This window comes from Bradyrhizobium sp. HKCCYLRH3073 (assembly GCF_051167995.1).
In the GTDB taxonomy this organism is placed as follows: domain Bacteria; phylum Pseudomonadota; class Alphaproteobacteria; order Rhizobiales; family Xanthobacteraceae; genus Bradyrhizobium.
This window is the reverse complement of sequence record NZ_JBNPUD010000001.1, coordinates 682,260-739,344: the sequence shown is the minus strand read 5'-3', so window position 1 is coordinate 739,344 and position 57,085 is coordinate 682,260. Positions and strand designations below refer to the sequence as shown.

Sequence of the window (57,085 nt, the reverse complement as noted above, 5' to 3'; positions counted from 1 at the left end):
TCCGCTGCACGACGTAGAACGAGGTCGCGATCAGCACGTTGCCGCCGAAGGCGAAGATGACCGCCGAGGTGTGCAGCGGGCGCAGGCGACCGAAGCTGATCCACTGCAGATCGAAGTTCAGCGCCGGCCATGCCAATTGCGAGGCAATGATGAGACCGACGGTGAAGCCGGCAATGCCCCAGAACATCGCCATGACCGCGCCGAGCTTGATCGGACCGAGATTGTAGTTCGGTCGGCCATTGATCTCCTGCGGCGGCAGCTCGCCGCGCTCGAAGTAGCGGTTGAGGATGAAGAAGACGGACGCCGCGCTGGCGGCAGCCGCGAGCGAGGCGTGGAACGCGAAGGCCGTATCCAGTGCCTTCGCCGCAGCGAAGACGCACAGGAAGGCGGTGACGGCAAAAGTGAGCGACAAGCCACTTTCGCCGATGGTCATGGATTTTGTGGATGAGGACGCGCTCATGCGGAATCTCGCTGAAAGAACACGAGCCCAGCAACCACAATCGTTCACACGTGGAATTGATCGAAATCAACTTTGCGACCGGCTCGCCGTAAAGACTGGGAATGTTGCAGAACCAGCCGGAGGGAACCAGGACCGCGGCAGATTACGATCCCGGCGATGCATGATCCGATGCACAGAGCCAGATGAGGCCCGCACGCGGCACACGTGCGGGCCTCATCTTCCAGACGTTGGCACAAGGCCTGAGATCAGGTCTTCGCGATCATTCCTTCGCGGCGGCGGCCAGAGCCCTGACGATATCCTCGCGGGCGACGATCCCGACGACCCTGTTGTCGCCGTCGGTCACGGGCAGGCTGCGGATACGATGCTCGACCATCAGTTGCAGCACGCGCGTCAGCTTCGTATCCGGCCGGACATAGATGAACTCGGATGTCATCACGTCGGCGACCGTCCGGTTCATCAGGTCCGTATAGCGCGGCAGCATCTGATTTGGCGTGAAGGCAAAGCATTTCAGCACGTCGAACTTGGTGACGATGCCGATCACCTCGTCGTTCTCGACGACGGGGTAGGTGTTGAAATCGTCGCGGTCGAACATCTCGCCGAGCTCGCGGATCGTCGTCTCCCGGGTCACGGTCGTGACGTTCCGCGTCATGTAGTTGCCGGCGGTTTCCTCGAGAAATCTGTACAAGGCGGCAATCCTGTTCTCGAATGAAGCGGGTCGAATTTCAGTGCGACAGCAGAACGCAACGCTCGCTGCGCGTCATCAGATGCTCGGTGACCCCGCCGAGCACGAGCTCGCGGAATCGGGAATGGCCATAGGCGCCCGCCACGACGAGACCGGCCGAAACATCGGCGGCGACGGCGTCGAGCGTAGCCGCAACGTTGCGCCCCGGCCCCGGTTCCGCGATGCGCGCCGATGCGACGATCTTGTGACGGCCGAGCCATGCGACAACGTCCGCAAGACGCGCCTCGCAGGCGTCATATTCCGAGGTGTTCTCCGGGATCTCGGCGACCACGACGCCGCTCGCCCTGGCGAGCAGCGGCAGGGCATCGGCCAAAGCGCGGCGCGCCTCCGGTGTCTCCTTCCAGGCCACCAGCACGGTCCCGAGATCGAGGCTGCTGACGTTGTCCGGCACCACGAGCAGCGGGCGCCCGGCCTGCATGACAAGATCCTTGGGATTGGCCACCGCGAACGCATCGGACACCCCGGGTGGCACGCCGCCGGTGACGAGAATGTCGGCGGCACGGGCCTGCGCCAGCACGTAGCGCGCGGGGAAATCCACGGCGCTGCGCCAGCTCAACGACGCAGCCCGGTCACCCACTGCGGTGCGGAACTCCTGCTCGAGCTCGGCCAGTCGATTCCGCAGCGCGGCCTCACCCTGCTCGATCAGATCCTGCGCCTGCTCGCCGGTCGTGAAGTACAGCGGCGGCGCGAATTCCGCGGCCGCAACGCCGATGACAGCTGCGTCAAAGCGCGCCGCCAGGTCGGCCGCGACCCGAAGGCGGGCCTCATTCGGCTGACTGAGCGCAAGGCTCACCATGACAGTCGCGAACGTCATCCCGCCTCTCCAAACATTGCTTCCATGCAACTCTTAGAGGTGAAATCGCCTGCCGTGATGAGATAGATCAAGGTGCGGCGCGGGAGCATGGACGGCAGGACACCGTTGCAACCCGACCCAGGATCGGAGAAAGCCTTGAATTGTCGAACCAAAGTTTAAGTCGGCCCGGGTTGCAACGGCGCAATCTGGTATAAGATACCGCGGTGGTCGGCCTCCCGGCTGCGGCGGTAACGGCGAATCGGATAACGGCGAATCGATCAAAGGCTTCGAATTGCGCGACTTCACCCACCCCTTCCCGGATGCATCCGCCAGGCCCGAGGACGCTCCCGAGGACGCTCGGAGGCTGGGCTTCGGCGCGTGGGATCTCGATCTGGCCTCGGGCGAGTTCTACTGGTCGGTGACGACGCGGAAGCTGTTCGGCGTGGCGGCCGATCAGCCGGTGACCTACGGCTCCTTCCTGGCGCTGCTCGCGCCCGAGGATCGCGCGCCGGTCGAGGCGGCGATCGAGGATTCGCGCCATCGGAGCACCGGATTCGACATGTCGTTCAAGGTGTCCGGCGGCGGGCACTGGATTCGCGTGCTCGCCGGCGTGGTCGCCGACGAGGCCGGCACGCCGCATCATCTGCGCGGCATCGCCCTCGACATCGACCAGGAGAAGCGGCTGGAGGAGACGCTGCGGCTGCGCGAGCAGCATTTCCGCTCGATCCTGGACACCGTGCCGGACGCGATGATCGTGATCGACGGCAGCGGCACGATCCAGTTCTTCAGCTCCGCGGCGGAGCGGATGTTCGGCCTCACCGAGGCAGAAGCGGTCGGCCTCGACGTCAGCGAATTGATGCCCGAGCCGGACCGCTCGCGCCATGCCGGCTACCTCACCCGCTACCATGCCAGCCGCGAGCGCCGTATCATCGGCATCGGCCGCATCGTGACCGGCCGCCGCCGCGACGGCACGACGTTCCCGATGCATCTGTCGATCGGCGAGATGCAGTCCGGCGGCAAGCCCTATTTCACCGGCTTCGCCCATGATCTCACCGAGCATCAGCAGACCCAGGCACGGCTGCGCGAACTGCAGTCGGAGCTGGTCCACGTGTCGCGCCTCAGCGCCATGGGCGAGATGGCCTCGGCGCTGGCCCATGAGCTGAACCAGCCGCTCGCCGCGATCAGCAATTACATGAAAGGCTCGCGCCGGCTGCTGGCCGGCAGCAGCGATCCGAACACGCCCAAGATCGAGAGCGCGATGGAGCGCGCCGCCGAGCAGGCGATTCGCGCCGGCCAGATCATCCGCCGTCTGCGCGACTTCGTCTCGCGCGGCGAATCGGAGAAGCGGGTCGAGAGCCTGTCGAAGCTGATCGAGGAAGCCGGCGCGCTCGGCCTTTCCGGCGCCCGCGAGCAGAACGTCCAGCTGCGCTTCCAACTCAATCCGGATGCCGATCTCGTGCTCGCCGACCGGGTCCAGATTCAGCAGGTCCTGGTCAATCTGTTCCGCAATGGGCTCGAGGCGATGTCTCATTCCGCACGCCGCGAGCTCAGTGCGACGAATCGCAAGATCAGCGACGACTTGATCGAGGTTGCGGTGTCCGATACCGGAACGGGATTCCACGACGACGTCATGCCCAACCTCTTCAAGACCTTCTTCACCACCAAGGACACCGGAATGGGAGTCGGCCTCTCGATCAGCCGGTCCATCATCGAGGCCCATGGCGGGCGCATGTGGGCCGAGAACAACGAAGCGGGCGGCGCGACGTTCCGCTTCACCCTGCCGGCTGCCCCAACCAAGGTTGAGCACGATGGCTGAACAGGCCAAGGTCTATGTGATCGACGACGACGAGGCGATGCGGGACTCGCTGAACTTCCTGCTCGATTCATCAGGCTTTGACGTCACGCTGTTCGAGAACGCGGAGGTCTTCCTCGGCCGACTGCCGATGCTCCCTTTCGGCTGCGTCGTCTCGGACGTGCGGATGCCCGGCATCGATGGCATCGAGCTGCTCAAGCGCATGAAGGCCGCCGGCAGCAGCTTTCCGATCCTGGTGATGACCGGCCATGGCGATGTGCCGCTCGCGGTCGAAGCGATGAAGCTCGGCGCGATCGATTTTCTGGAGAAGCCGTTCGAGGACGAGCGACTGGTCGCCATGATCGAAACGGCAATCCAGCAGGCCGAGCCAGCCGCGAAGAACGAATCGGTCACGCAGGACATCCTGGCGCGCGTCGCCAGCCTGAGCCCCCGGGAGCGCCAAGTGATGGATGGGCTGATGGCCGGCCTCTCCAACAAGCTGATCGCGCGCGAATACGACATCAGCCCGCGCACCATCGAGGTCTACAGGGCCAACGTGATGACCAAGATGGGAGCGAACAGCCTCTCCGAGCTGGTGCGTCTGGCGATGCGCGCAGGCGCGCTGAAGGATTGAGCTAGATCAAGCTACCTTGACAGAATCGAGTGTTATGTTGTGCCTCGGTTCAACATCACATTCTCGCGGCACGTGCGATGTCGGCTCACACAAAACTCACGGTCTACGTGGCCGACGACGATGCTGATGTCCTCGGCTCGCTGCGCTTTCTGCTGGAGGCCGACGGCTTCGACGTGCGCACGTTTCGCAGCGGCACGGCGCTGCTCAAGGCGTCCGACCATGCGACCGTCGACTGCTTCGTGGTCGACTACAAGATGCCGGAGATCAACGGGGTCGAGCTCGCCGAACGGTTGCGTCAGCAGGGAGCCACCGCTCCGGTGGTGCTGATCACCGGCCATTACGATGACCGGCTTGCGGCGCGCGCGGCGGCCGTCGGGATCCAGGATTTCCTGCTCAAGCCGCTGCTCGACGACAACCTGGTGAAGCGGATCCGCAAGGCGATCGCCAACGACCATTCGGGTACCGCCCAGCGCGTCGTCTGACCCGGCCGGCCTACGTACATCTACGTAAGGGACCCCCCTTAAGATAACGGCCGAAATGTCCTTAACGGGAGCCGCAATGTACCACATCGCCATCCGCCGCAAGGAGATGGTCATGCTCAATCAGTCGATTACCCACCCGGTCGTCACCACCAACGCCCCCCACGCCGTCCCCTCTGCTGTCGTCCCTTCTCCTGCCGCCAATCCCTTTGCCGAGATCACCGGTCATGCCGGGCTGATCGCCAGCGAGTTCTCCTACAAGAAGGACGAGGAGATCTATGGCGAGGACGAGCCGGCCGAGTACGTCTACCAGGTGATCTCCGGCGCCGTTCGCAGCTACAAGCTGCTCTCCGACGGCCGCCGCCAGATCGGCGCCTTCCATCTTCCCGGTGACGTTTTCGGCCTCGAATTCGGCTCGATGCACCGTCTCGCCGCCGAAGCCATCATCGACACCACCGTGCGCCTGGTGAAGCGCCGCAGCCTCGAACAGGCCGCAGGTGTCGACGTCGCGGTCGCCCGCAAGCTCTGGACCATGACGGCCGGCGATCTCCGCCATGCCGAGGACCACATGCTGCTGCTGGGCCGCAAGACCGCGATGGAGCGCGTCGCGACCTTCCTGCTCGAGATGGACCGCCGCCTCGCCGTCGCCGGCATGATGGCGCTGCCGATGTGCCGCCGCGATATCGGCGACTATCTCGGCCTGACCCTGGAGACCGTGTCGCGCGCGCTGTCGCAGTTGCACAGCCAGGGCGTTCTCGGTTTCTCCGGTGCCCGCCAGATCGTGCTGCGCAACCGCCAGCGCCTGCGCAGCATGGACGCCTGAGGCGCCCTGCCCGTTCATGCCCTGCGCTCGCGCTGCCCGGTCTCCGGCATCAAGAGCGCGATCAAGAGAAGACCTGTCAGCGCCACGCCTGACAGACCCATGAATGCAGTGGCGCTGCCGTAGCGGTCGCTGGCGAAGCCGGCGACCACGGTGGACAGCGATCCGCCGATCCCGGATGCCGTCCCGACGATTCCCTGCGCCAGATTGAAATGTCCGCTGCCGAAGGCGACGTCGGCCACCGTCAGCGGAATCATGACGGCGAACACGGCCGCCGTGATGCCGTCGAAGATCTGCACCGCCACCAGCACGTAGGGATCGTGCACGACCGCGAACAGCGCGCCGCGCGCCGCGAGCGCGGCAAACCCCAGCATCAGCAGCGGCCTGCGGCCCCATTGCTGCGCGACCGCGCCGACCGAAGGCGAGGTCAGCGCCACGATCGCCTGCGGCACCACGATGCAGAACGCGATCAGCATCGGCGCCCACTCGCTCGATTTCGTCGTCACCACGCCGGCCATCAGCGGCAGCATCGCCGCATTGGCGAGCTGCAGCAGGAACACGCCGAGCGCGAAGACGAGCAGCGCGCGCTGGCGCAGCAGGCCGAGCAGGTTCGACAGCCGCGCGACCTCCTTGTCCTCGTGATCGGCTTGGCCGTGCGCCCGCGCGACGTCGATCTCGCGCTCGCGGATGCGCGACAGCGCGATCAGCGTCGGAAAGGCGAGAATGAAGGTGACCAGGAACACGGCGCGGCTGGACAGCAGATAGCCGCAGGTGCCCATCACGGCCGCAGCCACGCCGTTGCCGAGCGACGCGAACCGCGCATTGCGGCCGAGCCGCTCCGCCATGCCGCGCGGCCCGACCAAGCCGAGGCTGATCGCCGCGATCGCAGGTCCGAGCACGCAGCTCGCCGCCGCATGCAGCGTCGCGGCACCCGCGACCACGGGAAAGATCGGCCAAGCGGCATAGGCGAGCGCGCAGCAGCCGATGGTCGCGATGGCCAGACCGGCGACGCGGCGCTCGGACCGGGCCGCATCGATGATCGCGCCGCCCGGCATCTGCCCGATCAGCCCGACGATGCCGCCAATCGACAGCACCAGGCCGATCTGGGCCTGCGTCCATTTCTGCGTCGTCAGATAGACCGCGATGAAGGGACCGAAGCCGGTCTGCACATCGGCCAGGAAGAAGATGAACCAGTCCAGCCCGCGCAGGCTCTGCCGCGACGGCGTAGGTCTCGCAATCGTCGGGCCATGATCCTGCCCTGCATCCGGACGCGCGCCCGCCTCTGCCGCGCCGTCAGGCTCGGGCTCCCGGTCAGGTGATCTCGACGGCCGTGCAATCGGCATGGCTTTCTATTCTCAACTCATGAGGCTGACGGGACAGAACATCCCCCACGGTGTTCCGCTGCACGCGCAGGCCGGACCGGCAATCTCACGCATCAACTCAATGATCGAAATCCCAGGGTGACAGCTTGCCGGACGCGCCGAGCACGACGACGGGCTTGTCCTCCTTGTATTCGGGCGCGGCCTTCACCTGCTCCTTGGTAAGGTCGAGCGTGACCTGGTCGCTCTTCTCCGCGATGTGCTTGAAGTCGAGCGCGGTCCAGTCGACCACGATCTTGCGGCTGCCGACGCCGAGGAAGCCGCCGAAATCGATCACCGCGGCGCGCACCGTCCCGGTGGGATCGACGATGACATCGACGATGTGGCCCATGTCCTCGCCGGTCGAGCTGCGCACGTCGCGGCCGAGCACGCCATGCGCATCGCGCGCGCCGAGGATCGTGACCGAGGGCGGCGGTGCCGGCTCCTTTGCGGGCGCCGCTGCGTCCCTGGCAGGCGGTGTCGGCGACGGCTGCTGCGCATGCCCATCGCCTGCATACGAACCGATCAGCAGCGGCAGCATGACGAGGCAACTGCGAGCAGCCCGGCGAAGAGTGTGTTTCAGCGTCATCATTGCGCCAGCACCAGCGAGACCTGGATCTGACCGCGCCGCCGCAGCACCTCCATCGAGATATCCTCGCCATGGCGGCGAATGCGCAGGTCGATCGTCGAGCTGCCGAGCCGGAGATCGCGCAGCACAACCCAGTCGAGGAAAGGCGGCAGCCGCGGATTGCGCAGACGGATCTGGCCGCGCTCGGCGTCGAACTCGAGTCCGAGGGCCGCTTCGAGCAAGGTGAACGGCGTCGCGCTGGCCCAGGCCTGCGGCGCGCAGGCCACCGGATAGAGGGTCGGGCCGCGATGCTTCTCCCGCCGGAAGCCGCAGAACAGCTCCGGCAGCCGGCGCAGATCCATGTAGGACGCCGCTTCGAACAGGCCGCCGAACACCTGCTCAACCGCATGCTTGAGGCCATAGCGCGACAGGCCGAGCGCAATCAGCGCGTTGTCATGCGGCCAGATCGATCCGTCGTGATAGGACATCGGATTGTAGCGCGCTTCGCCGCACGCCACGGTGCGGATGCCCCAGCCCGAGAAGAAATGCGGCCGCAGCAGGTCAGCGGCGAGCTTGCGGGCGCGGTCCTCGCGCACCATGCCGCTGAACAGGAGCTGACCCGCGTTGGACGTCCGCACCCGGCACGGCTGCTTGTGGCCGTCGAGCGCCAGCGCATAGGTGTTCAGATCCTCGCACCAGAAGGCGTCCTCGAACCGTTCCGCGAGACGGGCGGCCTCGGCCTGGAGCCGGTCCGCCATCTCGGGCTTGCCGAGCCGACGGGCGCAACGCGCCGCCAGCTGCTTGCCGGCAAAGACATAGCCCTGCACCTCCGCAAGCGCGATGTAACCTTCCGCGAGGCGGCCGTCGGCATGGAACACCGCGTCGTAGGAATCCTTCCAGCCCTGGTTGGCGAGGCCCTGCTCGGAGGCGCGCTGATATTCGACGAAGCCGTCGCGATCGGGATCGCCGGGTCCGTCGATCCAGCGCAACGCCAGCTCGATCGCCGGCCAAAGCTCGCGCAGGGTGTCGATGTCGCCGGTGCGCTCGATGTAGAGGCCGGCGAGCAGCACGAACAGCGGGGTGGAGTCGACGCTGCCGTAGTAACAGGCGAACGGCACCTCGCGCAGCGCCGCCATCTCGCCGCCGCGCATCTCGTGCAGGATCTTGCCGGGCTCGGCATCGGCCAGCGGATCGGTCGTGCGCGCCTGATGCACCGCGAGCCGGCGCAGCACGCCGCGGGCGATGCGCGGATCGACCCACAGCATCTGCATCGCCGTGATCAGCCCGTCGCGGCCGAACGTCGTCGAGTACCAGGGAATGCCGGCATAAGGATAACGTCCTTCCGGCGTGTCGGTCATCAGGATGTTGAGGTCGGCCGCCGCCTGGCACAGCACCTCGTTGAGGATGTCGTTGGAGGTCTCGATGGTGGTGGCGCCGTGCGTGCAGCGGCGCATCTCGCGCCGATGGGCGAGCAGGCTCCGAAAGAAGCGCCCCGGCCGCTCGCCGGCCTTGGCGTTGCACATCACGGCCACGAACAGGGACGCAGATTCCTGCGGCGCAAGATCGAAATGATAGGTCGCGACATTGGTGGTGAGACTGGTCGGACGCGGATCGAAGCTCATATCCGTGGTGCGTGTGACATTGTCCAGCCCACGATAGTGAAGCACGACCTCGCCTGGATCGACCAGCCGGCTCGAGCCGACCCCGCGGCGGGGCCGCACCGAGCCCCGCACCTCGAACAGGTCGGCAAAATCGTTGTCGAACGTGAGCTTGAGATCGAAGCTGGCGTGGCGATCACCATGGTTCTGCAGCCCGATGCGCTGATAGGCCGTGCCATGCCAGAGAAAGATCGTCCGCACGATGTGCAGCATGTCCTTCGGCAGCACCAGGCGGCCCTGGCTGTAGATGTCGGGATTGGTGAGATCGACGGTCAGCGCGGAGTTGTCGTCACGCAGGCTCGAGCCGAGCAGCAGGGGCTGAACGTCGTCCAGCGTCAATTCGAGGCGCGCGAGATAGCGCGTATCGGCGTTGAAGAGACCGTCCGGTCCGCCGGCCGAGGCGCCGATGTCGCCATGGCCGTCGAGGACGATGAACGTATCGTCATGCTTGAGCGAGCGCCGCGGCCGTGCCGCCGGCCCCGTCATGGGAATGTAGAACGGCTGCTCGGCAGGCTCGTCCGTCCGGGTGATCAACGACAGTGTGCTTGCGACTTCGGCGGACATGTTGGCCTCATGCGATATTGAAGTGCCCGGACAACCGAGAGTGCACGTTCTCGACGCGATCCGACGCAACGATCAGGCGGCGAACTTGGCGAGCCGGTTCATCTCCTGGGTCACGAGGTCCCGATACGGGCCCTCGTCCTGCATCAGCCGGTCGGGCGCGCCGTCCTCGATGATCCTGCCCGATTTCAGCACCACCACGCGGTCAAAATTCCGCAAGGTCGCGAGGCGGTGCGCGATCGCGATGACGGTGCGGCCGCGCATCAGGCGGCTCAACGCCTCACGGATGGCCTCCTCGGACTCGCTGTCGAGCGCTGCCGTCGCCTCGTCGAGCAGCAGGATCGGCGCGTCCTTGAGGAAGGCCCGCGCGATCGCGATGCGCTGGCGCTGTCCGCCCGACAGCTTGACGCCGCGATCGCCGACCATCGTCTGCAACCCCTCCGGCAGCGTCTCGACGAAGTCGCAACGCGCCGCGATCGCCGCCCGCAACACCTCATCGTCGGTCGCACTCGGACGTCCGTAGCGGATGTTCTCCAGGATGGAGCGATGGAACAGCGAGATGTCCTGCGGCACCACCGAGATCGCCTCGCGCAGGCTCTGCTGGGTGACCCTGGCGATGTCCTGGCCGTCGATCGTGATGTGGCCGGCTTGCGGATCATAGAACCGTTGCAGCAGCGTGAACAGGCTCGACTTGCCGCCGCCGGACTGACCGACCAGGCCGACGCGCTGGCCGGGCTGCAGCCGCAGCGTGAAATTCTCGAACAGCTTGTGGCCGCCCGGATAGTGGAAGGTGATGTTGTCGAACGCGATCGCCGCGCCGCTCTTGACCAGCGGCTCGGCCTCGGGGTGATCGCGCAGCTCGTGCGGCTGCAACAGGGTCGCGATCGCCTCGCTCATGCGCGCCACATGCTGGGTGACGTCGACCAGCGCGACCGCGAGATCGCGCGTCGCGTTGAGAATGCAAAGGCCGAGCGTGCAGACCAGCACGACGTCGCCGGTCGTCGCCCCGGCCCGCTGCCACAGCGAAATCGCCCAGGCCATGAGCGCGACCGTCAGCACGATCGTCACCGTGGCGTGCAGGATGCGCAGCTTCTCGAGGTAGCGGAGACTGCGCCCCCGCGCCTCGAGCTCCCTGTCGATGGTCGCGTCGAACCGGTCGTGCTCGTGGCGCAGGCCGCAGAAGGCGCGCACCAGCGGCATGTTCGAGATCACGTCGACCATCTCGCCGTCGACCATCGCAGCCTTGTCGGCGAAATCGTCGTGCAGCGGCTTGCCGGCGGCGGCCAGACGGAACATCGCCACCACCATCATGGCCGCGATCAGCAGCAGGCCGATCGCCATCGGACCGCTCACGGTTCCGATCAGGCAGATGGCCGCGACCGTGGCGAGGCATGGCGGCAGCACGTTCCACATGAACATGTTCTCGACGGTGAACACCGCGTTCGACGTGGCCGTGATCCGGCTCGACAACATTCCCGGCAGGCGATCGCCAAAATAGCTCGGCGCATGCCCGGTGAGATGACGGAAGATGTCGCGCCGAAGATCTCCGGTCACGCGCACGAAGGTAAAGCTCGCGATCCAGCTGGCGACGCGCCAGAGAATGTTGTCGGTCGCAATCAGCGCCATCAGCAGCACGAACGCGGTCCAGACATTGCTGTCACGCGACGGCCCGGAGGAGAGAGCGTCGACCAGCGACTTCACACCATATTGCGTGCCCACCGAGCAGGCAACTGCACCGACGACGGACAGCAGAATAATGAGATGCGCTGCAGGGCGCCTCATGAGATAGCGCAACACGAAAGGAAAGGGCCGGTGCGCGTAGCCTGAAAGCTGATCCATGATCTTCCCATTGAGATGAGCGCGTCGTTGCGACACCTGTTGCGGCGAGTTGAACGATGAACAGTTTGTCCGGTTCCTTGCGCTGCCGCGCTGCAACCCTGCCCTTCGACAATGACGGCAGCAGCGTTGAGGATCAGGGATGGCATCAATGAGACGCCGATGAACACGTTGTGTCGAAGAAAGAGTGATCAGGGCAAGGGAACTTCGCACATGCGACAACGTTCCCGCTTCGGCAGTGCCGGTGCCATTCGGTAGGGGGCTTCATCCATGATCACGAATAGGAGACGACGAGATGCGCATTGCGCAGGTAGCTCCATTGACGGAGGCTGTGCCTCCGAAGCTCTACGGCGGCACTGAGCGGGTCGTTCATTGGTTGACCGAGGAGCTCGTGGCCCTCGGACACGACGTCACCCTGTTCGCCAGCGGCGATTCGCAGACATCGGCGAAACTCTCTCCGACATGGCCGAAGGCTCTGCGCCTCGACGGCTCGGTAAGGGATCCGAACGCGCTTCACATGGTGATGCTCGAAAACGTACGGCAGCAATGCGACGACGAACAGTTCGACATCCTGCACTTCCATCTCGACTACTACCCGTTCTCCCTGTTCCACCGGCAACCCACCCCCTTCCTCACAACCCTGCACGGCCGGCTCGACCTGCCGGAGCATCAGCCGGTATTTTCGGTCTTCAAGGATGTTCCCGTCGTCTCGATCTCGGACTCGCAGCGCCGGCCGGTGCCGAATGCGAACTGGGTTCGCACCGTGCTGCATGGGCTTCCCGAACGGCTGCTGATGCCCAAGCCTGTGACGCCGAGCTATCTGGCCGTGCTCGGACGCATCGCCCCGGAAAAGGGAGTCGACCGCGCCATCAAGATCGCGATGCGCTGTGGGATTCCGCTGAAGATCGCCGCCAAGGTCGACCGCGCCGACCAGGATTACTACGACGAGCTGATCCATCCCCTGATCAAGGACAATCCCTTGGTCGACTATATCGGCGAGATCGGCGACCACGAGAAACCGGAATTCCTGTCCGGTGCGCTCGGCCTGTTGCTGCCGATCGACTGGCCGGAGCCGTTCGGCCTGGTGATGATCGAATCGATGGCCTGCGGCACGCCCGTGATCGCCTACAATCGCGGCTCGGTTCCCGAGGTGATCGACGACGGCGTGACCGGCTTCGTCGTCGAGGACGAGCTGAGCGCGGTCGCGGCGGTCAGTCGCCTGTCCGGCCTGAGCCGCGCCCGCGTGCGCGAGCAGTTCGAACGCCGCTTCACCGCACGCCGCATGGCGCTCGACTATCTCGCGGCGTATCGCAGCCTGATCGAGATGGCGGAGCCGCGCATCCGTCTCGTCAGCAGCGCTGAATAAGTAGATCGAATCCGAGACCGGGCACTGAGCTGCCCGGCCTCCTGATCATCTCAGCTGACGGCAGTCCACTCCGGCGAACATGCGCTGGAACTCGTCCATCGGCGACATCAGAGCACGTGGTCGACGGCCTCGTCGATGACGGCATACACCGCCTCGAGGTCGCCGGAGGTGACGCAGTATGGCGGCATGACGTAGATGGTATGGCCGAGCGGACGCAGCAGCACGTCGCTGTCGCGGAAAAACGCCAGCAGCCTGGGACCAACCTCGGCAAGGTAGCCCGGCTCGTCGGCATGGAGATCGAGCGCCGTGATAGTGCCGCAACGCCGCAGCGCGGAAAATCGCTCGTCGTAACGCAAGCGGTCGAGACAGCGCTGCTGCGCGGCCGCGACGGCGGCGATCCGGGCCCGCGTCTGCGGCTGCCGCCATAGCTCGAGATTGGCGCTGGCCGCCGCGCAGGCAATGGGATTGGCCGTGTAGGAGCTGGAGTGAAAGAACGTGCGGGCGCGGTCGGTCGAATAGTGCGCCTCGTAGATCGCCGGACTGCACAGCGTCACCGCAAGCGGCATCGCGCCTCCGGTCAGTCCTTTGGCGTAGCAGGCGATGTCGGGCGCGATGTCCGCCTGCTCGCAGGCGAACAGCGTGCCGGTGCGGCCCCAGCCGGTCATGACCTCGTCGGCGATGAACAGCACGCCGAACGCCTTGCAGATCCGGTGCATCTCGCGCAGCACCGCGGCCGGATACATCAGCATGCCGCCGGCGCCGAGCACCAGCGGCTCGACGATGAAGGCGGCCGGCCGGTCGTTTTCGCAGACCGCCGCGAGCGCGTCCAAGGTCGCCTGTTCCCTGCCCGGCGACGGAAACGGGATGACGATAACGTCGAACAGCAGCGGCTCATAGGCGGCATTGAACACGCCGCGCGCGCCGACCGACATCGCGCCGATGGTGTCGCCGTGATAGGAATGCTGCATCACCACGATGCGCGAGCGCGGCTCGCCGATGTTCCTGAAATAGCCGAGCGCCATCTTCAGCGCGACCTCGACGCTGGTGGCGCCACTGTCGGAGAAGAACACGTGCGCAAGGCTCGGCGGCACCAGCGCGAGCAGCCCGGCGGCAACCTGCTCGGCCGGCTCATGGCTGTGGCCGGCGAAGATCACCTGATCCAGCCGCTCGGCCTGGTCCTGGATCGCGCGCACGATATGCGGATGGCAATGGCCGTGCGTGACCACCCACCACGACGCGATCGCATCGATGATCCGCCGGCCGTCGGCGGTGAAGAGATAGGCGCCCTCGCCGCGCGCGACCGGCGTCATCTCGGGCTGGAGCGCATGCTGCGTGAAGGGATGCCAGATCGGCGAGGTTGCCTTGCGCATCATGGTTCGAAATCCCTGCGCTGGAATTGCGTGGCGAACACGTACTGCAGCGATCGCGCCGTGAGCGGCGTGATCCAGGGCAGCCGGCCCAGGCGCTTCACCTCGCCGAGCCGGCAGATCGTCTCCTCATTGTCGGCATGGCCGTCGCCGATGAAGGCGATGCCGAGCACGCCGATGCGGCGGCTGCGCAGCGCCGCCAGCGACAGCAGCGAGTGATTGATGGTGCCGAGGCTGGTGCGCGCGCAGAGCACGACCGGCAATTGCCATCGCGCGAAGACATCGAGATAGAGCGTCTGGGAATCGAGCGGCACCATGACCCCGCCGGCCCCCTCGATCACGACAGGCCGGCCGACGGACTGCGGAGGATGCAGGCTGAGCGGATCGATGCTGACGCCTGCGAGGCGGGCCGCGCGATCCGGCGAGGCCGGCTCCGGCAAACGATAGGCTTCGGGCAGCACGCGATCGTCGGCGAGCTCGGCCAGCCGCTGGACACGGCAGGAGTCCGTCTCCTCGGCAAGGCCGGCCTGGACCGGCTTCCAATAGCGGGCCCTCAGCAGCGCCGTGAGGCCGGCGGCGAACACCGTCTTGCCGATCCCGGTATCGGTGCCGGTGACCACGATGCGTGGCGTCATGCCCCCGGCCTCCCGATCTCGGCGGCGAGCGCATCGAGCAGCGCCACGATCGCGGCCTCGTCGACGTTCAAGGTCAGCGACAGCCGGAGCCGCGCCGTGCCAGGCGGCACCGTCGGCGGCCGGATGCCGCGGACGTCGAAGCCTCGCGCCTGCAGCGCGGCAGCCAGGCTCATCGCGCGCGCATTGTCGCCGACCACGCAGGGAATGATCTGCGACGGCGACCAGCTTTCACCGAAGCGCGCGTCGATCGCGCGATGGGCGAAGCCAACGAGCTGCGCCAGCCGCTGCTGCCGCTCCGGCTCGTCGCGCAGGATCGCAAGCGCCTCCAGCACCGCCACCGCCATCAGCGGCGACGGCGCCGTGCTGAAGACGAAAGGCCGGCAGCGATTGATCAGCGTGTCGCACAGCACGCCGCTTGCGGTGACCAATGCGCCGGCCGCGCCCAACGCCTTGCCGCAGGTGTGAACGGTGACGACGCTCTCGCGTCCCTCATAGGCTGCGGCGAGACCGCGGCCCTGCGCGCCGTGGCCCCCGGTCGCATGGGCCTCGTCGATCAGCAGAAAGGCGTCGTGGCGCTCGGCGATCGCCATCAAATCCGCCAGCGGCGCGAGATCGCCGTCCATGCTGTAGAGTCTTCGACGACGATCCAGGGCTGGCCGACACCGCCGTCCCTGCGCCAGGTCAGGATCGCGTCCTCGGCCGACTGCGCGTTGTTGTGGATGAACTGGCACGTCTCGGCGCGACCGGCACGCGCGCCCTCATGGGTGCTCGCATGAACGAGCGCATCGAGCACCAGCAGGTCGTCGCGCTGCGGCAATGTGGTGAGCACGGCGAAATTCGCCATGTAGCCGGAGCCGAAGAACAGCGCGCGCTCGGCGCCGAAGAAGCGCGCGGCCTCCGCCTCGAGCCGTTCGTGCTCGTCGCAATTGCCGCGCAGCAGGCGCGAGCCGCCGGCGCCGACCGGCGTGCCGGCCTCCATGGCCGCGGCGACCGCGCGCTTGATGCGTGGCGCCTGCGCCAGTCCGAGATAGTCGTTGGAGGAGAAATCGAGACCGGCCGGTGGAGTGAGCTGCCGCAACCGGTCATCGGCCGCGAGTCTCTGCAGGCCGTCGGAATAGATCGCCAACCTGTCGGACAGCATGGACATGGCTCCGCTCTGTTTCGGTCAGCCGCGGGCGTGGACCGGCACGACCAGGCAGTTCCGTGGGCGCGGTCGCGCCGAACTCGCGATGAGGTTCGAATCAGGCCGGGGACGATGCGTCTGCGCTTTCGCTGGCAGCGGCCGGTGCGACCGGACGCGCCGACAGCGACGAGGTCATGCCGAGCCGCGCGAGCAGATCGGCGTCGCGCCGCGCCTGGGGATTGGCCGTGGTCAGCAGCACGTCGCCGATGAAGATCGAATTGGCGCCGGCCAGCAGGCACAGGCTCTGCAACTCGTCGCTCATGTACTGCCGGCCCGCCGACAGCCGCACCACGCTCCGGGGCATCAGGATGCGCGCCACCGCGATCAAGCGCACCAGCGCAATCGGATCGGGCCGCGTGGCCGTCTCGTGGACCGGCACGCCCCTCACCTCGTTCCACATGTTGATCGGCACGCTGTCGGGATGCTCAGCGAGGTTGGCGAGCAGCACCAGCATGCCGAGCCGGTCGTCAATCTCCTCGCCCATGCCGATGATGCCGCCGCAGCACACCTTGATGCCGGCCTCGCGCACATGCGCGAGCGTATCGATGCGGTCCTGCAGCGTGCGCGTGGTGATGATGCGGTCGTAGAACTCGGGCGAGGTGTCGACATTGTGGTTGTAGAAGTCGAGCCCGGCCTCTCTCAGCCGCTGCGCCTGCGGCGGCGTCAGCATGCCCAGAGTCACGCATGTCTCCATGCCCAGATCCTTCACCGCGCTGACCATGTCGCAGACCTGATCGAGGTCGCGGTCCTTGGGACTGCGCCAGGCGGCGGCCATGCAGAAGCGCTCGGCTCCCGCTGCCTTCGCGCGCCGCGCGGTGGCGACCACCGCATCGCGGTCCATCAGCTTCGTCGCCTTGAGACCGGTGTCGTAATGCGCGCTCTGCGAGCAGTAGCCGCAATCCTCCGGGCAGCCGCCGGTCTTGATGCTGAGCAGGCTCGCGGTCTGCACGCGGGTGGGATCGAACTGCCGGCGATGCGCCGACTGCGCCAGGAACATCAGATCCGGAAATGGCAGGGCGTAGAGCGCCTCGGCCTCGTCCCGGGTCCAGTCGTGACGGACGGCAGCGTCGTTGTCGGGGCGATCGGACAAGCTGCTTGGAACGGGCATTTCGACACCTCACGCGGATTATAGATTTTCAAAGATATTATCTATGAAAAACCGTATTAAAGCACCGTAGGGCACAGCGGCTTTCCTCGCATCGGTTTTTTCGATAGATAATCTATCGCCATGCAGGACGAGAATCTCACCACGGCCCACCGCATCGCCGAGGCCATCACCGAACGGATCGTCAGTGGCGCGCTCCCTCCGGATGCGCCGCTGCGGCAGGACCACGTCGCGCGCGAGTTCAAATCCAGCCACGTGCCGGTGCGCGAGGCATTTCGGCAGCTCGAGGCGCTGTATCTCGTGGTCGCGGCACCGCGGCGCGGCGTGCGGGTGGCGCCGCTCGATGCGAAGTCGACCAGGGAGATCGTCGAGATGCGCGTCGCGCTCGAGGTGATCGCGCTGCGCAATGCCGCGCCGCGCTACACGCCGACGCATCTCGCCGCGATCGAGCTCGCGCTGATCGAGGCCGACAATGCCGAGACCATCCAGGAATTCGAGACCGCGAACCGCGCCTTCCACCGCGCGCTGGTCGCGCCCTGCGCGATGCCGCGGCTGCTGGCGAGCCTCGACGGATTGCGCCTGGCGAATTCACGGCTGGTGCTGGCGATGGCCCGCAATGCCGGCTGGCGTCCGCGCACCAACCAGGATCACCGGCTGATCCTGCAGGCCCTGCGCGCCCGCCAGATCGGCCACGCCTGCGAGCTCCTGACGCGGCACAACCAGACGATCGAACGGCTGGCAAGGCCGGGCGTGTAGCCGGCTTCGACCCGTTCCTTGCGACCGGGCGCATACCGCCATGCGCCCGCGACGGCTGGGGCGCTCGCCTGCTCCCGTGTACATGCTGATCCGGACGCGCCCCGCGAACCGAAGGTCTCCAAAGGTCTCATGTCCGACCGCCACCACGCTTCGAAGCTCGCCGGCGACGGCACCACCGATGGCCTGCCGCCCGGCAAGCGGCCCTGGGCCATCGCCGCGATCTTCACGGCGCTGTCGATGGCCTCGCTCGACGTCGCCATCGCCAACATCGCGCTGCCGTCGATTTCGGCCGATCTCCACGTCTCCCCGGCCGAGGTGGTCTGGGTGGTCAACATCTATCAGATCGCCTTGGTCGCGACCTTGCTGCCGCTCGGCGCGCTCGGCGAGATCGTCGGTCATCAGCGCATCTATCTCGGCGGCCTCCTGCTGTTCACGCTGGCCTCGGTCGGCTGCGCCCTGGCGTGGTCGCTGCCGACGCTGGTGATCGCCCGCGCGCTGCAGGGCCTCGGCGCCAGCGGCATCATGAGCGTCAACACCGCGCTGGTGCGCTACGTCTATCCCGGCAAGATGCTGGGACGCGGCCTCGGCCACAACGCGCTGGTCGTCGGCATTTCCTTCACCTTCGGCCCGACGATCGCATCCGCAATTCTCTCGCTCGGCTCCTGGCCGTGGCTGTTCGCGATCAACCTGCCGTTCGGCCTGATCGCGATCGCGATCGGCATGAGGATGCTGCCGCGGACGCCGCGCGCCGAGCACGGCTTCGACTTTCTCGGCGCCGCCCTCGCTGCGCTCTGCCTCGGCCTGTTCATCACCGGCATCGGCAGCGCCGCGCACGGCGCGACGCCGGCCATGGTGGTAGCCGAACTGGTCGCAGCGCTCGTGCTCGGCGTCATCCTGGCCCGCCGCCAGGCCGACCACCCGGCGCCGATGCTGCCGATCGACCTGTTCCGCCGCGGGGTGTTCGCGCTGTCGGCGGCGACCGCAGTGTGCTCGTTCTCGGTGCAGGGCCTCGGCTTCGTGTCGCTGCCGTTCTATTTCGAGGACATTCTCCAGCGCTCGCAGGTCGAGACCGGGTTCTTCATGACGCCCTGGCCGCTCGCAGTCACGATCATGGCGCCGATCGCCGGCCGGCTGTCGGACCGTTTTCCCGCCGGCCTGCTCGGCGGCATCGGCCTGGTGATGCTCGGCTCCGGCATGGCGCTGCTCGCCATGTTGCCGGAGAACCCGAGCATCGCGAACATCGTCTGGCGCATGCTGATCTGCGGCATCGGGTTCGGCTTCTTCCAGGCGCCGAATATGAAGGCCATCATGTCAAGCGCCCCGCCGCACCGCAGCGGCGGCGCCAGCGGCATCGTCGCCACGGCCCGGTTGACCGGCCAGACCACCGGCGCGGCGCTCGCCGCCTTGTGCTTCAGCCTTGCGGGGCACCAAGGAGCCACCCTTGCCTTGGCCCTCGGCGCCGGTTTCGCCGCGCTCGGCAGCGTGATGAGCTTCCTGCGGCTTGCCGTCGCTCCGCCGCGCGGCCCATGAGCCGACGCAACTACAAGCCGGGCCCATCACAAATCCTGCGCGCGGCAAACGCATATTCTTGATTTGAAGGATGCAAACGTTCGCGCCACAGTGCCGCCCTCTGTTCAACTGGCGCGTTGAACGAAAGGGATCTGCGATGGCAAACCTCACGATCAACGGACAATCCTATACTCTGGACGTCGAGCCCGACACGCCGCTGCTGTGGGCGATCCGCGAGAACGCCGGACTGACCGGCACCAAATATGGCTGCGGCATTGCACAATGCGGCGCCTGCACCGTGCATCTCGACGGCGCGGCCGTGCGCTCCTGTGGCGTCACCGTCTCCGAGGCCCTGGGCAAGCAGATCACCACCATCGAGGGGCTCGCGAGCGACAACGGGCTGCACAAGGTGCAGCAGGCCTGGGTGGAGAACGACGTTCCGCAATGCGGCTACTGCCAGAGCGGCATGATCATGGCCGTCGCGGCGCTGCTCAAGGACAATCCGAAGCCGAGCGATCAGGACATCAACGACGCCATCACCAACATCTGCCGCTGTGGAACCTTCGCGCAGGTGCGCGAGGCGATCCACGCCGCCGCCAACGCCTGAGGAGGACGGCATGAACCAGCATGTAACGCCGCGCCTCGACCGCCGGTCCTTCGTCATCGGCACCGCCGCGCTCGGCGGCGGCCTCGCCCTCGGCCTCGACATCCCCTTCGGCGGGCCGCAGATCGTGCGCGCCGCGGATGGCTCGCCCGAGGTCAACGCCTGGGTCGTGATCCGCCCCGACGACACCGTGGTGATCCGCATCGCCCGCTCCGAGATGGGCCAGGGCTCGCTGACCGGTCTGGCCCAGCTCGTCGCCGAGGAATTGGCTTGCGACTGGAGCAAGGTCACGACCGAATATCCGACGCCGGGCCAGAACGTCGCGCGCAAGCGGGTGTGGGGCGATTTCTCCACCGGCGGCAGCCGCGGCATCCGCGCGTCGCAGGACTACGTCCGCAAGGGCGGCGCCGCCGCGCGGATGATGCTGATCCAGGCCGCCGCCGACGAGTGGAAGGTGCCGGTGGCCGAATGCACGGCTGCGAATAGCGTCATCACCCACAAGGCCTCGGGCCGGACCACGACCTACGGCAAGGTGGCCGAGGCCGCCGCGAAGCTGACGCCGCCAGCCGACGTGAAGCTGAAGGATCCCAAGGACTGGACCCTGATCGGCAAGGGCGTGAGACGGCTCGATACCGCCGACAAGGTCACCGGCGCGATGATCTACGGCGCCGACATGAAGCTGCCGAACATGCTCAACGCCGCGATCAAGGACTGTCCGGTCACCGGCGGCAAGCTGAAGAGCTATGACGAGGCCAAGATCGCCGGCATGAAGGGTGTCAAGAAGGTGGTCGCGATCGACGGCACCGCCGTGGCCGTGGTCGCCGACACCTGGTGGCACGCCAAGACCGCGCTCGATGCGCTGCCGATCGTGTGGGACGAAGGCGAGAACGCCAAGGTCTCCTCGGCCTCGATCGCCAAATGGCTCGCGGAAGGATTGGAGTCCGGCCCAGCCTTCGTCGGCAACGAGAACGGCGACGCCAAGGCGGCGCTGGCGAGCGCGGCGAAGAAGGTCGAGGCCGTCTACAACTATCCCTATCAGAACCACGCCACGATGGAGCCGATGAACGCCACCGCGCTCTACACGCCCGAGCGCTGCGAGGTGTGGTGCGGCACGCAGAACGGCGAGGCGGCATTCGCCGCAGTGCTGGAAGCCTCAGGGCTGCCTGCCGACAAATGCGAGGTGCACAAGCTGATCCTCGGCGGCGGCTTCGGCCGGCGCGGCCAGACCGACTATGTCCGCCAAGCGGTGAAGATCGCCAAGGAGATGCCGGGCACGCCGATCAAGCTGTTGTGGTCGCGCGAGGAGGACATGACGCATGGCCGCTATCACCCGATCACGCAGTGCAGGCTAACCGGCGGCTTCGACGCCGACAACAATCTGACGGCGCTGCACATGCGCATCTCCGGCCAGTCGATCCTGTTCAGCCTGCGGCCGGATGCGCTGGTCAACGGCAAGGACCCCGCGACCTTCCAGGGGCTCGCGCCATCGGGCGAAGCGACGATCGGCTACTCCGTGCCGAATTTGCTGATCGAGCATTCGATGCGCAACCCGCACATCAATCCGGGCTTCTGGCGCGGCGTCAACGTGAACCAGAACGCGATCTATCTCGAATGCTTCATGGACGAGCTCGCCGATGCGGCCGGCCAGGACCCGCTGGAGTTCCGCCGCAAGCTGATGGCCGACCATCCCAAGCATCTCGCGGTGCTGAACGCCGTCGCGGAGAAGATCGGCTGGGGCACCCCGGCGCCGGACGGCGTGTACCGTGGCCTCGCTCAGCTGCACGGCTATGGCAGCTACGTCGCGGGCGCCGCCGAGATCTCGGTGATCGACGGCAGCAAGATCAAGATCCACCGCATCGTCGCCTCGACCGATCCGGGCTATGTCGTCAACCCGGCCCAGGTGGAGCGGCAGATCGCCGGCTCGTTCGTCTACGGCCTGTCGGCGCTGTTCTACGGCGGCTGCACCGTGAAGGACGGGCGCATCGTCGAGACCAATTTCGACACCTACAACTCGATGCGCATCGCCGAGATGCCGAAGGTGGACGCGATCATGATCCCAAGCGGCGGCTTCTGGGGCGGCGTCGGCGAGCCGACCATCGGCGTCGCCGCCCCGGCGGTGCTGAATGCGTATTTTGCCGCCACGGGAAAGCGCATCCGCTCGGTGCCACTGCGCGACCAGAACATCACCTTCGCATGATCCGCGTGGCGGCAGCCGTTGGGAACCATGGCTGCCGCCATGCTATTCTCATCGGATGACAGTGACCCGGCAGCGCACGCGCAGAGAGCTCGGCGGCCTGATCGCGGCGAGCGCAGCCCTGCTCGCCGCGCCGGCCGTGCTGCGCGCGCAAGCGGCGGCGCGCGTGGTCGTGATCGGCGGCGGCTTCGGCGGCGCCAGTTGCGCCCGCGCGCTGCGCAACGCCGATGGCAAGCTCGACGTCTTCCTGGTGGAAGCCAACAAGATTTTCACCTCGTGCCCCCTCAGCAACGAGGTCATCGCCGGCCTGCGCGACATCCGCGCGCAGCAATTCGGCTATGACAGGATCGCCGCCGAAGGCGTGCGCGTCATGCTGCAGGCGGCCCTGGCGATCGATGCGCCGGCGCACAAGGTGACGCTCGCCGACGGCGCCACGCTGGCCTATGACCGCCTGGTGCTGGCACCCGGCATTGATCTCGATTTCACGGCCCTGCAAGGCTACGACGAGGCTGCCTCGACGGTCATGCCGCACGCCTACAAGGCCGGCGAGCAGACGCTGCTGCTGCGCAAGCAGATCGAGGCGATGCCGGATGGCGGCACGGTCGCGATCGCCGTCCCCGCTAATCCGTCGCGCTGCCCGCCGGCGCCCTACGAGCGCGCCAGCCTGATCGCGCATTACCTCAAGGCGCACAAGCCGAAGTCGAAGGTGCTGATCCTCGATGCCAAGGACAGCTTCTCGCAGCAGAAGCTGTTCGAGCAGGCGTGGCAGCAGCTCTACCCCGGCATGATCGAGCGCATTCCGCTGTCGCAGGGCGGCCGCGTCACCGGCGTCGAGATCGCCACGCGCACCGTGGTCACCGAGTTCGGCAACTACAATCCCGATGTGACCAACATCATCCCGCCGCAGAAGGCGGGCCGCATTGCCGCGCTTGCCGGTGCGGCCGACCGCACCGGTTGGTGCCCGATCGATGCCACGACCTTCGCCTCGAAGCTGCTTCCGGATGTCCACGTCATCGGCGACGCGTGCCTCGGCGGCGGCATTCCGAAATCGGCCGGCGCGGCGCGGGCGCAGGGCCAGACGTGCGCGGCGGTGATCGTGCGCGACCTGACCGGACGGCAGTCCGATACGCCGCCGCTCACCGGCATCTGCTACAGCCTGGTGGCGCCGAACTACGCATTCTCGCTGGCAGGCGTGTATCAACCCAAGGCGGATCTGTTCGCCGAAGTGGAAGGTGGCAAGACAAGCCCGATCGACGCCCCGCAGGCCACGCGCGCGGCTGAGGCAGAGGCGACAACGGCCTGGTTCAAGGCGCTGACCCATGATGCGTTCGGCTAGCCGGTTCATCGCGATCCTCATCATCGCCCTGCCCGCGACCGCCGCCGCGCAGGCGCTCGCGCCGTATACGATCAGTGGCGACGGCATCGCGCAGTCGCTCACCGGCCAGCCCGGCGACGCCGCGCGCGGCCGTGCGCTCGTTCTCGCACGCAGCTCGACCTGCATCCTCTGCCATTCCGGCCCGTTCCCGGAAGCGCGCTTCCAGGGCGATCTCGCGCCCAGCCTTGCCGGCGCCGGCAGCCGTTCGACGATCCCGCAGCTCCGCTTGCGGCTGGTCGATGCCTCCAGGCTCAATCCGGCAACGATCATGCCGTCCTATTATCGCATTGACGGGCTGACCCGTGTCGGTTCCGCCTGGCGCGACAAGCCGATCCTGTCGGCGGAGCAGATCGAAGACATCGTCGCCTATCTCGCGACCTTGCGCGAGTGAGCCCATATGACCGGCATGTTCGAACGATCCCACATCTCGCGCCGCCATTTGCTGCAACTGGCGGGAACGCTCACCGCGGCCGGCGCGCCGCCGCTGATCACGGTCCGGCCGGCGCAGGCGACGCCGGCGATGCTGGCCTCCGCCATCCGCAACCTCGTCGGCGAGGCCAAGGTGACGGTCGGCAAGGTCCGGCTCGACATCCCGCCGCTGGTGGAGAACGGCAACACCGTGCCCATGACAGTCAGCGTCGATCACCCGATGACGCCTGACAATTTCGTCAAGAGCATCCACGTCTTCAACGAGAAGAACCCGCAGCCCAACGTCGCCAGTTTCCACCTGACGGCGAGCGCCGGCCGCGCCCAGGTCACGACGCGCATCCGGCTCGCCGACACCCAGAAGGTCGTGGCGATCGCGAAACTGTCCGACGGCACGTTCTGGTCGGCGAGCGTCGACGTCATCGTGACCTTGGCCGCCTGCACCGAGGAGATGCCGTGATGCCTGCCGCCCTCGTCAACATTCCCGCCAAGGCCAGGCGCGGCGCCGTCATCGAGATCAAGACGCTGATGAGCCACGTCATGGAGCCGGGCTATCGCCATACGGCCGGGGGCGAGATCGTGCCGCGCGACATCATCACCAGCTTCACTTGCAAGTTCAACGGCGCCGAGATCTTCCGCGCCGACCTCTATCCGGCCATCGCCGCCAATCCGTTCCTGTCGTTCTTCACCACGGCGACCGAGAGCGGCCGCTTCGCCTTCGAGTGGATCGGCGACAACGGCTTCGTCGCTACCGCCGCGGCGACGATCACGGTCGACTGATGCGGCCGGCGCTTCTCACTGTCGCCACGATGATCGCCCTGACCTTGCCCGTGCTGGCCGGCGAGATTGCAGAGTCCGCGCGCCGCTCCGGCTATGACTTCATGTCGTCGGACACCAAGGCGATGCAGGACGACGACACCGCCAATCCGGCGATGCTGTCGGTGCTCGACGGTGAGGCGCTGTGGACGACGAAGGCCGGCACGGCCAACAAGGCGTGCGGCGATTGTCACGGCGCGGTCGATGTCAGCATGAAGGGCGTCGCTGCGCGCTATCCCGCCTTCAATGCCGCGAGCGCTGTGCCGGTCGATCTCGGCCAGCGCGTCAATCTCTGCCGCAGGCAGCATCAGGAGGCCGCGCCGTTCGCAGCAGAGAGCCGCGAGCTGCTGGCGCTGACGGCGCTGATCGCGAAGCAATCGCGCGGGATGCCGATCACCGCCGGTAACGACCCGCGGCTGGCGTCCTCGATCGCACGCGGCCGCGACTTGTTCTTTCAGCGCCAGGGCCAGCTCAATCTCGCCTGCGCCAACTGCCACGACGATAATTGGGACAGGCATCTCGCGGGCTCATCGATCACACAGGGACAGCCGACCGGCTATCCGATCTATCGCCTCGAATGGCAGGGCATGGGCTCGCTGCAGCGCCGCCTCCGCGGCTGCATGACCGGCGTGCGCGCGCAAGCCTTCGACTTCGACGCGCCGGACATGATCGCACTCGAGCTCTATCTGATGTCGCGGGCACGCGGCATGACGATGGACGCGCCGGCCGTGCGACCGTGAACGTGGGGCACCATCGGTGCGCTCCCTCTTCCCATTCGTCACGGGGCCGCAACGAGCTTTGCTCGCGCTGAGAGGGTTGGGGTGAGCAGACGCACGGGAAGCGTTCGTGGAGAGACCTGTCCCCGTCACCCGGATTGCATCTTCGATGCAATCCGACCTCTCCCCGCCCTAGCGAAGCTTCGCTTCGCCCTGGCGGGGCGAGGTGCACCTTCACTGCCGCGAGAGCTCAACAACATCATGCTGCTATACATCGAGTCGAACTTGTAGAAATTGATAGCCAGCGATGAGCACACCCCAGCTCAGATCGCGAGCTGCCAAGGCCGCCACGCGCATCACGCCCCTGTCTTCCGCCGCTTCCGCCCGCGCGCCCTGATCGTATCGATCGCAGGCGGCGGCCCTTCCGAGACCTGCTTCAGGCGTGGATCGGCGGCGATGAAGTCGATGAAGGTGCGGACCTTGGCCGAGAGATATTTGCGGCTCGGATAGACCGCCATCAGCGGCGCCTTGAGCGTCAACGCCTCCGGCAGCACCGTCTCGAGCCGGCCTGTCGCGAGATCATCCATGATCAGCCAGCGCGGCAACACGGCAATGCCCATGCCAGCGACGGCGGCATGGTGAAGCAGCGTTTCGTTGCCGCTGATCAGCACGTCCTTGAAAGCCGGCATGACCTCGCCGTCGGGACCAGGCAGCGTCATCGCGCGCGTGGGGATCAGCGCATATCTCAGGAACGCATGGCCATTGAGATCGGCCAGCGCCGTCGGCCGGCCCGCCGCGGCGAGATAGCGTGGCGCAGCGACGAACTGCATCAGGATCGAGGGTAGCGGACGGGCGATCAGTCCGTCACCGGGCGAGGCCGAGGTGCGGAGCGCGAGATCGAAACCCTCGTCGATGAGATTGACGAGCCGGCCGCTGAGGTCGACATCGAGCACGACCTCCGGATAGCGCGAGCGATAGGCGGCGAGCACGTCGGCGAACAGCGAATTCGCAAACCACACGGAGGCGCTGAGCTTCAACGTGCCGCGCGGCAGCACGGTGGCCTCGCTGACATCAGCCTCGACGTCGTCGAGCTGCTCCAGCAGCTGACGCACCTGCTCGAAATAGACCACACCGGCTTCGGTCAGCCCGACGCGGCGGCTGGTGCGGTTGAGCAGCCGGGTCGACAGCCGCCGCTCCAGCTCCATGACGTGCTTGGAGACCATGGCGGGTGACAGGCTCAGCCGCTCGGCCGCCGCAGCGAAGCTCTTGAGCTCGGCGACCTGGCAGAACACCCGGATGCTGACGAGGGAGTCCATTGATCATCAACCAGCAAGAAATGATTTCTCAACGGGAGGCATAATGATCAATCCAGAAGAAATCATCAACCTGCGCCGACCAGCCCCCACTCGTTTGGAGACTTCCATCGTGTCCACCACTGCATCGACCACCGATCTCACCCCGCTTCGGCCCTCGCTCGCGCTGCGCATCGGCCTGTGGACCGCACAGGCCCTGATCTTCGTGGCCTTTGGCGGAGCCGGCCTGACCAAGCTGTTCACGCCGATCCCGCAGCTTGCGGCGATGATGCCGTGGGCAGGTGAGTATTCCGAGGTTTTCGTGCGCGCGATCGGGCTGGTCGATCTCGCCGGCGCGCTCGGCATCATCCTGCCGTCGCTAACCCGCATCATGCCGCGCCTGACCGTCCTCGCCGCGCTCGGCTGCGCCACGCTCCAGGTGTTCGCCCTCGCCTTTCATCTTTCCCGCGGCGAGGCCGCCGTCACCCCGCTCAATATCCTGCTGCTCGCCTTGTCGCTGTTCGTGCTGTGGGGTCGCAACAACAAGGCGCCGATCCGGCCGCGCAACTGACCCGGCAACCACCGGCCTTGGAATCGCCACGGCCGACGGTTTCCCTTGCGACGAGAAAGCAGCGATGAGCGAACCCGTTCAAGATCTCTCGCGCCGCGGCTTCCTCGCTGGCGCGACGGCCCTCGGCGCCCCAGCCCCCGCCGTGCCGGCCGTCGCCCGGCATCGCGCCGGCATCGTCATTCTGATCGATCGCAACGATCCGCACGTGATGGGTCACGCCATCGGCTATTCGGGCAATCTGACGCGGCATTTCGCCAGCCTCGGAGAAACGCCAATGATCGAGGTCGTCGCCAACGGCAGCGGCATCGATGTCTTCCGCGCCGACAAATCTCCGTTGAAGGAGCCGATCGCCGCACTGCGCCAGATGTATCCGCATATCGGCTTCAGCATGTGCGCCTCGTCGAAGGCGATCGCCGAGAGCAAGGAGAATCTGATGATCGAGCTGATCGAGGGCGCGAAGCTCGTGCCATTCGGCATCGGCCGCGTCGTCGAGTTGCAGCGCAAGGGCTGGGCCTACATCCATGGCTGAGACTGTTTCCTTCAGCGCCCTCACGCGCCGCACAGCGCTGCTGGGAGCCGCCACCGCCCTCCTTGTATCCTCGCCGCGCGTCCGCGCCGCGGCTGATGATCCGAGGCCGCCGCTGTTCCGCAGCGGCCGCAGCCAGTTCATCGTCGAGCGGCCGCGCAATCCGCTGCCGCCGTTGAAGCTGCAGGACTTGAGCGGCAAGGACGTGACGCTCGCGCCGAAGCCAGGCCATGTCACGCTGGTGAACCTGTGGGCGACGTGGTGCGCGGCCTGCAAGACCGACCTGCCGACGCTCGCCGCACTGGACCGCGTCCGGATGCCGGCGCTCGACGTCTGGACCATCTGCACCGACCGCCGCGACATCAAGACCATCCGCCGATACGCGGAAACGGTCGCGATGCCCCGTCTGTCCTTCGCCGACCCGCATGCGCAGGCGACCAATCCAGCCAATGCCGACGCCTCCGTCTTCGCCACGCCGGCGATGCCGATCACCTATCTGATCGGGATGAGCGGCTTGATCGAAGGCGATGTGACCGGTGCGGCAGAGTGGCTGTCCGAGCCCGGTGAGGCGCTGCTGCGCTACTATCTCGATCAGCCGGCCACGTGACGGTCGAAGACAGATCCGGCGGCCGGACTGGTGAGACGGTGCAGGCATTTGCCTCACCACAACGTCATTCCGGGGCAAGGCCGACAGGCCGTGAACCCGGAATCTCGATGTTGTCTTGCGTCGGCTTTCAACAAGCTCGAGATTCCGGGTTCAATCGCCAACCCGCCGCCGCTTCGCGACGTCGAGTTGACGATTGCCCCGGAATGACCGTCTGAACCAACTTGGCTTTCGTGCCGCAGTCGGCCTACTCCGCCGGCGCCGCTTGCATGTCGGCATGCGGCACGTAGCTCTCGGACATGCCGAGCCGTCCCAGCCAGAACAGCCCGCCCGCGACCACGACATAGGCCAGCGCCACCGCCGGCGTCACACCGAAGCCGCCGCCGATGCCGACAGCCTCACCATGCATGAAGCCGAAATAGGTCATGACCGCACCGGCGAGCGCGAACGCCGCCGCCTTGGTGAAGTCGCGCTCGATGACGAACACACCGATGGCGCCCAGCACGAGGCCGGCGAGGATCGAGCCGCCACCCATCACTTCCAGGCCGTGATACAGCACGCCCTGCTGCGGCAGCGCGGCGATCGCGGCGGTCTTCACCGCGTCCACCTTGTCGGCAGCGAGCTCGCCGACAGCCTGCGCCGCCGTCACCGTCGAGGCCAGCATGGTGTCGATCTGCAGCTTGGCCCAGGCGGCGAGATGCGGCGTGAACGCGAGCACGATCGCCGGCGCGTGCTTGACCGGCGTCGTCTGGAACGCCTGCGCGCCGATCAGCATGCCGATGTAGAGCAGGATCGGCGAGATCGCGACCACCGGCACCAGCGCCAGCAGCACCGAGATGATGCCGAGCCAGGACAGCACGATCACCATCAGCCCGGTCGCCGCGGAGTAGCCGATGCGGCCGCCCATCGCCTTCCAGCCGGGATGGCCGATGTAGACGGCGTTGATGAAGGGATTGCCCATCATGCAGCCGATCAGGCTGACGACGCCGTCGGCGGTCAGCACGCGCGTCGTCGGATACTCGTCGCCCGCGGCTTCCGCGCTCTCGACATTGTCCATGGCCTCGACGAGGTCGTAGATGCCGAACGGGATCGCGGTCACCAGGATCACGCCGAGATATTCGAAGCCGGAGAACACCGTGCCGAACGCCGGCAGCGGCACCGAGAAGCCAAAGTTGGCGAAGGCATCGCCGACGCCCTTCACGCTGAGCCCGCCGAGGCCGAGGCCGAACAGGTTGGAGCCCCAGGCCATGACCATGCCGACCGCGATCGCCACGAGACCGGCCGGCAGGCCTTTCGGATATTTCACGCCGCCGAACCAGCTGACCAGGATGATCGCGAAGCACACCAGCCCGATCTGCGGCGTCATGTACATCTCGAGCGCCGGCCGCATCGAGATGAAGGTGACCGAGACGCCGGCGAGCGTGCCGAGCAGCGCCGCCCTCGGCGTGATCTTGCGGATATAGGGCGCGACGAAGCCGCCGATCATCAGGATGAAGCTCTGGAAGAACACCCAGACGAGGCCGGCCGACCAGCCCTTCAGGGGATCGCCGGTCTTCAAGGTGACCGGCAGCATGATCACGAAGGTCACGATGAACATGTGCGGGACGCTGACGCCCGAGGGCAGCGCGCAGACGTCGCTGCGTCCGGTCTTCTGCGCCAGCCGATAGGCGAGGAACGCGTAGTACAAGGTCGACAGGCACATCATCAGGCCGAGCGCCGGCAGGATGCGGCCGAACACCAGGCTGTCCGGCATCTTCAGCACGAAGCGCAACAGCCCGGTGAGGACGAGCATGTTGACGAGGATGTTGGTGCCGAAACCGAAGAACGCGTTCCAGTCCCCTTGTGTCCAGAGCACCGGTTTGAAATCCGCACTTGTCGAGCTTGCCGTCCCGCTTCCGCTCATCGCCTTGCTCCCCTGTTGCCTGCAGCGACTACATGATCAAACTCATCCGTCTCAGATCTTTCAGCTCGTCTCTCAGATCATGGCCTTCAGCACCGCGGCCGAGTCCGCGACCCAGCCGAAGATGCCGCCCTGGGCCTTGATCATCTTCAGCCCCATCTCGTGGAATTCCGGGAAGTAGGACGCGCAGCCATCGGAGATGACGACGCAGCGATAGCCGCGGTCATTGGCCTCGCGTACGGTGGTGTTGACGCAGACCTCGGTGGTGACGCCGCACACCAGCAGATTGGCGATGCCATGGAGCTTCAGCACCTCGCCCAACTCGGTCGCGTAGAAGGCACCCTTCCCCGGCTTGTCGATCACGACCTCGCCATCGACGGGATAGAGCGCGGGAATGATGTCGTGCCCGGCCTCGCCGCGGATGAGGATGCGCCCCATCGGACCGGGATCGCCGATGCGAAGCGACGGCGCGCCGCGCTCGACCTTGGCCGGCGGCGCATCCGACAAATCCGGCTCGTGGCCCTCACGGGTGTGAATGACCAGCATGCCGGACTCGCGTGCCGCCGCCAGCACATTCGCGATCGGCTCGACCGCGCGGGCAAGCTGCGACACGTCATTGCCCAGTGTCTCGCCGAACCCGCCCGGCTCCATGAAGTCGCGCTGCATGTCGATGATGACCAGCGCGGTCTTGGACAGATCGAGCGTGATCGGCTCCGGCTCGGCGATGATCGTCGCGGTTGCCGCTGCAGATGAGTTCGCCATGTCAGCCGCCTGCCTCCCCGCGAGAATGTCTCGCAACTGATGAAGCAAGCGGTGTGCCATTGTGTACAATGCGGCGAGGCGCGACGGCCCTGGCGAAGCACGAACTAATTCAAGGGGTTGAGAAGATGGCCGACATTGCCCGGTTGCTGGGCAGGCTCGTTCGGCGCGAACTCAGCCCATTTCATGAGCGATCATTGCATGCAATGATCGCCATGCTGCATCGCCTTGCGCCAAGGAAGGAGATTGAGCTTCACCTCGTCCCGCCTGTGCGCAGCATGACCACCGATCGCGCCAAACCGACAAATGTCGGGTCAAGCCCGGGACGACGGCGGGAGAACGTCACATCACCTTCCGATAAAAATAATCTTCTTGCTATTTTTCGGAAATCATGATTGTCTATGCGCATCCCGCCTCATCGCAGAGGGGCGTAGCGCGCGATCGTCACGACACGCGAGGCGGGGAAGCGATGGCCGCGAGAGATCGCAGCGTCCTCTTTCGAGGGCGCGGACGAACGATGGCTTGCGGACGTGAAGTCGCAGCGTCCTGACACCCCGACGCTGGTGTCACCCGCGCAATGCGCAAGCATTGTCGCGGCATGGTGGCCAACAAGCCCGGCGCACCAGGGAGACTGCGTATAAGCGTGAAGACCGTCGCGCAGGGAATGCCGGAGTGTTCGGCTTTGCCTGTGGTACCTGCCGCCTGCATTTTTTTCGCAGGCGGGCCATGGGTGAGGCCTTCACCCGGCATTCCCTGCGCCCTCTGCATGATTTGCGAGGGACAGTTTCAATGCATGCCTCGGGCGCGACGCGCCGCGAGATTGCGATGTCATGTCCGTGCTGTTTGAGACTGTGAAACCGACCACAAGCGACGCTGCCGTAGGGTGGGCAAAGGCGCGCCCTGGACCTGCGTTGCCAGCGAAGCTCCTTCCCACGCCGTGCCCACCATAGCTGTCGAGCACGCTGATGCACAGTGGGCACGCGACCGCCCTGCGGGCGTCCGCTTTGCCCACCTACAGACTACGGACTACAAACTCCACCGCCGTCCTTTGCTCGCATGCAGTCGCCTCACCCTCCGCTGTCGTCCCGGACAAGCCATGACGCGCGCCAGCGCGGCATGGCGCCGATCCGGGACCCATACGCCGCAGCAGTCGTGATGAGCACAATGCCAATGACCAGCCTGCCTCAAACCGCTCCCTGGGGGTATGGGTCCCGGCGTTCGCCGGGACGACAGCGGTGGCTGTCGAGACAGCTCTGCTCTCACGCAAACTAGGACGCCTGCCTCGCCGGCTTGCGCTCCACCGGGTGGATGTCGATGCCGCGCAGCCTTCCCAGCCGCAGCACATCCATCGCGACGGTGCGGCCGATGCGATCGCGGTCGAGCACGCGGATCAGGTCGTCGACGCCGTTGATGTCGGCGCCGTCGAGGCTGATCACGACATCGCCCGGCAGCAGGCCGGCACGCGCCGCCGGGCCATCCGGCTCGATCTGCATCAAGAGCGCGCCCATCTTGTTCTCGACGCCGGCGAGCAGCGCGTGACGCCGCGGCACCGGCGCGGTCTGCCCGGAGACGCCGATATAGGCGCGGCGGACATAGCCGTGGCGGATGATTTCCGACAGCACGAACTGCGCGGTGTTGCTCGCGACCGCAAAGCAGATGCCTTGCGCCCCCTGGATGATGGCGGTGTTGATGCCGATCACCTCCGCGGCCGAGGACACCAGCGCCCCGCCGGAATTGCCGGGGTTGAGCGCCGCATCGGTCTGGATGACGTCCTCGATCATCCGGCCCGAGACCGAGCGAATCGAGCGCCCCAGCGCCGACACCACGCCGGCCGTCACGGTCGATTCGAAGCCGAGCGGGTTGCCGATCGCGACCACGAGCTGACCGCGCCGCAGGCTCTTGGAGTTGCCGAGCGCGGCGTAGCGCAGGTCGCGCGCGTGATTGGCGCGCAGCAAAGCGAGATCGGTGTCGGGATCGACGCCCAGCACCTGCGCATCGGTGACGACGCCCTCGACGTCGCGCAGCCGGATGGCCTTCGACGAGCCGACCACATGGCTGTTGGTCAGCACCAGCCCGTCGGGCGAGATCACGATGCCCGAGCCGAGGCCGCCGCGCTCGGCGCGGGAGCCGGCTTTGGGGCCAGTCTCGACACGCACGACCGCAGGGCCGACGCGCTCGGTGACGTCGATGACGGCATTGGAATAGGCGTCGAGCAGCGCCCGGTCATCGGCCGGGGCAGCAGACGACGCTTGCGCCGGCGACAGCGCGTCGCCGGCGAGATCGGAGGTAAAGTCCAACATGGCAAGATTTCCTTCGGCCGCTCAGATGGGTAGCAGCCTGCCCCGGCGCAAGGTGGCGGTCTGTCCCGTTCGCAAGGCGGGCGAGCTGATCCGCACTTGCGGCCGTCGTTCGAGACGCCCGCCTCCGGCAGGCTCCTCAGGACGAGGACCGGCTGCGCGGCAATATCTCAAACCCTCATGGTGAGAAGCGCCGCACGCCAAAATGAGCCAAGCAGTCGGTCCAGATGGCGGTGCGTCTCGAACCATGAGGCCGAGACGCCGGATCCCAAGCCGCACTTGCCGTGACTCACGAGCGATGTGATAGGACTGGACGCGGATATTTGATGCAATTGATTGCGGGAGAAAACATGCGGCTGCGAGACCGGCTGTTGTCGTTGTGTGGGGCCATTGTGCTGGGAGCCGGCATGACCGGCGCATCGCTGGCGGCGAGCGCCACGGTGCGCAGCGGCGACACGATCCAGCTCGGCGACACTGTGTTCCGGCTCGACGGCATCGATGCGCCGGAGGTCGACCAGCTCTGCATCGACGATCACGCCGATTCCTGGAGCTGCGGCGTCGAGGCGCGCGAGCAGCTCGGCAAGCTGATCGGCGGGCGCTCGGTGCGCTGCGACGATCTCGGTCCCGACAAGCCGCTCAAGACCCGCAGGATCGGCCTCTGCACCATCGACGGCGACAAGGTCAGCCTCAACCAACAGGTCGCGCGCGCGGGCTACGCCATGAGCGCGGATCCGGCGATCAAGTATCGCGCCAAGGACGATGTCGCCGCGGCCAAGGAGGCGGTGCGCGGGCTGTGGAAGGGATGCTTCGTCGCGCCCTCAGAGTTCCGCGCCGACAAGAAGGACGGCGCCCTGCTCGGTGCCGCCTGCCGCGCCGACCGCGACCGCGAGATCCGTGCGGTGCTGTTCCCGGACGCGCCGAGCGCGCCGCCGGGCTGCAGCATCAAGGGCAAGTTCGCGGTGCGCGCCCGCGTGACCGGCAACATCGGCATCTACCATCTGCAGGGCTGCCCGAGCTATCCCGCGACCACCGAGCCCGACCGCTGGTTCTGCTCGGAGGACGACGCACGCGCCGCCGGCTTCCGCCGTGCGTTCAACTGCCGCGCACCGAAGAAGTGAGGACGGCCCGCTCGTGCTTCTCAATGCCGCATCAGCTGGTCCATCAGCGGCTGACGCGCCAGATCGTGCCGTTGCCGTCTTCGGAGATGAGCAGGCTGCCGTCGCGCGCCACGGTGACGCCGACCGGCCGCCCCCAGACCTCGCGATCGTTGACGACGAATCCGGTGACGAAATCCTCGTATTCGCCGGTGGGCGCGCCGTCCTTGAGCCTGATCCGGATCACCTTGTAGCCGGTGCGCTTCGACCGGTTCCACGAGCCGTGCTCGGCGGCGAAGGCATCGCCGCGATACTCCGGCGGAAACAGATTTCCGTCGTAGAACGTCAGACCGAGCGAGGCCGAATGCGGCTGCAGCAGCACGTCGGGCACGGTGATCCTGCCCTTCAGGTCGGGGCGCTCGCCGGCATGGCGCGGGTCGGGGTTGTCGCCGATGTAGTACCAGGGCCAGCCATAGAAGCCGCCCTCCTTCACCCGCGTGACATAATCCGGCACCAGATCGTCGCCGAGCCCGTCGCGCTCGTTGGTCGAGCACCACGGCGCTCCGGTTGCCGGCTGGATGGCGAGGCCGACGCAGTTGCGGATGCCGGTGGCGAACAGGCTGCGGTTCTGGCCGTCGGGATCGAATGCCAGCACGCCGGCACGGTCGGTCTCTCCGCCCCAGCCCGCGCCGAGCGGATGCGCCTTGATCCAGGCACTGATTCCGCCGGCTGGCTCTCCCAGCGCTTCGCCGACATTGCCGGCGGAGCCGACCGACACCAGCATGCGCTTGTCGTCCCTGGTGAAGACGATATCGCGCGTCGAATGGCCGTAGCCGGCCGGCAGATCGGCGATCGTCTGGGCCGCGGCCGACGCCTTCATGTCGCCAGCCCGATAGGGAAAGCGCATGACGCGCTCGGTGCTTGCGACATAGACCCATTGCGGATCGCGGCTCGGATAGAACGCGATGCCGAAGGGATGGCCGAGACGGTCGGCAAAGATCTCGCTGGAGGCGACCTTGCTGCCGTCCTCGCTCGGGCGCAGCACGCGGACGCGCCCGGCCCGGGTCTCGGCGACGAAGATGTCGCCATTCGGCGCGGTGCGGAGGATGCGCGGCCCGTTCAGCCCCTCGGCGAACAGCGCGACCTTGAAACCGTCGACGACCTTCGGCACGGCGGAGGCCGGTCGTTGCACCACGCGGGACACGTTCGCGGCGGACGCCGTCGCCCCCGGCTTGGGCAGGTCTTCAGGGCGGATCAGCCTGATCGTGCCCGGCGCATCACCCTGCCAGCTGCCGAACGCGTCCTTGCCTTTCAGCACAGCAGGTTCGGCTGCGGCGGCGATCGCCGCCAGCGCGCTCAAGGTCGCCACGACAGCCGTGCTCATCAGTCTCGTCATGCAGTCCTCGCGCGTCTCGAACGGCCGGCAGTCTACCCCGGTCGAGGACCGGCGATCACGTGTCGCGGCGATGGGACGCGATCACGACAGCGCCCCGAGCACACCGCGCGTCGCCTGGTCGATCTCCTCGACATAACGTCGGCGCGCGAAGGACTCGGTCAGGAAGCCGATCACCTTGCGGCTGTTCTCCGATTCCAGCACCGCCAGCTCTTCCGCGCCGGAATCGTCGAAGATCTTCATCGCCGTCTTGACGTTCATTTCGGGCAACAGCGCGACCTCGAAATATTTGGCGAGCTCGACCACCTGGATCTCGTCGGCAATGGAGTCCAGTTCGCCCGAGAACAAATCGGGCAACGAGACCAGCCCGCAATAATCGTCGCTGTTGTTCACCACCACCACCGCCTGGCGCGTGCCCAGCGCGAACTCGCGCCGACAGGCCGCGATGCTGGTCGTGGTCGGCACCTTGGCGACGTCGGAGCGCATCAGCCGCTCGACCGTGAGGTTGCGCAGCCAGCCGACGTCGTTGGCACTGCGGATGGTCTCGCCGCGCAGATGCAGTCGCCAGGTCGAGAACGAGTGGCCGAACAGGACGCGGACGCACACCGACGTCACGATGCAGGCGCCCAGCACGACGGCCGTGACGTCGACGCTGCGGGTCATTTCCAGCACCAGGAACGACATCGTCAGCGGCCCGCCGACGATGGCGACACCGAGCGTCGCCATGCCGGTGAGCATCGCCACCAGCGGGTCGATCGCGAGCCCGAGGCCGGCCAGCGCGAGCAGTCCCGCAAACAGCTTGCCGAGCAGGCTGCCGACGAACAGCGAGGCGAAGAACAGACCGCCGCGGAAGCCCGAGGCCAGCGAGATCAGGCAGGCGGCGAGCTTGAGCACGATGATGGTGGCGATCATGCCGACCGCCATCTCGCGATGCAGATCGAGCAGCATCGCGCCGTGGCCAGCCGCCAGCACCTGCGGCGTCACGATCGCCATGGCGCCGACACAGACCCCGCCGATCACCGGGCGCAGCCAGACCGGGATGCGGACGAACAGCCGCTCGACCGCCGGCGAGGCGCGCATCACCACGATGCCGATGCCGGCGACGAGGAGCGCCAGCACGAACAGCGCGATGTATTGCTCGAAGCCGACCGCGCCGACCTTGGCGATCTCCAGCGAATACGGCGCGCCGGCGAGATATTGCGAGGTCAGCGCACCCGCCAGCGACGCCGCCAGAATCGGCGCGGCGCTGCCCACGGAGTAGACGCCGACGATCAGCTCACAGGCATAGAACGCGCCGGTGATCGGCGCGCCGAAGGCGGCCGCGATGGCTGCGGCCGCACCGCAGCCGAGGATGAGGCGCAGATCGTTGCGGCGGAGCGTGAGATACTGCCCGAGCAGCGAGGCGACGCCGGCGCCGATCTGGGTGTAGCCGGCCTCGAGGCCGACCGAGGCGCCGGAGCCGTTGGAGACCAGGGTCTGACTGCTCACGACGATGCTGTCGCGCATCGACAGCCGTCCGCCGCGCAACGCATTGGCCTCGACGGGGTCGACCGCGGCCGCGATCTTCCAGCGCCGCCGCAGCCATTCCATGATGCCGAGCGCCAGGCCGCCGCAGGCGGGCGCGATCAGGGCGACCGCCGGGTTGACCCAGGTATGAGCGCTGAGCCGGACATCGATCGGAATGCCATAGATGACCACATGCGCGACCTGCGCGATCAGGCTCATCACCGTCACGATCGCACCTGTCGCGACGCCGATCACCAGCGCCAGCGGGATCAGGTAGAACTCGTTACTGCGCAGCAGGGCCCGCAGCCGCGTGACCACCCGGTTCGAAGCCTTGCGATCGATGATATGCGACAGCGTCGACAGCACGGAGAGCCATTTCTTCTACGATGAGGCCTCGCCGTGGCAATAACCTGTCGCAACTAGCGGAACAAGCGCGAATTCCTGTCCAGTCGAAACGTGGTTGACCGGTCCGGAAAGTGGAACCGCCGCGGCCCGCGCGATCCTACGCCTCCGCGCGGCACCGCTGAGGTCACTAGCAGCCCAAGTTTAAAACGACGGCGCCCGCCACGGGAGACTCCGCAACGGGCGCGTGCAACTCAAATCGAGGAGATCGACCGTTCAGACCCGCTCGATGATGATCGCGGGTGCCATGCCACCGGCCGCGCACATCGTGACCAGGCCGCGCTTGAGATCGCGCCGCTCGAGTTCGTCGAGCAGCGTCCCGATCAGGATGGAGCCGGTGGCGCCGATCGGATGTCCGAGCGCGATCGAGCCGCCGTTCACATTGACCTTGGCGCGATCGAGCTTGAGGTCGCGGATGTACTTCTCGGCGACGACGGCGAACGCCTCGTTGATCTCGAACAGGTCGATGTCATCAAGCTTGAGCCCGGCCTTGGCCAGCACCTTGCGCGTCGCCGGCACCGGGGCGTTCAGCATCAGGGTCGGGTCGTCGCCCATGTTGGCCATCGCCACGACGCGTGCCCGCGGCTTCAGACCATGAGCCTTGGCATAAGACGGCGACGCCAGCAGGATCGCTGCCGCACCGTCGACCACGCCCGAGGAGTTGCCGGCGTGATGGACGAAGTCGATCTCGAGGTCGGGATAGCGCTGCAGGATCAGGTTGCGATAGGTCGTGCCCTTCTCGTCAAGCGCGTAGTCGGCGATCGCCGGAAACGCCGGCTTCAGCCCGGCGAGCGCCTCCGCCGTGGTCTGCGGCCTGGGATATTCTTCGTGGTCGAGCGCGAGGCTGCCGTCTTCGCGACGTACCGGCACCAGGCTCTTCTTGAAGTGGCCGGCAGCGATCGCCGCCGCCGCGCGCTTCTGGCTCTCCAGCCCGAGCGCGTCGACATCGGCGCGGGTGATGCCTTCCATGGTGGCGATGGCGTCGGCACAGACGCCCTGGTGCGACTGCGGGTGCAGCGCGCGCAGATGCAGATTGCCGGCATCCATCATCAGCGGCCCCTCGCCGCGCCGGCCCTCCATCGACATCATCTCGCAGCCGCCGGCGACGACGAGATCCTCCTGCCCTGCCATGATCGAGGCGGCGGCGATGTTGACGCTGGTGATGCCGGAGCCGCAGAAGCGGTCGAGCGTGACGCCGGAGGCGCGGATGTCGTAGCCGGCATCGAGCGCCGACATGCGGCCGAGGTCGCCGCTCTGCGGGCCGCGCTGCGACGAGCAGCCCCAGATGATGTCGTCGACATCGCCGGTGTCGATGCCGGTGCGCTCGGCCAGCGCACGCAGCACGGTGGCGCCGAGATGCTGCGGATGCAGCCCGGCGAGCGCGCCCTTGCCGGCCTTGCCGATACCGCGCGGCGTCCTGCAGGCATCGATGATGAGCGCGTCGACCATGGTGTTTCCTTTGCCCGATGTTGCTGTGCGCTGACAGCGCGCAGCGTCTCGGCGGCCGCACGCTCTCTTTGTTGTCGCATAGCATTGCGCATGCGGTCTTCACAACGGCGCTTGAAGCTGCCGGCGCATGACCAAAACGCACGCCATGGCGTTGATGCAACTCACCTTTCCGTCGCACGAACAATTCCGCGGATCGGCGCGCTCACGCGGCCTTCTCGCAGACTGGTTGAAGAGCAGCCGATCTCGCCCAGCCGCGCTGCAACGCAGCTCGAACGGAGGGTCTCGGCAACGTTGGCAGTTGGGCTGCGGAGCATTGTCCAAGCAAGCGAACTGTCCGTTCACCCAATGCTTCTTGTCGTGCCGCAGAGGCTGCAAGATCCTCGATCGGGAACGACCGGGATCACAGCGATCCGCCGGCTCCGGATCCGGAGCACTCATGATCACGACGCCACGTTGAAATGTCGCCTGACCTCGCCATTGTGGCGTGACGATAGCAAACACGAACGATGCCGGCGCCTGGCAGGCGACGCCTGCCGTGACCGCGGCCATCCCGAGGAGGACGCTCTGATGTTGAGACGAGACCTGCTGGCCACCATGGCCGGACTGGGAGCGGCGAGCGTGCTCGGCGCGGTCCCTGCGCAACTCTCCGCCGAAGAGGCCAAGATCCCCAACATCGCCGGGCCGGATCCGGCACCGAAGACCCCAAGCTTCAGGGCGCCACCGGGCAGCGTCGATACCCACACCCATATCTTCGGACCGGCCGCGACCTATCCGTTCTCGCCCACCCGCCCCTACACGCCGCCCGACGCATCGCTGGAGATGTTCCGGGCGCTGCACGCCAAGATCGGCGTCGAGCGCGCCGTCATCGTCAACGCCACCGTCCACGGCACCGACAATCGGGTCGTGACCGATGCGATCGCGCAGAGCAACGGCAACTACAAGGGCGTCGCCAACATCAATGCGGCGATGTCCGATGCCGACCTCGCGGCGCTCGGCAAGGCCGGCATCTGCGCCTGCCGGTTCGCCTTCCTCCGCCGCCTCGGCGGCGTCGGCGACATGAACGTCTTCCGCAGCCTGGTGGACCGCGTCGCGGCGATCGGCTGGCACGTCGACATTTATCTCGAGGCCGGAAGAATCCGGGAATTCGTGCCGATCCTGAAGGCGCTGCCGGTCACCTATGTGATCGACCACATGGGCACGATCAGCGCCGCCAAGGGGATCGACGATGCCGGGTTCAAGGCGCTGCTCGACCTGCAGGCGAGCGACGACAAGTGCTGGATCAAGATCACCGGTCCCGAGCGCGCTTCGGCCTCCGGCCCCCCATTCCACGACGCGGTCCCGTTCGCCCGCAAGCTGATCGACAACGCGCCGGATCGCGTCATCTGGGGCACCGACTGGCCGCATCCGAACGTCAAGATCATGCCCAATGACGGCGATCTGGTCGATCTGATCCCACTCTACGCCCCGGATCCGGCCATGCAGCGAAAGCTGCTTGTCAGCAATCCCGAACGGCTGTTCAAGTTCGAGCCCAAGAGCTGAGTCACCGCCAGCTGCGACTTCGAACCTTTCAGCGACAGGACCGATCATGACCGCCACGACCCTCACCGCCGACAGCAAGCCAGGCGCCCGCCGAGGCTGGTGGAAGGAGCTCTGGGTCCAGGTCATGATCGCGATGGCAGCGGGCATCCTGCTCGGTGCCGTCAAGCCGGATCTCGGCGCCCAGATGCAGCCGCTCGGCGACGCCTTCATCAAGGCGATCCGGATGCTGATCGCGCCGATCATCTTCTGCACGGTGGTCAACGGCATCGCCCACATGGCCGACATGGCCAAGGTCGGCCGCGTCGCGATCAAGGCACTGATCTATTTCGAGGCCATCACGACGCTGGCGCTGATCATCGGCCTGACCGCGGTGAACCTGTTTCAGCCCGGCGTCGGCATGAACGTCGACCCGGCGACGATCAACTCCGCGACGATCGAGCCCTATGTCAAGCAGACCGCTGCGGTCGGCTTCGTGCCGTTCCTGCTCAACATCATCCCGCAGACCTTCGTTGGCGCCTTTGCCGAGGGCAATATCCTGCAGGTGCTGTTCATCTCGGTGATGTCAGGCTTTGCGCTGATCTGGCTCGGCGATCGCGCCAAGCCGGTGACGGACGTGATCGAGGTCGCCGGGCAGATGATCTTCGGCGTCGTCCGGATCGTGATGTGGGCAGCGCCGCTCGGCGCCTTCGGGGCAATCGCCTTCACCGTCGGCAAGTTCGGCATCGGCTCGCTCGCCAAGCTCGGCCTGCTGCTCGGCAGCTTCTACCTGACCTGCCTGATCTTCATCGCCGCCGTGCTCGGACCGATCGCCGCCTTCACCGGCTTCAGCCTGTGGAAGCTGATCCGCTACCTCAGGGACGAGGTGCTGGTCTGCATCGCCACCACGTCATCGGAGACCGTGCTGCCGCGCATGCTGGCGAAGCTCGAAGCCGCCGGCTGCGAACGCAGCATCGTCGGTCTCGTCATCCCCACCGGCTATTCGTTCAATCTCGACGGCACCTGCCTCTACCTCGCCACCGCCGCGGTGTTCCTGGCGCAGGCGACCAACACGCATCTCGACGTCAGTCACCAGATCGGGCTGCTGCTGATCCTGCTGGTGACATCGAAGGGCGCAGCCGGCATCGCCGGCGCCGCTTTCGTCGTGCTGGCCGCAACGCTGGCCGCGACCGGAACGATTCCGGTCGCCAGTGTCGCCTTGGTGCTCGGCATTCACCGGCTGATGTCGCAGGGGCTGACGCCGACGAACCTGATAGGTAACGCGGTCGCCACCATCGTCATCGCGAGGTGGGAGAATGGCTTGGACGCGACGCGCCTGCGCGAGGTGCTCGATGGCGTCATGACGGCATCTGATGCAAATTGAAATCATTGAAGCAGACGTGAAGCGAGTCTCGCCGCATTGACGCCGATCAAACGGCGCATGACCTAAAATTAATAGTTGTCTTCTTTCGTCTCGCTGCTGTGCTCAGCTAATGAAGCGCAGCGGACGACGTGTCGATATCCCCGCGTCGTCCAGCAAGAACGATCAGAAACGTTCACGGAGCAAGCGCCTGAGGACCACCGGTCCCGCATGACACCGTGCGCGAGACGATCAATCGGAGACGATCATGAACAAGCAGCTTCTGCTCAAACTTCACCGTTGGATCAGCCTCGTCTTCGCGCTGCCATTGCTTGTCATCATCGTGACCGGGATGATCCTCTCCTTCGAGCCGATGGCACAGGTCGCCGCCGTCAAGCCGCACAGCGTCGATCCGGCGCGCGTGGTCGCGCTGATCAAGCAGTACGATCCCGACGGCAAGGCACGCGGCCTGTCAATCGACGCCTCCATGCAGCACCTGACCTTGCAGGGGGCGCCAGGCACCGAGGTCGACATGACGACCGGCGCCGCGGTCGAGAGGCCGGCGATGGCCAGCGTCTTCTCGTGGGCGCGCAGGACCCACGAGCATCTGATCGGAATCCCCGGCCTCACTCTGATCTCGACCGTCGCCATGGTCGGCATCATGATCATCGGCATCCTGATGGGACTGCCGCGGCTGCGCAACACGCTGTCCGGCTGGCACAAGGGCACGGCCTGGTTCACGCTGCCGCTGATTTTGCTCAGCCCGCTCACCGGACTCTGCCTCGAGCTCGGCCTCACCTTCGCAGGCAGCGCGCCGCCCGCAGCGGCCAAGCGCATCTCGCTGCCTGAGGCCGTCAGCATCGTCTCCAGGGACCACGACCTGTCGTCGGTGAACTCGATCGGCAATCGCGGCGGGCGGATGATGGCGAGGATCATCGAGGACGATGAGCTCAGGGCCTATGCGGTCACGTCCGACGGGCTCTCCGCATTGCCGCGCAACTGGCCGCGCCTGCTGCACGAAGGCAACTGGTCGCTGATCGGCAGCGCGGCCAACGTGCTGATCTCGGTCGCGCTGTTCGCGCTGCTGGTCACCGGCGTGCTGATCTGGACGCAGCGCCGGCTCCGGCGTCCGAGCCGCGCGCGCAGCGTGCCGTCGAAGCCGGTGGTCGCATCCTCGATGCCGTCCTGACGACCGCGATCATCGCGTGGAGCCGGCTCGCTCTGCGGGCCGGCTCAGTTACGACCTTGCGCGCGATCTGCGCGCTGCTTCGCGACAACATGGGCTCGGCAGCAGAGCTCTCCCGATCATTATGACGAGCGACGTCGGCCCCCGCCAATACGGGACGAGCAGCGGCGTTCTCGGGGTTCGTCGCAGAACTGTCATGCGCGAGTCCGGCGCAGGCGGGCACCGACGCCGCGCGGACGGTGCCCGAGACGTCAAGGTGTGAGCAAGCCCGTCCTGTCATCAACGTGACTTGACCTGATCGGTACCGCCACGCATCGTCAGCAACAGAAAACGAAACGGTTTAGTTTCATGTCTGATGATGTCCAATTGTTTCACGGCTGTTCGGGACCAGTCCCAAGACGCAGCGCATTGCCCTTGCGGCTCGGCCTGCTCGGCTGGAGCATGCTGCTCGCGTCCTGCGCCGTCGGTCCGGACTTCATGTCTCCCGACGCGCCGGCCGCAACCGGTTATGTGGCCGAACGTCGGCTCGCCGCGACCGCCAACGCCTCGACACCGGGCGGCAATGTGCAGAGCTTCGCGCCCGGAGGCGATCTGCCCGGCACTTGGTGGGCGCTGTTTCATTCCCGGCAGATCAACGCCTTCGTCGAGGAGGCGATTCGCAACCACCCGGACATCGAGGCCGCACAATTGGCGCTGCGTGCTGCGCGCGAGAACGCTCTGTCGCAGCAGGGCGCGCTGTTTCCGCAGCTGAGCGCGAGCGGGTCGGCCGAGCGTACGCAGGCCTCCAGCACGCAGCAGGGACAATGGCCTGGCCAGACGTCGCTCTACACGCTCTACGGTAGCTCCGTCAGCGTCAGCTACGCGCTCGACCTATGGGGCGGTACGCGGCGTCAGGTCGAGGCGCTGCAGGCCCAGGCCGACTACCAGGGGTTCAAGATGGAGGCGACGTATCTCGCGCTGACCGCCAATGTGGTGACCGCCGCGATCACCGACGCCTCGCTGCGCGACCAGATCGCGGCGACCGAGGAGATCATCAGGGCCGAGACCGATCAGCTCGGCCGCATCCAGCGCCAGTTCGACGTCGGCGCGATCTCCAAATCCGACGTGCTGGCGCAGGAGGCAACGCTGGCGCAGGCCAAGGCGACGTTGGCACCACTGCAGAAGCAACTGGCGCAACAGCGCAATCAACTGATGGCCTATCTCGGCCGGCTGCCGAGCCAGGACCGCGGCGAGCACGTGACGCTCGCGGAGCTGAAGCTGCCGCGCAAGCTGCCGGTCTCCCTGCCCTCGTCGCTCGTCCGGCAGCGTCCCGACATCCGGCAGGCCGAGGCGACCTTGCACCAGGCGACTGCGACCGTCGGCGTCGGGATCGCCAACCTGCTGCCGCAGGTGACGCTGTCCGGCAGCTACGGCGCGAGCGGGCCGGAGCGGCTGTTCTCGCCGACGACGCTGGTATGGGATGCCGCCTCGAGCGTCAGCCAGAAGCTGATCGACGGCGGCACGCTGTACCACACCAAGGAGGCCGACGTCGCCACGTTCGAGCAGGATTTGTCGCTCTACAAGAGCACGGTCATCACGGCGTTCCAGAACGTCGCGGATTCGCTGCGCGCCATCCAGTACGACGCCGAGGCGCTGAAGGCGCAGGCCGCCGCCGAGAAGGCCACGGCCGACAGCCTTGCAATGTCGGTCGAGCAGTTCAAGACCGGCGCCGTGCCCTACGCCAACGTCATCACCGCGCAGCAATCCTATCTCAACGCCCGGGTCTCCCGCATCAAGTCGCAAGCCACCCGCTTCAGCGACACCGCGGCGCTGTTCCAGGCGCTCGGCGGCGGCTGGTGGAATCGCCAGGACGAGACCCCGGCGGCGCTGCCGCGCGCCAATCCCGGCTATTTCGCCGGTCCCAATCGTACGACCCAGGAAGCAATGTAATGAAGAAGCGCATGGTCATCATGCTGGCCGCCATGGCCGCTCTGTTCGGCGGCCTGTACGGCTTCCAGACCTTCAAGGGCATCATGATCGCCAAGGCGATCGGCGCCATGGCGAACCCGCCGCAGACGATCTCGACCACGGTCGCGGCGACCGCGCCGTGGCGCTCCAATCTCACCGCAGTCGGCTCGCTGCGCGCCGTTAACGGCGCCGATCTGTCACTGCAGGTCTCGGGCATCGTACAGAGCATCCAGTTCAATTCGGGTGATGCCGTCGAATCCGGCCAGTCCCTGCTGCAACTGGTCGCCACCGACGACGTCGCCAAGCTGCAATCGCTGCAGGCGACCGCCGAGAACAACGCTATCGTCGTCAAGCGCGACGAGGAGCAGATCAAGTTCAACGCCGTCAGCCAGGCGACGCTCGACAGCGACCGCGCCAACCTGAAGAACGCGCAGGCCCTGGTCGCGCAGCAGAAGGCGGTCGTCGAGCAGAAGACCCTGAAGGCGCCGTTCGCCGGCCGCCTCGGCATCCGCGCCGTCGATCTCGGACAATTTCTCAGCGCGGGCACCACCATCGTGACCTTGCAGAGCCTCGATCCCATCTTCGTCGACTTCTATCTGCCGCAACAATCGCTCGCCGACATCCGCATCGGCCAGGACATCACCATCGTGGTCGATGCCTTCCCTGCCGAGCGTTTCGCCGGCCAGATCTCGGCCATCAACGCCAAGGTCGATTCCACCAGCCGCAACGTCCAGGTCCGCGCCACGCTGCACAACGCGGCGGCGCGGCTGCTGCCGGGCATGTTCGCCAAGGTCGAGATCGCGACCGGACAGCCCGAGCAGCTCGTCACCCTGCCGCTGACGGCTGTCGTCAGCAATCCCTATGGCGACCTCGTCTATGTCGTCGACGATCTCAAGGACGGCCAGGGCAGAGCGCGGCAGACCTTCGTCAAGAGCAAGCCGGCCAAGGGCGACCGGATCGCGATCACCGACGGCATCAAGCCGGGCGAGACGGTGGTGATCGCGGGCCAGATCAAGCTGCGCAACGGCAGCCCGGTGAGAATCGACAACTCGCACGTCCCGGTCGCCGAGGCCGCGCCTGACGTCGTCGATCAGTAATTCGCGAAAAGCCTCCGACCTTCAGAGCCCGCCCATGCGCTTCACAGACATCTTCATCCGTCGGCCGGTGCTGGCGCTCGTGGTCAGCGCGCTGATCCTCGTGCTCGGCCTGCGTTCGATGACGACGCTCGCCATCCTGCAATATCCGCGCACGCAGAACGCCATCGTCACGGTCAGCACGGCCTATGCCGGCGCCGATAGCGATATCATCGCCGGCTTCATCACCACGCCGCTGGAGAATGCGATCGCCCAGGCCAACGGCATCGACTACATGACGTCGACCAGCGTCACCGGCAGCAGCACCATCACGGTGAACCTGCGGCTCAACTACGATTCCGGCAAGGCGATGACCGAGATCAACGCCAAGGTGAACTCGGTGCTGAACCAGTTGCCGACAGGCACGCAGCAGCCGACCCTGACCCTGAAGGTCGGACAGACCATCGACGCGATGTATATCGGCTTCGCCAGCGACGTGCTGGCGCCGAACCAGATCACCGACTATCTGACGCGCGTGGTTCAGCCGAAGCTGCAGGCCGTCTCCGGCGTGCAGACCGCCGAATTGCTCGGCGCCAAGAAGTTCGCGCTGCGCGCCTGGCTCGATCCCGACAAGCTCGCGGCCTATGGCCTGACGGCGACCGACGTGTCCACGGCGCTGTCGGGCAACGACTACATCTCCGGGCTCGGCACCACCAAGGGCCGCCTCGTGCAGGTCGACCTCGCCGCCGCGACCAACCTGCATTCGCTGGAGCAATACCGCAACCTCGTCGTCAAGCAGGTCAATGGCGCCATCATCCGCCTGCGCGACGTCGCCAATGTCACGCTCGGCAATGACGACTACGACAGCGCGACGCGTTTCAACGGCAAGACCGCGGTCTATATCGGCGTCCAGGTGGCGCCGACCGCGAACCTGCTCGACGTCATCAACGGCGTGAAGGCGGTCTATCCGGAGCTGCAGCGGCAATTGCCGAACGGCATCACCAGCGAGATCCTCTACGACTCCACCGATTTCGTGAACTCGTCGATCGACGAGGTGATCCACACGCTGGTGGAGGCCATCGGGATCGTGATCGTCGTGGTCTTCATGTTCTTAGGCTCGTGGCGCTCGGTGCTGATCCCGGTGATCGCCATTCCGCTGTCGTTGATCGGCACCTTCGGCCTGATGCTGCTGATGGGCTTCTCCATCAACCTGCTGACCTTGCTGGCGCTGGTGCTCGCGATCGGCCTCGTCGTCGACGACGCCATCATCGTGGTCGAGAGCGTGCACCGCCTGATCGACGAGGGCGTGCCGCCGGTCGAGGCGGCGATCCAGTCGGCGCGGGCGCTGGCGAGCCCGATCATCGCGATGACCGTGGTGCTGATCGCGGTCTATGTTCCCGTCGGCTTCCAGGGCGGCCTCACCGGCGCGCTGTTCACCGAATTCGCCTTCACCCTCGCCGGCGCCGTCACCGTCTCCGCGGTGATCGCTCTGACCTTGTCGCCGATGAATTGCGCCTGGCTGCTGCGCCGGACCGAGCGCGATGCCACGACGCTGGAGGCTCGGCTGGTCCGCACCATCGACCGCGTGCTCGAACGTCTCGCCCACGGCTACCGCCGCGGGCTGGAAAGTGTGTTCGCGACCAAGCCGGTGGTGGTGGTGTTCGCGCTGCTGCTGCTCGCGATGATCCCCTGGCTCTATGTCAGCTCCACCAGCGAGCTCGCGCCGGACGAGGATCAGGGCATCGTATTGTCGCTGACGAATTCCGCGCCCTCGGCCACGCTCGAGCAGCGCCAGTTCTACGGCCAGCAGCTGTACGGCCTGATCGCGCAGCGGCCGGAGACACGCACCGTATTCCAGATCGACACCCCGACGCAGGCGATCGGCGGCTGGGTGCTGAAGCCGTGGGATCAGCGCAAGGCGACGACCAAGACCCTGCAGCCGGAATTCCAGCAGCTCTTGAACAGCATCGCCGGCGCCCGTTCCGTCGCCTTCCAGCCCTCGCCACTGCCGGGCAGCAACGGCCTGCCGGTCCAGTTCGTGATCGGCACCACGGGGTCCTTCAACGAGCTCAACGACGTGTCGCGCGATTTCATGACCAAGGCGCTGGCGAGCGGCAGATTCATCTTCCTCGACAGCGACCTGAAGATCGACAAGCCGCAGACCACCGTGGTGTTCGACCGCGACAAGGCCGCCGATCTCGGCCTCAAGATGAGCGATCTCGGCGGCGCGCTCGCGACCATGCTGGGCGGCAACTATCTCGACTATTTCAGCCTGGAGGGCCGCTCCTACAAGGTGATCCCGCAGGTCCGGCAGAACGATCGCCTGACCGACACGCAGCTGCTCGACTATTCGATCCGCACCAGCGGCAACGCCATGGTGCCGCTTTCGACGGTGGCCCGGCTCGAGCGCAAGACGATCCCCGAGTCGCTCAACCACTTCCAGCAGATCAACGCGGCGACCATCTCCGGCGTGGCGATGCCGGGCATCGCGATGGGCGACGCGCTCGCCACCCTGAGGGAGATCGCGACGTCGCTGCCATCGGGCTACTCGATCGACTATGGCGGCGCGTCGCGGCAGCTCGAGCAGGAGTCCGGCGGTTTCGTCACGACCTTCGTGTTCGCGCTGATCATCATCTTCCTGGCGCTCGCCGCGCTGTTCAACAGCTTCGTCGATCCGGTCATCATCCTGGTGTCGGTACCGATGTCGCTGGCGGGCGCGCTGATCTTCATCAGCCTCGGCATCGGCGGCGCCAGCATCAACATCTACACCCAGGTCGGCCTCGTCACCTTGATGGGCCTCGTCAGCAAGCACGGCATCCTGATGGTGGAGGTCGCCAACGAGCTGCGCGAACACGGCAAGGACCGCACCGAGGCCATCATCGCGGCGGCCACCGTCCGCCTGCGCCCGATCCTGATGACCACGGCGGCGATGGTGCTCGGCGTGATCCCGCTGATCGCCGCGAGCGGCGCCGGCGCGGTGTCGCGCTTCAACATGGGGCTGGTGATTGCCACCGGGCTCGCCATCGGCACCCTGTTCACGCTGTTCGTGGTCCCCGTCGCCTATGCGCTGATCGCCCATCGTGGTACGGCGCACGAGACGCCGGCCCAGGCTGCCGGGGCGACAGCCGCTCCTTAAACGGCTTACAAAACAACGAAATATCAGAAGCTTAGGCGAAGACCCGACAATCGAGCAGCCCGGCATTGACAAACGATATACGCAAACGATATATCGTTTGTACGAACGGGAGATCATATCGTATGAGACATCATCATTGGAAATTCGGACCTTCTCGCCGCGACGACGAAGAGCGCGGTTGGGCGCAACGCGGACGGCATGAGCGGCATGGCTTCGGCGAGACCTGCGAGGACATCCGGCTCAGCGGGCGCGGCCCCGGATTCGGCCGCCATCGCGGTCCCGGCCTGTTCGAACGGGACGGTCGCCGTGGCGGGCGCGAGGAATTCGGACGTGGCGGCGGGCGCTTCTTCGGCCCCGGCGACCTGCGCAGCCTGCTGCTGTGGCTGATCGGCGAGAAGCCGCGCCATGGCTACGAGCTGATCAAGGCGGTCGAGCAGCTGGTCGGCGGCGCCTATTCGCCGAGCCCGGGCTCGGTCTATCCGATCCTCAATCTGCTCGAGGACATGGGCCAGATCGAAGCCGCCTCAAGCGAGGGTGGCAAGAAGCTGTTCGCGATCACCGACGCCGGACGCCAGGCGCTGAAGGACGACGAGGCGGCGATCGAAGGTCTGCTCAGCCGGCTGCGCATCATGGCCCGCACCATGGGCGGCATGCGTCCGCCGGAGCAGGTGCTGCAGAGCGTGCAGACGCTGAAGATGGCGCTCAAGATGCACCGCCCCGGCTGGAGCGAGGACGAGGCCAAGCGCGTCAGCGACATCCTCACCCGCGCCATCGCCGAGATCCAGGGCGACGACGACGGCGCGGCGAGCTGATATCAACATCAGCCAGGAGCGGAGGCGTAGCAGCCGGAATTGATATCCGTGCTCGCGCCGCGCAGACGGTGCGCTCCCTCTCCCCCGTTCTTCACGGGGAGAGGGGCAACCACGCGGGAAGCGTCGGTTGAGAAACCATACTCCCCTCATCCAAAACATCTGCTGTCGTCCCGGCCTTTAGCCAAGACTGCTAACATCGGGTCGCGATGAGACAGGCGACTGATAGCGACGTTCCTCGATAGCATCCGCGGTATGGGTCCCGGCGTTCGCCGGGACGACACCGTTGATGCGGCCTAGTCGAGCCAAACACACTGCTGTCGTCCCGGCCTTGCGCCGGGACCCGTACCGCGTGATGGTCATTGGCGGAACGGCTCTCGGTCATCACCGTCCGCACCAGGATCCCGCAAGAGCCGCTACACCGGCTCCAGCACCATCAATCCCGTCGCCGTGTTGGAGATCGGGATGTGATAGTTGGAATGCTCCTTGCGGACCTTCTCCGGCAAGGTGCCGCGCGCCACCATCCAGTTCAGCAACTCGACGCCCTGGGTGCCCGACAGCTCGACCAGCTCGGTGGTCGAATACTTCGTCGCCCACGAGGGATCGTCGATCATGCTGGCCATGAACTTCTCATCGAAATCCTTGTTGATGAAGCCGGCCCGCTCGCCGTCGAGCTGGTGCGACAGGCCGCCGGTGCCCATCACGACGACGCGCTCATCCCCAGGCCAGGATTCGATCGCCCGCGCCAGCGCCTGACCGAGCTTGTAGCAGCGTGCAGCCGATGGCAGCGGCGCCTGCACCGTGTTGACGACGACCGGCACCACCCGCACCGGCCATTTCTGATCCGGCCAGCACAGCGCCATCGGCAGGGTGAAGGCGTGATCGACCACCATCTCCTGGCAGGTCGTGAGGTCGAAATCCTCCTTCACCAGATGCTCGATCAGGTGCCACGACAATTCGCTGTCGCCCTTGAACGGCGCGGTCTGCGGAATGCCCCAGCCCTCGTCGGCATTGCTGTAGCTGTCGGCCGCGCCGATCGCGAAAGTCGGCATCTTGTCGAGGAAGAAGTTCAGGCCATGGTCGTTGTAGACCAGCACCACGACATCCGGCTTCACCTTGGCGAGCCATTCGCGCACATGCGGGAAACCGTCGAAGAACGGTTTCCAATACGGATCCTGTTGCAGGCCCTTGGCGATTGCGCCGCCAATGGCCGGAACGTGGGAGGTGGTGATGCAGCCGACGATCTTTGCCATGACGATTACCCCCTCGCCGCCAGAAGCTTGGCCTTGAACTGCTCTTTCGTCAGGCCGGTCTGCTGCGCGCCGATGTCCTGCATGTCGAGCCCGAAGATGCCGGCAAACTTGGCGAGGTAATAGGCGTTGCCGCCGGCCTCGATCAGCTCCAGCACGTTGCGGTTCTTGATCGCCGCGCGCTGCTGTGCATTGAGGCCATATTTGGCGCAATAGCCGTCCTCGTCGGCGACGAAAGCCTTGCGGTTGGCGGCATCATTGAACGAGTAGCACATCTTGTTGAGGGCGTAGCCTTTGCGGGCCTGCTCGCCGTCGAAGATGGTGGTGCCGGGCACGGGCTGCCGGGCTGATGTGGTGGACATCTTAGCCTCCCCTGTTCGTGTTTCGGACGGCCGCGCTTGATCTGGATCAAACGCGGCGCCATTCGTGCCCGCCAGTATCGTCTGATGACACCGCCGATAAAGGCCGCGCGACCGATCTGATCCATGAGCCAATTCGATCATTTGGACCTCGACGGCCACCTGCTGCAGCTGCTGCTCGCCGTCATCGAGGAAGGCTCGGTGACGCGCGCCGCGCAGCGGCTCGGCGTCACGCAGTCGGCCGTCAGCCATCTGCTCGACAAGCTGCGCGCGATCACCGGCGATCCGCTGTTCGTGAAGTCCGGCCGCGGCATCGTGCCGACCGCGCATGCGCAGCTCCTGGCGTTGCGCGCCCGCGCGCTGCTCGACGATCTCCGGAGCTTCTCGCACACCGCCGCGTTCGAGCCGGCGAAAATCTCCGCGCAGGTGACGATCGCGGCCAATGATCTGCAGCGCGACCTGCTGCTGCCGTCCCTGCTCCGCTACGCCCGCGCGCAGGCGCCGGGCCTCAGCCTGCGGGTGATCCCTTCAGGCGCACCGGTGCCGGAAATGCTGCGCGAAGAACACTGCCAGCTGATCATCACGCCGCGCCCGCCCGAGGGCAGCGACATCCTGCAGAAGCGGCTGTTCGAGGACAGCTATCGCGTGTTCTACGATGCGGGCCAGCGCGAGCCGCCGGAAAGCCTGGAAGACTATCTCGCCAGCGACCATGTCACCGTGCTGTACGAGCCGCGACGCCGGCTCGACATCGACGAGGTCCTCGCCGAGCGCGGCATCGTCCGGCGCTTCGCGGCGCAGGTTCCCGGCTTCGGCGGCATCGGGCCGTTCCTGCGCGGCAGCCGCATGATCGCGACCCTGCCGAGCCTGCTGCGCGCCTACATGCTGCGCGGCCTCGCGGTCGCGCCGGTGCCGGTCCCCTGCCCGGCGATGCCGATGTACATGGTCTGGCACCTGCGCCACCACGAGGATCCGATGCACCGCTGGCTGCGCCAGCAGCTCGAGATCGTGGTCGCGCCGAGCCTCGCCGCTGCGGCCGAGCACATGCCCATCATGGCGTGACTCATCCCGAGAGGTGAGCGGCCCTCACCCCGGCGTATGGCACACCGCCTCGATGTTGTTGCCGTCGGCGTCGCGCACGAACGCGCCGTAATAGTTCTCGTGATAATGCGGCCGCAGTCCAGGCGCGCCGTTGTCGCGTCCGCCTGCCGCGATCGCCGCCCGATAGAACGCATCGACCGTGGCGCGATCCTTGGCGTGGAACGCGACATGCGTCGAGGTCGCGGCCGTCCCGCCGGTGCCGATCCAGAAATCCGGACGGCCGTCGCCGAAGCCGGCGTGATCACCGTGGCCGCCGGTCTGCGCGTCGGTGATCTCCATCATCAGGACGTAGCCGAGCGGCGCCAGCGCCGCCGCATAGAACGCCTTGGCGCGGGCAAAGTCGGAAACGGGGAAGCCGACGTGGTCGAGCATGGCGATCCTCATCGATGATGACGGCCGAATGCTAGCTCCGCCGGCAGGACGGCGCAACGATGCACGCGGCACGCTCACATCGCGAGGATGCGCCGCGCCGTCCGTTGCCCACTCGCCAGCGCCGCCTCGACCGTTCCCATGTCGCGGCCGCGATACAACGCCTCGCCGGAGATCAGCACCCGTCCGCCATCCCGGCGCGAAAGCGTATCCTGCGCCTCGCGCGAGGTCAGCGTCGCGTAGGAATAGGCGCCGCGCGCGAACGGATCCTTCGCCCAATCCGTGACATGCGACGCGACGAGCTGCCGCTTCAGGGAGCCCACGGGCCGTGAGAAGATGTCCGCGAGCGCCGAAAGCCCTCTTTCGATCAGCGCATCCTCGTCGCACGCAGCGAAGGCAGCGGCCGGCGGCCCGGCGAGCCAGCCGGTCAGCACCGCGTCATCGTTCGGATGCTGCGTCCACCACACCGGCACGTCGGCATCGGACAGCACGAACAGCATGTCCGAAAGATCCTCGGTCCGGGCCTCGCGCCACCACCGCCGCTCGAAGCGCAGCAGCAGCTTGATGACGTTGCCGAAGCCGATGGTTTCGGCGGCGGCCAATTGCGGACGCATGGAAGGCGGCAGCGCGATGGTTCGCAGCAGCGGCAGCGGCACGGTCAGGATGACGCGATCGCCGCGCTGCGCGCGGCCGTCTGCGCAGCGCACGACGACACCATCATCGGCGCTCTCCACCGCGCGCACCACCGCCTCGAGCTGCATCGCCACGCCATGCGCCCGGCACTCCGCCAGGAGATGATCGAGCAGCGCCGCGTAGCCGCCGACGATGCGCGCCTGAGCGCCGCGCTCGCCGCCCATCCATTCGTCGCGCAGCGCGAACACGCTGGCACGGGCGGGATCGGCCGCGTCATAGCCCTGCACCATCCCGAGCACGGATTTGCGCAGGGCGGCGAACTCCGCGCCGGCGAAATGCCGGTCGAGCAGCGCCGTCACGGTCATGTCCTCGGCGAGCTGCCGCGCCACGCGGTGCAACTGGCGCATCTGCCGATCGGCGGGATCGTCGCGCAAGAACGCGCCATCCGCCACGTACCAGCGCGCGCCATCGACCGGCGTCGAGGCCAGCCCCGCCTCCGCCATCAGCGAATGGGTGACCGGCGCCTCGCCATGGATGAATTCCGCGCCGGCATCCGCGCGATATCCGAACCTGCTCGCGGGCAGCGGATGGATGCGTCCGCCGCAGCGGGCACGCGCTTCCAGCAGCGTCACCCGCTGGCCGGCGCGGGCCAGCTCGCGCGCCGCCATCAGGCCTGCGGCACCGGCACCGACGATGATGATGTGCATTGGCCGCTCAGCCATGACTTGCCTGGGCCGGCATGGCCGAGCCGTTGGTGATCTTGTAGCGCAGCCACAGCGCGCCGCCCTCCAGCGCCGTGCTGCTTTCGAGCGTCATCGCCGTGATCGGCGCGCGCATGCCGGACTCGGCTTCCGTCGAATCGAACACGCTGGGCGCCCCCTTGGCGCCATCCACCGCCGGACACAGAACGAGGTTGAACTCGTCGACCAGACCGGCGCGCAGGAACGCGCCGTTGGCGCCGCCGCCGCCTTCGAGCAGCAGCCGTTTCACGCCGAGCTCCTGCGCGACGATGTCGAGCACGCGCTGGAGATCGAGCTTCGACTGGCCGGCGAAGACGTAGGACACGCCTTCGCCGCGCAGTCCCGCGAGATGCGCATCGGACACGGCCTCGGTCAGCACGACGACGATCGGATCGCCGCCGATGTCGGAGCGGCCCCAGCAGATCTTGCCATGGGGATCGAGCACGATGCCGTAGGCCTTGGCGCCGGGCCGCGCGATCCAATGGGTGCGCGGGAAGCGCTCGGTGGTCTCGGCGGGATAGGCCGAGCCCTTGGCGAATTCCTGGCCGGTGACGCGGCCAATCAGCCAGGCGTCGCCGCCGAGCTGGTCATGCACCTGCTCGAACAGATCGCCCGATCCCTTCGGACGCCAGCGGCTCGGCAACGTGCGGCCGTCGACGCTCGACGCCATCAGGCAGATGACTTCCGGTTTCATGCATCCTCCTTGTCGCCACCAAACGGGGGTCACCGAATATCGCTGCGGCGGCGTTGTCAACGAAGCGGCGTGCGTTTCGTTCGATCGCGGCCACGCCGCTCGCCTGCGGCGTCGTTGTTATGGCGCACATTCCTGCGCTAGTTTCGGCTGCAAACGGAGCCGATCATGGACGCTGCGGCGCGCAGACGGGACGCCATCGGTTTGCGCGGGGCAGCCCTGCTGGCTGCAGCGCTTGCCGGCCTCGCGCTCTGCGTCGCCGGACTCTGGCGCCTCGAAGCCGAGCGCATGGGCATCTCGATCACCCCGCTGCAGGCGGGCTCCACTCCCGTCACCGTCTATCGGCGCGACGGAGCGGCTGCGTCGCCCGTCGTCGTCATTGCCCACGGCTTTGCGGGCTCGCGCCAATTCATGGAGGCCTATGCGCTGACCTTGGCGCGCGCCGGCTATGTCGCGGTCTCGTTCGATTTCGAGGGGCATGGCCGCAATCCGACGCCGATGTCGGGCGACGTCACCCGCATCGACGGCACGACGAGGAAGCTGATGAGCGAGATCGGCCGCGTCACCGACGCCGCGCTGTCCCTGCCGGGCAATGACGGCCGGGTGGCCCTGCTCGGGCACTCGATGGCTTCCGACATCATCGTACGCCAGGCCCTGGCCGACCCACGGATCAGGGCAACGGTGGCGATCTCGATGTTTTCCGAGGCCGTCACGCCGAGCGCGCCGCGCAATCTGCTGATCATCACCGGCGAATGGGAGACGGCCCTGCGCAGGGACGCGCTGCGTAACCTCCGGCTCGCCGATCCCGCCGCGCGCGAGGGCGACACCGTGGGCGATCCCGCGGACAACGGCGGACGCCGCGCCGTCGTCGCGCCCGGAGTCGAACACGTGAGCGTGCTGTATTCGACGACCGCGCTGCGCGAGGCGCGCGACTGGCTGGATCGCGTGTTCGGGCGCACCAGCAGCGGGCCGGTGGCGGCGACCGGCGGCCCGATCGCGCTGCTGCTGGCCGGCATCGTACTGTTGGCCTGGCCGTTGGCCGCGCTGCTGCCGAAGGGCGATGCGCCGCCGCCTTCGATTCCGCCGCGTCAGCTTGCGATCGCCACGCTCGTGCCCGCGGCAGTCACTCCGGTCGTGCTGCGATTCGTCGACACGCATTTCCTGCCCGTGCTCGTCGCCGACTACCTCGCCGTTCATCTCTTCGTATACGGCGCGCTGTCGCTGTCGCTGCTGCGCATGCAGGGTGTTCGCTTCGGCCGCGTAGCCCGGCTCGCGGCGCTGGTGCTGGCCGCCTATGGCATCTTCGGTTTCGGTGGCGCGCTCGACCGCTACGTCGCCTCGTTCATGCCGATCGCCGCCCGCCTGCCGATCAT

General features: G+C 66.7%; 50 protein-coding genes and 1 pseudogene (2 of these 51 only partly in view). 28 read left to right on the top strand and 23 right to left on the bottom strand.

The window, feature by feature from the left end:
• The 3 genes from ccoN to ACQR1X_RS03365 form a co-directional block, all read right to left on the bottom strand.
• Positions 1–460 carry the start of a cytochrome-c oxidase, cbb3-type subunit I gene (ccoN, locus tag ACQR1X_RS03375; protein ID WP_434896006.1) on the bottom strand. It extends 1,187 nt beyond the left edge of the window, so 460 of the gene's 1,647 nt are visible here — the first part of the coding sequence; the start codon lies at positions 458–460; its stop codon lies beyond the left edge, outside the window.
• Positions 461–719: 259 nt separating this feature from the next.
• Positions 720–1,145 carry a CBS domain-containing protein gene (locus ACQR1X_RS03370; protein WP_315802494.1) on the bottom strand — a complete coding sequence of 142 codons (426 nt, stop codon included), beginning with the start codon at positions 1,143–1,145 and terminating at the stop codon, positions 720–722.
• A gap of 37 nt (positions 1,146–1,182) precedes the next feature.
• The gene (locus ACQR1X_RS03365; protein WP_315802493.1) at positions 1,183–2,016 is read right to left on the bottom strand and encodes a universal stress protein; all 834 of its coding nucleotides are present in this window, start codon (positions 2,014–2,016) and stop codon (positions 1,183–1,185) included.
• Between the two features lie 271 nt (positions 2,017–2,287).
• Here ACQR1X_RS03365 and fixL point away from each other — a divergent pair, with 271 nt between their 5' ends.
• The 4 genes from fixL to ACQR1X_RS03345 all read left to right on the top strand — a co-directional run bounded on the left by fixL (position 2,288) and on the right by ACQR1X_RS03345 (position 5,723).
• The gene (gene fixL, locus ACQR1X_RS03360) at positions 2,288–3,811 is read left to right on the top strand and encodes a sensor protein FixL (RefSeq protein ID WP_434839718.1); all 1,524 of its coding nucleotides are present in this window, start codon (positions 2,288–2,290) and stop codon (positions 3,809–3,811) included.
• Entirely contained in the window at positions 3,804–4,421 is a 618-nt protein-coding gene (fixJ, locus tag ACQR1X_RS03355) for a response regulator FixJ (RefSeq protein ID WP_315802492.1), read from the top strand. Before fixL ends, fixJ begins: the two co-directional genes overlap by 8 nt.
• A gap of 77 nt (positions 4,422–4,498) precedes the next feature.
• Positions 4,499–4,903 carry a response regulator gene (locus ACQR1X_RS03350; RefSeq protein WP_316183541.1) on the top strand — a complete coding sequence of 135 codons (405 nt, stop codon included), beginning with the start codon at positions 4,499–4,501 and terminating at the stop codon, positions 4,901–4,903.
• 112 nt (positions 4,904–5,015) lie between these two features.
• Positions 5,016–5,723, top strand: a complete 708-nt coding sequence (locus ACQR1X_RS03345) for a helix-turn-helix domain-containing protein (protein WP_315802551.1) — start codon at positions 5,016–5,018, stop codon at positions 5,721–5,723.
• Between the two features lie 14 nt (positions 5,724–5,737).
• On the opposite strand, the gene ACQR1X_RS03340 is transcribed toward ACQR1X_RS03345, so the two are convergent.
• The 4 genes from ACQR1X_RS03340 to ACQR1X_RS03325 all read right to left on the bottom strand — a co-directional run bounded on the left by ACQR1X_RS03340 (position 5,738) and on the right by ACQR1X_RS03325 (position 11,704).
• Entirely contained in the window at positions 5,738–7,063 is a 1,326-nt protein-coding gene (locus ACQR1X_RS03340; RefSeq protein WP_434898321.1) for an MFS transporter, read from the bottom strand.
• Positions 7,064–7,160: 97 nt separating this feature from the next.
• Entirely contained in the window at positions 7,161–7,619 is a 459-nt protein-coding gene (locus tag ACQR1X_RS03335; protein ID WP_315802550.1) for a PRC-barrel domain-containing protein, read from the bottom strand.
• A 47-nt stretch (positions 7,620–7,666) separates the two neighbouring features.
• The gene (locus ACQR1X_RS03330; protein WP_434898320.1) at positions 7,667–9,868 is read right to left on the bottom strand and encodes an amylo-alpha-1,6-glucosidase; all 2,202 of its coding nucleotides are present in this window, start codon (positions 9,866–9,868) and stop codon (positions 7,667–7,669) included.
• 72 nt (positions 9,869–9,940) lie between these two features.
• Entirely contained in the window at positions 9,941–11,704 is a 1,764-nt protein-coding gene (locus ACQR1X_RS03325; protein ID WP_434898319.1) for an ABC transporter ATP-binding protein, read from the bottom strand.
• Positions 11,705–11,996: 292 nt separating this feature from the next.
• Between ACQR1X_RS03325 and ACQR1X_RS03320 the strand changes: the two genes are divergently transcribed.
• Complete coding sequence (locus ACQR1X_RS03320; RefSeq protein WP_315802487.1) at positions 11,997–13,067, top strand: glycosyltransferase family 4 protein; 1,071 nt, start codon at positions 11,997–11,999, stop codon at positions 13,065–13,067.
• A 107-nt stretch (positions 13,068–13,174) separates the two neighbouring features.
• Here ACQR1X_RS03320 and ACQR1X_RS03315 read toward each other — a convergent pair whose 3' ends face one another.
• The 4 genes and pseudogenes from ACQR1X_RS03315 to bioB all read right to left on the bottom strand — a co-directional run bounded on the left by ACQR1X_RS03315 (position 13,175) and on the right by bioB (position 17,360).
• Positions 13,175–14,440 carry an adenosylmethionine--8-amino-7-oxononanoate transaminase gene (locus tag ACQR1X_RS03315; RefSeq protein WP_434898318.1) on the bottom strand — a complete coding sequence of 422 codons (1,266 nt, stop codon included), beginning with the start codon at positions 14,438–14,440 and terminating at the stop codon, positions 13,175–13,177.
• Positions 14,437–15,069, bottom strand: coding sequence for a dethiobiotin synthase (bioD, locus tag ACQR1X_RS03310; protein ID WP_315802485.1), 633 nt, complete (start codon positions 15,067–15,069; stop codon positions 14,437–14,439). The genes ACQR1X_RS03315 and bioD overlap by 4 nt, the downstream gene beginning before the upstream one ends.
• Positions 15,066–16,210, bottom strand: a pseudogene (locus ACQR1X_RS03305) (8-amino-7-oxononanoate synthase). The gene bioD and the pseudogene ACQR1X_RS03305 overlap by 4 nt, the downstream one beginning before the upstream one ends.
• A 100-nt stretch (positions 16,211–16,310) precedes the next feature.
• Positions 16,311–17,360, bottom strand: a complete 1,050-nt coding sequence (gene bioB, locus ACQR1X_RS03300; RefSeq protein ID WP_434898317.1) for a biotin synthase BioB — start codon at positions 17,358–17,360, stop codon at positions 16,311–16,313.
• Between the two features lie 120 nt (positions 17,361–17,480).
• Between bioB and ACQR1X_RS03295 the strand changes: the two genes are divergently transcribed.
• The 9 genes from ACQR1X_RS03295 (at position 17,481) to soxA (ending at position 25,777) form a co-directional block, all read left to right on the top strand.
• Positions 17,481–18,113 (top strand): GntR family transcriptional regulator, encoded by a 633-nt coding sequence (locus tag ACQR1X_RS03295; RefSeq protein ID WP_315802482.1) that lies wholly within the window; start codon positions 17,481–17,483, stop codon positions 18,111–18,113.
• A gap of 129 nt (positions 18,114–18,242) precedes the next feature.
• Positions 18,243–19,643: an MFS transporter gene (locus ACQR1X_RS03290; protein WP_316218354.1), complete on the top strand. Its 1,401-nt coding sequence runs from the start codon at positions 18,243–18,245 to the stop codon at positions 19,641–19,643.
• Between the two features lie 136 nt (positions 19,644–19,779).
• On the top strand, positions 19,780–20,229 hold the full coding sequence (locus tag ACQR1X_RS03285; RefSeq protein ID WP_434884478.1) for a (2Fe-2S)-binding protein: 450 nt from the start codon (positions 19,780–19,782) through the stop codon (positions 20,227–20,229).
• 10 nt (positions 20,230–20,239) lie between these two features.
• A complete protein-coding gene (locus ACQR1X_RS03280; RefSeq protein ID WP_434898316.1) occupies positions 20,240–22,423 on the top strand; it encodes a molybdopterin cofactor-binding domain-containing protein in 2,184 nt (727 codons plus the stop codon).
• A 55-nt stretch (positions 22,424–22,478) separates the two neighbouring features.
• Complete coding sequence (locus tag ACQR1X_RS03275; RefSeq protein ID WP_434893365.1) at positions 22,479–23,756, top strand: FCSD flavin-binding domain-containing protein; 1,278 nt, start codon at positions 22,479–22,481, stop codon at positions 23,754–23,756.
• Positions 23,740–24,186, top strand: a complete 447-nt coding sequence (soxX, locus tag ACQR1X_RS03270; RefSeq protein ID WP_434898315.1) for a sulfur oxidation c-type cytochrome SoxX — start codon at positions 23,740–23,742, stop codon at positions 24,184–24,186. Before ACQR1X_RS03275 ends, soxX begins: the two co-directional genes overlap by 17 nt.
• Before the next feature lie 15 nt (positions 24,187–24,201).
• Entirely contained in the window at positions 24,202–24,681 is a 480-nt protein-coding gene (locus ACQR1X_RS03265; protein ID WP_434898314.1) for a SoxY-related AACIE arm protein, read from the top strand.
• On the top strand, positions 24,681–25,001 hold the full coding sequence (soxZ, locus tag ACQR1X_RS03260) for a thiosulfate oxidation carrier complex protein SoxZ (RefSeq protein ID WP_434898313.1): 321 nt from the start codon (positions 24,681–24,683) through the stop codon (positions 24,999–25,001). The genes ACQR1X_RS03265 and soxZ overlap by 1 nt, the downstream gene beginning before the upstream one ends.
• Positions 25,001–25,777, top strand: a complete 777-nt coding sequence (soxA, locus tag ACQR1X_RS03255) for a sulfur oxidation c-type cytochrome SoxA (RefSeq protein ID WP_434898312.1) — start codon at positions 25,001–25,003, stop codon at positions 25,775–25,777. Before soxZ ends, soxA begins: the two co-directional genes overlap by 1 nt.
• Positions 25,778–26,109: 332 nt before the next feature.
• Here the strand turns inward: soxA and ACQR1X_RS03250 are convergent, their stop codons facing one another.
• Positions 26,110–27,069, bottom strand: coding sequence for a LysR family transcriptional regulator (locus ACQR1X_RS03250; RefSeq protein ID WP_315802473.1), 960 nt, complete (start codon positions 27,067–27,069; stop codon positions 26,110–26,112).
• A 109-nt stretch (positions 27,070–27,178) separates the two neighbouring features.
• Between ACQR1X_RS03250 and ACQR1X_RS03245 the strand changes: the two genes are divergently transcribed.
• The 3 genes from ACQR1X_RS03245 (at position 27,179) to ACQR1X_RS03235 (ending at position 28,749) form a co-directional block, all read left to right on the top strand.
• Entirely contained in the window at positions 27,179–27,616 is a 438-nt protein-coding gene (locus ACQR1X_RS03245) for a DoxX family protein (protein ID WP_315802549.1), read from the top strand.
• Positions 27,617–27,680: 64 nt separating this feature from the next.
• Positions 27,681–28,145 (top strand): hypothetical protein, encoded by a 465-nt coding sequence (locus tag ACQR1X_RS03240; RefSeq protein WP_434898311.1) that lies wholly within the window; start codon positions 27,681–27,683, stop codon positions 28,143–28,145.
• Positions 28,146–28,257: 112 nt separating this feature from the next.
• Positions 28,258–28,749, top strand: a complete 492-nt coding sequence (locus ACQR1X_RS03235) for a TlpA family protein disulfide reductase (RefSeq protein WP_316183546.1) — start codon at positions 28,258–28,260, stop codon at positions 28,747–28,749.
• Positions 28,750–28,993: 244 nt separating this feature from the next.
• On the opposite strand, the gene ACQR1X_RS03230 is transcribed toward ACQR1X_RS03235, so the two are convergent.
• A complete protein-coding gene (locus tag ACQR1X_RS03230; protein WP_434898310.1) occupies positions 28,994–30,649 on the bottom strand; it encodes a regulator in 1,656 nt (551 codons plus the stop codon).
• A gap of 72 nt (positions 30,650–30,721) precedes the next feature.
• Positions 30,722–31,408, bottom strand: coding sequence for a cysteine hydrolase family protein (locus ACQR1X_RS03225; protein WP_434839735.1), 687 nt, complete (start codon positions 31,406–31,408; stop codon positions 30,722–30,724).
• 125 nt (positions 31,409–31,533) lie between these two features.
• Here ACQR1X_RS03225 and ACQR1X_RS03220 point away from each other — a divergent pair, with 125 nt between their 5' ends.
• Entirely contained in the window at positions 31,534–31,800 is a 267-nt protein-coding gene (locus tag ACQR1X_RS03220; protein ID WP_316183523.1) for a hypothetical protein, read from the top strand.
• 873 nt (positions 31,801–32,673) lie between these two features.
• On the opposite strand, the gene ACQR1X_RS03215 is transcribed toward ACQR1X_RS03220, so the two are convergent.
• A complete protein-coding gene (locus ACQR1X_RS03215; protein ID WP_315802469.1) occupies positions 32,674–33,705 on the bottom strand; it encodes a S1C family serine protease in 1,032 nt (343 codons plus the stop codon).
• A gap of 347 nt (positions 33,706–34,052) precedes the next feature.
• Here ACQR1X_RS03215 and ACQR1X_RS03210 point away from each other — a divergent pair, with 347 nt between their 5' ends.
• A complete protein-coding gene (locus tag ACQR1X_RS03210; RefSeq protein ID WP_315802468.1) occupies positions 34,053–34,820 on the top strand; it encodes a thermonuclease family protein in 768 nt (255 codons plus the stop codon).
• A gap of 43 nt (positions 34,821–34,863) precedes the next feature.
• On the opposite strand, the gene ACQR1X_RS03205 is transcribed toward ACQR1X_RS03210, so the two are convergent.
• The 3 genes from ACQR1X_RS03205 to ACQR1X_RS03195 form a co-directional block, all read right to left on the bottom strand.
• The gene (locus tag ACQR1X_RS03205; RefSeq protein ID WP_434898309.1) at positions 34,864–36,192 is read right to left on the bottom strand and encodes a PQQ-dependent sugar dehydrogenase; all 1,329 of its coding nucleotides are present in this window, start codon (positions 36,190–36,192) and stop codon (positions 34,864–34,866) included.
• 81 nt (positions 36,193–36,273) lie between these two features.
• Entirely contained in the window at positions 36,274–38,061 is a 1,788-nt protein-coding gene (locus tag ACQR1X_RS03200) for a chloride channel protein (RefSeq protein WP_434898308.1), read from the bottom strand.
• 252 nt (positions 38,062–38,313) lie between these two features.
• Positions 38,314–39,546 (bottom strand): acetyl-CoA C-acetyltransferase, encoded by a 1,233-nt coding sequence (locus tag ACQR1X_RS03195; protein ID WP_316183264.1) that lies wholly within the window; start codon positions 39,544–39,546, stop codon positions 38,314–38,316.
• A 567-nt stretch (positions 39,547–40,113) separates the two neighbouring features.
• Here ACQR1X_RS03195 and ACQR1X_RS03190 point away from each other — a divergent pair.
• From ACQR1X_RS03190 to ACQR1X_RS03160, 7 genes are all read left to right on the top strand, one after another.
• Complete coding sequence (locus tag ACQR1X_RS03190) at positions 40,114–41,085, top strand: amidohydrolase family protein (protein ID WP_434864235.1); 972 nt, start codon at positions 40,114–40,116, stop codon at positions 41,083–41,085.
• Between the two features lie 46 nt (positions 41,086–41,131).
• Complete coding sequence (gene dctA, locus ACQR1X_RS03185; protein WP_434864234.1) at positions 41,132–42,445, top strand: C4-dicarboxylate transporter DctA; 1,314 nt, start codon at positions 41,132–41,134, stop codon at positions 42,443–42,445.
• A 244-nt stretch (positions 42,446–42,689) separates the two neighbouring features.
• On the top strand, positions 42,690–43,610 hold the full coding sequence (locus tag ACQR1X_RS03180) for a PepSY domain-containing protein (protein ID WP_434895993.1): 921 nt from the start codon (positions 42,690–42,692) through the stop codon (positions 43,608–43,610).
• 345 nt (positions 43,611–43,955) lie between these two features.
• Entirely contained in the window at positions 43,956–45,536 is a 1,581-nt protein-coding gene (locus tag ACQR1X_RS03175) for an efflux transporter outer membrane subunit (RefSeq protein ID WP_434898307.1), read from the top strand.
• Positions 45,536–46,651 carry an efflux RND transporter periplasmic adaptor subunit gene (locus ACQR1X_RS03170; RefSeq protein WP_316183260.1) on the top strand — a complete coding sequence of 372 codons (1,116 nt, stop codon included), beginning with the start codon at positions 45,536–45,538 and terminating at the stop codon, positions 46,649–46,651. The genes ACQR1X_RS03175 and ACQR1X_RS03170 overlap by 1 nt, the downstream gene beginning before the upstream one ends.
• Positions 46,652–46,685: 34 nt before the next feature.
• Complete coding sequence (locus tag ACQR1X_RS03165; protein ID WP_434898306.1) at positions 46,686–49,763, top strand: efflux RND transporter permease subunit; 3,078 nt, start codon at positions 46,686–46,688, stop codon at positions 49,761–49,763.
• 122 nt (positions 49,764–49,885) lie between these two features.
• A complete protein-coding gene (locus ACQR1X_RS03160; RefSeq protein WP_315802458.1) occupies positions 49,886–50,575 on the top strand; it encodes a PadR family transcriptional regulator in 690 nt (229 codons plus the stop codon).
• Between the two features lie 413 nt (positions 50,576–50,988).
• Here ACQR1X_RS03160 and ACQR1X_RS03155 read toward each other — a convergent pair whose 3' ends face one another.
• Together ACQR1X_RS03155 and ACQR1X_RS03150 are read right to left on the bottom strand one after the other, a co-directional pair.
• The gene (locus ACQR1X_RS03155) at positions 50,989–51,825 is read right to left on the bottom strand and encodes a class III extradiol dioxygenase family protein (protein ID WP_316239007.1); all 837 of its coding nucleotides are present in this window, start codon (positions 51,823–51,825) and stop codon (positions 50,989–50,991) included.
• Between the two features lie 5 nt (positions 51,826–51,830).
• Positions 51,831–52,184 carry a protocatechuate 4,5-dioxygenase subunit alpha gene (locus ACQR1X_RS03150; protein ID WP_315758446.1) on the bottom strand — a complete coding sequence of 118 codons (354 nt, stop codon included), beginning with the start codon at positions 52,182–52,184 and terminating at the stop codon, positions 51,831–51,833.
• A gap of 123 nt (positions 52,185–52,307) precedes the next feature.
• Between ACQR1X_RS03150 and ACQR1X_RS03145 the strand changes: the two genes are divergently transcribed.
• Complete coding sequence (locus ACQR1X_RS03145) at positions 52,308–53,240, top strand: LysR family transcriptional regulator (protein ID WP_434839742.1); 933 nt, start codon at positions 52,308–52,310, stop codon at positions 53,238–53,240.
• 24 nt (positions 53,241–53,264) lie between these two features.
• Here ACQR1X_RS03145 and ACQR1X_RS03140 read toward each other — a convergent pair whose 3' ends face one another.
• From ACQR1X_RS03140 to ACQR1X_RS03130, 3 genes are all read right to left on the bottom strand, one after another.
• The gene (locus ACQR1X_RS03140) at positions 53,265–53,651 is read right to left on the bottom strand and encodes a VOC family protein (protein ID WP_315802455.1); all 387 of its coding nucleotides are present in this window, start codon (positions 53,649–53,651) and stop codon (positions 53,265–53,267) included.
• 74 nt (positions 53,652–53,725) lie between these two features.
• Positions 53,726–55,003 carry a flavin monoamine oxidase family protein gene (locus ACQR1X_RS03135; protein ID WP_434898305.1) on the bottom strand — a complete coding sequence of 426 codons (1,278 nt, stop codon included), beginning with the start codon at positions 55,001–55,003 and terminating at the stop codon, positions 53,726–53,728.
• Entirely contained in the window at positions 54,996–55,715 is a 720-nt protein-coding gene (locus ACQR1X_RS03130) for a RibD family protein (protein ID WP_434839745.1), read from the bottom strand. Before ACQR1X_RS03130 ends, ACQR1X_RS03135 begins: the two co-directional genes overlap by 8 nt.
• 165 nt (positions 55,716–55,880) lie before the next feature.
• On the opposite strand from ACQR1X_RS03130, the gene ACQR1X_RS03125 reads away from it, so the two are divergent.
• Positions 55,881–57,085, top strand: the 5' portion of a protein-coding gene (locus tag ACQR1X_RS03125) for an alpha/beta hydrolase (RefSeq protein ID WP_434898304.1). The gene runs 322 nt beyond the window's last position; the window shows 1,205 of its 1,527 coding nt (coding positions 1–1,205); the start codon lies at positions 55,881–55,883; its stop codon lies off the right edge, out of view.

What these genes read in the sequence shown, in the direction of transcription:
- ACQR1X_RS03325 (WP_434898319.1), bottom strand. Translation starts at nt 11,704, where the DNA reads ATGGATCAGCTTTCAGGCTACGCGCACCGGCCCTTTCCTTTCGTGTTG.
- ACQR1X_RS03280 (WP_434898316.1), top strand. Translation starts at nt 20,240, where the DNA reads ATGAACCAGCATGTAACGCCGCGCCTCGACCGCCGGTCCTTCGTCATC.
- ACQR1X_RS03150 (WP_315758446.1), bottom strand. Translation starts at nt 52,184, where the DNA reads ATGTCCACCACATCAGCCCGGCAGCCCGTGCCCGGCACCACCATCTTC.
- ACQR1X_RS03365 (WP_315802493.1), bottom strand. Translation starts at nt 2,016, where the DNA reads ATGACGTTCGCGACTGTCATGGTGAGCCTTGCGCTCAGTCAGCCGAAT.
- ACQR1X_RS03240 (WP_434898311.1), top strand. Translation starts at nt 27,681, where the DNA reads ATGAGCGAACCCGTTCAAGATCTCTCGCGCCGCGGCTTCCTCGCTGGC.
- ACQR1X_RS03285 (WP_434884478.1), top strand. Translation starts at nt 19,780, where the DNA reads ATGGCAAACCTCACGATCAACGGACAATCCTATACTCTGGACGTCGAG.
- ACQR1X_RS03145 (WP_434839742.1), top strand. Translation starts at nt 52,308, where the DNA reads ATGAGCCAATTCGATCATTTGGACCTCGACGGCCACCTGCTGCAGCTG.
- ACQR1X_RS03295 (WP_315802482.1), top strand. Translation starts at nt 17,481, where the DNA reads ATGCAGGACGAGAATCTCACCACGGCCCACCGCATCGCCGAGGCCATC.
- ACQR1X_RS03215 (WP_315802469.1), bottom strand. Translation starts at nt 33,705, where the DNA reads ATGTTGGACTTTACCTCCGATCTCGCCGGCGACGCGCTGTCGCCGGCG.
- ACQR1X_RS03345 (WP_315802551.1), top strand. Translation starts at nt 5,016, where the DNA reads ATGCTCAATCAGTCGATTACCCACCCGGTCGTCACCACCAACGCCCCC.
- ACQR1X_RS03165 (WP_434898306.1), top strand. Translation starts at nt 46,686, where the DNA reads ATGCGCTTCACAGACATCTTCATCCGTCGGCCGGTGCTGGCGCTCGTG.
- ACQR1X_RS03250 (WP_315802473.1), bottom strand. Translation starts at nt 27,069, where the DNA reads ATGGACTCCCTCGTCAGCATCCGGGTGTTCTGCCAGGTCGCCGAGCTC.
- ACQR1X_RS03160 (WP_315802458.1), top strand. Translation starts at nt 49,886, where the DNA reads ATGAGACATCATCATTGGAAATTCGGACCTTCTCGCCGCGACGACGAA.
- ACQR1X_RS03140 (WP_315802455.1), bottom strand. Translation starts at nt 53,651, where the DNA reads ATGCTCGACCACGTCGGCTTCCCCGTTTCCGACTTTGCCCGCGCCAAG.
- ACQR1X_RS03275 (WP_434893365.1), top strand. Translation starts at nt 22,479, where the DNA reads ATGACAGTGACCCGGCAGCGCACGCGCAGAGAGCTCGGCGGCCTGATC.
- soxX (WP_434898315.1), top strand. Translation starts at nt 23,740, where the DNA reads ATGATGCGTTCGGCTAGCCGGTTCATCGCGATCCTCATCATCGCCCTG.
- soxA (WP_434898312.1), top strand. Translation starts at nt 25,001, where the DNA reads ATGCGGCCGGCGCTTCTCACTGTCGCCACGATGATCGCCCTGACCTTG.
- bioB (WP_434898317.1), bottom strand. Translation starts at nt 17,360, where the DNA reads ATGCCCGTTCCAAGCAGCTTGTCCGATCGCCCCGACAACGACGCTGCC.
- ACQR1X_RS03340 (WP_434898321.1), bottom strand. Translation starts at nt 7,063, where the DNA reads ATGCCGATTGCACGGCCGTCGAGATCACCTGACCGGGAGCCCGAGCCT.
- dctA (WP_434864234.1), top strand. Translation starts at nt 41,132, where the DNA reads ATGACCGCCACGACCCTCACCGCCGACAGCAAGCCAGGCGCCCGCCGA.
- ACQR1X_RS03265 (WP_434898314.1), top strand. Translation starts at nt 24,202, where the DNA reads ATGTTCGAACGATCCCACATCTCGCGCCGCCATTTGCTGCAACTGGCG.
- fixJ (WP_315802492.1), top strand. Translation starts at nt 3,804, where the DNA reads ATGGCTGAACAGGCCAAGGTCTATGTGATCGACGACGACGAGGCGATG.
- ACQR1X_RS03210 (WP_315802468.1), top strand. Translation starts at nt 34,053, where the DNA reads ATGCGGCTGCGAGACCGGCTGTTGTCGTTGTGTGGGGCCATTGTGCTG.
- ACQR1X_RS03225 (WP_434839735.1), bottom strand. Translation starts at nt 31,408, where the DNA reads ATGGCGAACTCATCTGCAGCGGCAACCGCGACGATCATCGCCGAGCCG.
- ACQR1X_RS03350 (WP_316183541.1), top strand. Translation starts at nt 4,499, where the DNA reads ATGTCGGCTCACACAAAACTCACGGTCTACGTGGCCGACGACGATGCT.
- ACQR1X_RS03290 (WP_316218354.1), top strand. Translation starts at nt 18,243, where the DNA reads ATGTCCGACCGCCACCACGCTTCGAAGCTCGCCGGCGACGGCACCACC.
- ACQR1X_RS03320 (WP_315802487.1), top strand. Translation starts at nt 11,997, where the DNA reads ATGCGCATTGCGCAGGTAGCTCCATTGACGGAGGCTGTGCCTCCGAAG.
- ACQR1X_RS03190 (WP_434864235.1), top strand. Translation starts at nt 40,114, where the DNA reads ATGTTGAGACGAGACCTGCTGGCCACCATGGCCGGACTGGGAGCGGCG.
- ACQR1X_RS03230 (WP_434898310.1), bottom strand. Translation starts at nt 30,649, where the DNA reads ATGAGCGGAAGCGGGACGGCAAGCTCGACAAGTGCGGATTTCAAACCG.
- soxZ (WP_434898313.1), top strand. Translation starts at nt 24,681, where the DNA reads ATGCCTGCCGCCCTCGTCAACATTCCCGCCAAGGCCAGGCGCGGCGCC.
- ACQR1X_RS03175 (WP_434898307.1), top strand. Translation starts at nt 43,956, where the DNA reads ATGTCTGATGATGTCCAATTGTTTCACGGCTGTTCGGGACCAGTCCCA.
- ACQR1X_RS03205 (WP_434898309.1), bottom strand. Translation starts at nt 36,192, where the DNA reads ATGACGAGACTGATGAGCACGGCTGTCGTGGCGACCTTGAGCGCGCTG.
- ACQR1X_RS03220 (WP_316183523.1), top strand. Translation starts at nt 31,534, where the DNA reads ATGGCCGACATTGCCCGGTTGCTGGGCAGGCTCGTTCGGCGCGAACTC.
- ACQR1X_RS03180 (WP_434895993.1), top strand. Translation starts at nt 42,690, where the DNA reads ATGAACAAGCAGCTTCTGCTCAAACTTCACCGTTGGATCAGCCTCGTC.
- ACQR1X_RS03170 (WP_316183260.1), top strand. Translation starts at nt 45,536, where the DNA reads ATGAAGAAGCGCATGGTCATCATGCTGGCCGCCATGGCCGCTCTGTTC.
- bioD (WP_315802485.1), bottom strand. Translation starts at nt 15,069, where the DNA reads ATGACGCCACGCATCGTGGTCACCGGCACCGATACCGGGATCGGCAAG.
- ACQR1X_RS03335 (WP_315802550.1), bottom strand. Translation starts at nt 7,619, where the DNA reads ATGCTGCCGCTGCTGATCGGTTCGTATGCAGGCGATGGGCATGCGCAG.
- ACQR1X_RS03330 (WP_434898320.1), bottom strand. Translation starts at nt 9,868, where the DNA reads ATGTCCGCCGAAGTCGCAAGCACACTGTCGTTGATCACCCGGACGGAC.
- ACQR1X_RS03135 (WP_434898305.1), bottom strand. Translation starts at nt 55,003, where the DNA reads ATGGCTGAGCGGCCAATGCACATCATCATCGTCGGTGCCGGTGCCGCA.
- ACQR1X_RS03155 (WP_316239007.1), bottom strand. Translation starts at nt 51,825, where the DNA reads ATGGCAAAGATCGTCGGCTGCATCACCACCTCCCACGTTCCGGCCATT.
- ACQR1X_RS03195 (WP_316183264.1), bottom strand. Translation starts at nt 39,546, where the DNA reads ATGGTCGACGCGCTCATCATCGATGCCTGCAGGACGCCGCGCGGTATC.
- ACQR1X_RS03130 (WP_434839745.1), bottom strand. Translation starts at nt 55,715, where the DNA reads ATGAAACCGGAAGTCATCTGCCTGATGGCGTCGAGCGTCGACGGCCGC.
- ACQR1X_RS03315 (WP_434898318.1), bottom strand. Translation starts at nt 14,440, where the DNA reads ATGATGCGCAAGGCAACCTCGCCGATCTGGCATCCCTTCACGCAGCAT.